At 60.3% G+C, this 56386-nt stretch carries 55 protein-coding genes (2 of these 55 running past the window's edge); 17 read left to right on the top strand and 38 right to left on the bottom strand.

Features of this window, described 5'->3' with window-relative positions; all coding sequences use genetic code 11:
- The 3 genes from ACN0X0_RS13715 to sfsA all read right to left on the bottom strand — a co-directional run.
- Positions 1-569: the 5' portion of a TRAP transporter substrate-binding protein gene (locus ACN0X0_RS13715; protein WP_417279610.1), read on the bottom strand. It extends 517 nt beyond the left edge of the window; the window shows 569 of its 1086 coding nt (coding positions 1-569); the start codon lies at positions 567-569; its stop codon lies beyond the left edge, outside the window.
- A gap of 185 nt (positions 570-754) precedes the next feature.
- A complete protein-coding gene (gene map, locus ACN0X0_RS13710) occupies positions 755-1597 on the bottom strand; it encodes a type I methionyl aminopeptidase (protein ID WP_417279609.1) in 843 nt (280 codons plus the stop codon).
- A gap of 66 nt (positions 1598-1663) precedes the next feature.
- Positions 1664-2356: a DNA/RNA nuclease SfsA gene (sfsA, locus tag ACN0X0_RS13705; RefSeq protein WP_417279608.1), complete on the bottom strand. Its 693-nt coding sequence runs from the start codon at positions 2354-2356 to the stop codon at positions 1664-1666.
- A gap of 48 nt (positions 2357-2404) precedes the next feature.
- Between sfsA and ACN0X0_RS13700 the strand changes: the two genes are divergently transcribed.
- The 3 genes from ACN0X0_RS13700 to ACN0X0_RS13690 are packed head-to-tail and all read left to right on the top strand — an operon-like array spanning position 2405 to position 4792.
- Positions 2405-3145: a competence/damage-inducible protein A gene (locus tag ACN0X0_RS13700; RefSeq protein WP_417279607.1), complete on the top strand. Its 741-nt coding sequence runs from the start codon at positions 2405-2407 to the stop codon at positions 3143-3145.
- Positions 3132-3854: a GNAT family N-acetyltransferase gene (locus ACN0X0_RS13695; protein ID WP_417279606.1), complete on the top strand. Its 723-nt coding sequence runs from the start codon at positions 3132-3134 to the stop codon at positions 3852-3854. The genes ACN0X0_RS13700 and ACN0X0_RS13695 overlap by 14 nt, the downstream gene beginning before the upstream one ends.
- The gene (locus tag ACN0X0_RS13690; RefSeq protein ID WP_417279605.1) at positions 3851-4792 is read left to right on the top strand and encodes an OmpA family protein; all 942 of its coding nucleotides are present in this window, start codon (positions 3851-3853) and stop codon (positions 4790-4792) included. The genes ACN0X0_RS13695 and ACN0X0_RS13690 overlap by 4 nt, the downstream gene beginning before the upstream one ends.
- Positions 4793-4820: 28 nt before the next feature.
- On the opposite strand, the gene ACN0X0_RS13685 is transcribed toward ACN0X0_RS13690, so the two are convergent.
- From ACN0X0_RS13685 to ACN0X0_RS13665, 5 genes are all read right to left on the bottom strand, one after another.
- Complete coding sequence (locus tag ACN0X0_RS13685) at positions 4821-5726, bottom strand: LysR family transcriptional regulator (RefSeq protein WP_417279604.1); 906 nt, start codon at positions 5724-5726, stop codon at positions 4821-4823.
- A gap of 201 nt (positions 5727-5927) precedes the next feature.
- Positions 5928-7946, bottom strand: coding sequence for an FAD-dependent oxidoreductase (locus tag ACN0X0_RS13680; protein WP_417279603.1), 2019 nt, complete (start codon positions 7944-7946; stop codon positions 5928-5930).
- A 112-nt stretch (positions 7947-8058) separates the two neighbouring features.
- Entirely contained in the window at positions 8059-8445 is a 387-nt protein-coding gene (locus tag ACN0X0_RS13675; protein ID WP_417263434.1) for a hypothetical protein, read from the bottom strand.
- Between the two features lie 12 nt (positions 8446-8457).
- On the bottom strand, positions 8458-9231 hold the full coding sequence (locus ACN0X0_RS13670) for a DUF6478 family protein (protein WP_417279602.1): 774 nt from the start codon (positions 9229-9231) through the stop codon (positions 8458-8460).
- 137 nt (positions 9232-9368) lie between these two features.
- Complete coding sequence (locus ACN0X0_RS13665; protein WP_417279601.1) at positions 9369-9998, bottom strand: hypothetical protein; 630 nt, start codon at positions 9996-9998, stop codon at positions 9369-9371.
- Between the two features lie 197 nt (positions 9999-10195).
- Between ACN0X0_RS13665 and ACN0X0_RS13660 the strand changes: the two genes are divergently transcribed.
- The 4 genes from ACN0X0_RS13660 to ACN0X0_RS13645 all read left to right on the top strand — a co-directional run bounded on the left by ACN0X0_RS13660 (position 10196) and on the right by ACN0X0_RS13645 (position 14560).
- On the top strand, positions 10196-11113 hold the full coding sequence (locus ACN0X0_RS13660; RefSeq protein ID WP_417279600.1) for a CPBP family intramembrane glutamic endopeptidase: 918 nt from the start codon (positions 10196-10198) through the stop codon (positions 11111-11113).
- An 85-nt stretch (positions 11114-11198) separates the two neighbouring features.
- The gene (gene accD, locus ACN0X0_RS13655; RefSeq protein WP_417263430.1) at positions 11199-12155 is read left to right on the top strand and encodes an acetyl-CoA carboxylase, carboxyltransferase subunit beta; all 957 of its coding nucleotides are present in this window, start codon (positions 11199-11201) and stop codon (positions 12153-12155) included.
- Entirely contained in the window at positions 12152-13426 is a 1275-nt protein-coding gene (locus tag ACN0X0_RS13650) for a bifunctional folylpolyglutamate synthase/dihydrofolate synthase (RefSeq protein ID WP_417279599.1), read from the top strand. Before accD ends, ACN0X0_RS13650 begins: the two co-directional genes overlap by 4 nt.
- Positions 13427-13531: 105 nt before the next feature.
- Positions 13532-14560 (top strand): LLM class flavin-dependent oxidoreductase, encoded by a 1029-nt coding sequence (locus tag ACN0X0_RS13645; protein ID WP_417279598.1) that lies wholly within the window; start codon positions 13532-13534, stop codon positions 14558-14560.
- Positions 14561-14563: 3 nt separating this feature from the next.
- Here the strand turns inward: ACN0X0_RS13645 and zapE are convergent, their stop codons facing one another.
- Positions 14564-15649, bottom strand: a complete 1086-nt coding sequence (gene zapE, locus ACN0X0_RS13640) for a cell division protein ZapE (RefSeq protein ID WP_417279597.1) — start codon at positions 15647-15649, stop codon at positions 14564-14566.
- 111 nt (positions 15650-15760) lie between these two features.
- Here zapE and ACN0X0_RS13635 point away from each other — a divergent pair, with 111 nt between their 5' ends.
- Complete coding sequence (locus ACN0X0_RS13635; protein ID WP_417279596.1) at positions 15761-17014, top strand: MFS transporter; 1254 nt, start codon at positions 15761-15763, stop codon at positions 17012-17014.
- On the opposite strand, the gene ACN0X0_RS13630 is transcribed toward ACN0X0_RS13635, so the two are convergent.
- The 3 genes from ACN0X0_RS13630 to mbfA are packed head-to-tail and all read right to left on the bottom strand — an operon-like array spanning position 17006 to position 19092.
- Positions 17006-17626: an HAD family hydrolase gene (locus ACN0X0_RS13630; protein WP_417279595.1), complete on the bottom strand. Its 621-nt coding sequence runs from the start codon at positions 17624-17626 to the stop codon at positions 17006-17008. The two genes, ACN0X0_RS13635 and ACN0X0_RS13630, sit on opposite strands and share 9 nt — an antisense overlap.
- Complete coding sequence (locus ACN0X0_RS13625) at positions 17623-18081, bottom strand: YaiI/YqxD family protein (protein WP_417279594.1); 459 nt, start codon at positions 18079-18081, stop codon at positions 17623-17625. The genes ACN0X0_RS13630 and ACN0X0_RS13625 overlap by 4 nt, the downstream gene beginning before the upstream one ends.
- 33 nt (positions 18082-18114) lie before the next feature.
- Positions 18115-19092: an iron exporter MbfA gene (mbfA, locus tag ACN0X0_RS13620; protein WP_417279593.1), complete on the bottom strand. Its 978-nt coding sequence runs from the start codon at positions 19090-19092 to the stop codon at positions 18115-18117.
- Positions 19093-19356: 264 nt separating this feature from the next.
- Here mbfA and ACN0X0_RS13615 point away from each other — a divergent pair, with 264 nt between their 5' ends.
- The 3 genes from ACN0X0_RS13615 to ACN0X0_RS13605 all read left to right on the top strand — a co-directional run bounded on the left by ACN0X0_RS13615 (position 19357) and on the right by ACN0X0_RS13605 (position 20927).
- Positions 19357-19980, top strand: a complete 624-nt coding sequence (locus ACN0X0_RS13615; protein WP_417263422.1) for a TetR/AcrR family transcriptional regulator — start codon at positions 19357-19359, stop codon at positions 19978-19980.
- A complete protein-coding gene (locus ACN0X0_RS13610) occupies positions 19977-20279 on the top strand; it encodes an I78 family peptidase inhibitor (protein ID WP_417263421.1) in 303 nt (100 codons plus the stop codon). Before ACN0X0_RS13615 ends, ACN0X0_RS13610 begins: the two co-directional genes overlap by 4 nt.
- A 291-nt stretch (positions 20280-20570) precedes the next feature.
- Positions 20571-20927, top strand: coding sequence for a DUF2794 domain-containing protein (locus tag ACN0X0_RS13605; RefSeq protein ID WP_417279592.1), 357 nt, complete (start codon positions 20571-20573; stop codon positions 20925-20927).
- Positions 20928-20935: 8 nt separating this feature from the next.
- Here ACN0X0_RS13605 and ACN0X0_RS13600 read toward each other — a convergent pair whose 3' ends face one another.
- The 3 genes from ACN0X0_RS13600 to ACN0X0_RS13590 form a co-directional block, all read right to left on the bottom strand.
- The gene (locus ACN0X0_RS13600) at positions 20936-21763 is read right to left on the bottom strand and encodes an NlpC/P60 family protein (RefSeq protein WP_417279591.1); all 828 of its coding nucleotides are present in this window, start codon (positions 21761-21763) and stop codon (positions 20936-20938) included.
- Positions 21760-23142, bottom strand: coding sequence for a leucyl aminopeptidase family protein (locus ACN0X0_RS13595; protein ID WP_417279590.1), 1383 nt, complete (start codon positions 23140-23142; stop codon positions 21760-21762). The genes ACN0X0_RS13600 and ACN0X0_RS13595 overlap by 4 nt, the downstream gene beginning before the upstream one ends.
- A gap of 111 nt (positions 23143-23253) precedes the next feature.
- On the bottom strand, positions 23254-23577 hold the full coding sequence (locus tag ACN0X0_RS13590; RefSeq protein WP_417279589.1) for a hypothetical protein: 324 nt from the start codon (positions 23575-23577) through the stop codon (positions 23254-23256).
- 220 nt (positions 23578-23797) lie between these two features.
- Here ACN0X0_RS13590 and ACN0X0_RS13585 point away from each other — a divergent pair, with 220 nt between their 5' ends.
- Positions 23798-24445, top strand: coding sequence for a carbonic anhydrase (locus ACN0X0_RS13585; RefSeq protein WP_417263416.1), 648 nt, complete (start codon positions 23798-23800; stop codon positions 24443-24445).
- A 14-nt stretch (positions 24446-24459) separates the two neighbouring features.
- On the opposite strand, the gene ACN0X0_RS13580 is transcribed toward ACN0X0_RS13585, so the two are convergent.
- From ACN0X0_RS13580 to ACN0X0_RS13555, 6 genes are all read right to left on the bottom strand, one after another.
- Positions 24460-24765 carry a hypothetical protein gene (locus ACN0X0_RS13580; RefSeq protein ID WP_417279588.1) on the bottom strand — a complete coding sequence of 102 codons (306 nt, stop codon included), beginning with the start codon at positions 24763-24765 and terminating at the stop codon, positions 24460-24462.
- Positions 24766-24799: 34 nt separating this feature from the next.
- Complete coding sequence (locus ACN0X0_RS13575) at positions 24800-25024, bottom strand: hypothetical protein (protein ID WP_167600964.1); 225 nt, start codon at positions 25022-25024, stop codon at positions 24800-24802.
- Positions 25025-25399: 375 nt separating this feature from the next.
- Positions 25400-27052 (bottom strand): mucoidy inhibitor MuiA family protein, encoded by a 1653-nt coding sequence (locus ACN0X0_RS13570; RefSeq protein WP_417279587.1) that lies wholly within the window; start codon positions 27050-27052, stop codon positions 25400-25402.
- Between the two features lie 123 nt (positions 27053-27175).
- Complete coding sequence (locus tag ACN0X0_RS13565; protein WP_417263413.1) at positions 27176-27388, bottom strand: hypothetical protein; 213 nt, start codon at positions 27386-27388, stop codon at positions 27176-27178.
- A 333-nt stretch (positions 27389-27721) separates the two neighbouring features.
- Positions 27722-28744, bottom strand: a complete 1023-nt coding sequence (locus ACN0X0_RS13560) for an aspartate-semialdehyde dehydrogenase (RefSeq protein ID WP_417279586.1) — start codon at positions 28742-28744, stop codon at positions 27722-27724.
- A gap of 71 nt (positions 28745-28815) precedes the next feature.
- On the bottom strand, positions 28816-29955 hold the full coding sequence (locus ACN0X0_RS13555; RefSeq protein WP_417279585.1) for a capsular biosynthesis protein: 1140 nt from the start codon (positions 29953-29955) through the stop codon (positions 28816-28818).
- A gap of 443 nt (positions 29956-30398) precedes the next feature.
- Between ACN0X0_RS13555 and ACN0X0_RS13550 the strand changes: the two genes are divergently transcribed.
- A complete protein-coding gene (locus tag ACN0X0_RS13550; protein ID WP_417279584.1) occupies positions 30399-30659 on the top strand; it encodes a hypothetical protein in 261 nt (86 codons plus the stop codon).
- 69 nt (positions 30660-30728) lie between these two features.
- On the opposite strand, the gene ACN0X0_RS13545 is transcribed toward ACN0X0_RS13550, so the two are convergent.
- The 13 genes from ACN0X0_RS13545 to ACN0X0_RS13485 all read right to left on the bottom strand — a co-directional run bounded on the left by ACN0X0_RS13545 (position 30729) and on the right by ACN0X0_RS13485 (position 45915).
- A complete protein-coding gene (locus ACN0X0_RS13545) occupies positions 30729-31433 on the bottom strand; it encodes a YjbF family lipoprotein (RefSeq protein WP_417279583.1) in 705 nt (234 codons plus the stop codon).
- A gap of 5 nt (positions 31434-31438) precedes the next feature.
- A complete protein-coding gene (locus ACN0X0_RS13540; RefSeq protein ID WP_417279582.1) occupies positions 31439-33580 on the bottom strand; it encodes a YjbH domain-containing protein in 2142 nt (713 codons plus the stop codon).
- 105 nt (positions 33581-33685) lie between these two features.
- Positions 33686-35569 carry a polysaccharide biosynthesis protein gene (locus ACN0X0_RS13535; RefSeq protein WP_417279581.1) on the bottom strand — a complete coding sequence of 628 codons (1884 nt, stop codon included), beginning with the start codon at positions 35567-35569 and terminating at the stop codon, positions 33686-33688.
- A gap of 126 nt (positions 35570-35695) precedes the next feature.
- The gene (locus tag ACN0X0_RS13530; protein WP_417279580.1) at positions 35696-36313 is read right to left on the bottom strand and encodes a sugar transferase; all 618 of its coding nucleotides are present in this window, start codon (positions 36311-36313) and stop codon (positions 35696-35698) included.
- Positions 36310-37197 (bottom strand): NAD-dependent epimerase/dehydratase family protein, encoded by an 888-nt coding sequence (locus ACN0X0_RS13525; RefSeq protein WP_417279579.1) that lies wholly within the window; start codon positions 37195-37197, stop codon positions 36310-36312. The genes ACN0X0_RS13530 and ACN0X0_RS13525 overlap by 4 nt, the downstream gene beginning before the upstream one ends.
- A gap of 93 nt (positions 37198-37290) precedes the next feature.
- A complete protein-coding gene (locus ACN0X0_RS13520) occupies positions 37291-38130 on the bottom strand; it encodes a TonB family protein (RefSeq protein WP_417279578.1) in 840 nt (279 codons plus the stop codon).
- On the bottom strand, positions 38127-38555 hold the full coding sequence (locus ACN0X0_RS13515; protein WP_417279577.1) for an ExbD/TolR family protein: 429 nt from the start codon (positions 38553-38555) through the stop codon (positions 38127-38129). Before ACN0X0_RS13515 ends, ACN0X0_RS13520 begins: the two co-directional genes overlap by 4 nt.
- 5 nt (positions 38556-38560) lie before the next feature.
- Entirely contained in the window at positions 38561-38938 is a 378-nt protein-coding gene (locus tag ACN0X0_RS13510) for an ExbD/TolR family protein (RefSeq protein WP_417263403.1), read from the bottom strand.
- Between the two features lie 3 nt (positions 38939-38941).
- Positions 38942-39622, bottom strand: coding sequence for a MotA/TolQ/ExbB proton channel family protein (locus tag ACN0X0_RS13505; protein ID WP_417263402.1), 681 nt, complete (start codon positions 39620-39622; stop codon positions 38942-38944).
- A gap of 95 nt (positions 39623-39717) precedes the next feature.
- A complete protein-coding gene (locus ACN0X0_RS13500) occupies positions 39718-41664 on the bottom strand; it encodes a MacB family efflux pump subunit (RefSeq protein ID WP_417279576.1) in 1947 nt (648 codons plus the stop codon).
- Position 41665: 1 nt separating this feature from the next.
- Positions 41666-42832 carry an efflux RND transporter periplasmic adaptor subunit gene (locus tag ACN0X0_RS13495; RefSeq protein WP_417279575.1) on the bottom strand — a complete coding sequence of 389 codons (1167 nt, stop codon included), beginning with the start codon at positions 42830-42832 and terminating at the stop codon, positions 41666-41668.
- A 154-nt stretch (positions 42833-42986) separates the two neighbouring features.
- Entirely contained in the window at positions 42987-44903 is a 1917-nt protein-coding gene (locus tag ACN0X0_RS13490) for an elongation factor G (RefSeq protein ID WP_417279574.1), read from the bottom strand.
- A 115-nt stretch (positions 44904-45018) separates the two neighbouring features.
- On the bottom strand, positions 45019-45915 hold the full coding sequence (locus tag ACN0X0_RS13485; protein WP_417279573.1) for a LysR family transcriptional regulator: 897 nt from the start codon (positions 45913-45915) through the stop codon (positions 45019-45021).
- 192 nt (positions 45916-46107) lie between these two features.
- Here ACN0X0_RS13485 and ACN0X0_RS13480 point away from each other — a divergent pair, with 192 nt between their 5' ends.
- From ACN0X0_RS13480 to ACN0X0_RS13470, 3 genes are all read left to right on the top strand, one after another.
- Positions 46108-46512, top strand: a complete 405-nt coding sequence (locus ACN0X0_RS13480; RefSeq protein ID WP_417279572.1) for a DoxX family protein — start codon at positions 46108-46110, stop codon at positions 46510-46512.
- A gap of 85 nt (positions 46513-46597) precedes the next feature.
- Positions 46598-47416 (top strand): 4,5-DOPA dioxygenase extradiol, encoded by an 819-nt coding sequence (gene ygiD / locus ACN0X0_RS13475; RefSeq protein ID WP_417263396.1) that lies wholly within the window; start codon positions 46598-46600, stop codon positions 47414-47416.
- 10 nt (positions 47417-47426) lie between these two features.
- Positions 47427-48389, top strand: coding sequence for a glutathione S-transferase family protein (locus tag ACN0X0_RS13470; protein WP_417279571.1), 963 nt, complete (start codon positions 47427-47429; stop codon positions 48387-48389).
- Between the two features lie 8 nt (positions 48390-48397).
- On the opposite strand, the gene ACN0X0_RS13465 is transcribed toward ACN0X0_RS13470, so the two are convergent.
- The 4 genes from ACN0X0_RS13465 to ACN0X0_RS13450 all read right to left on the bottom strand — a co-directional run bounded on the left by ACN0X0_RS13465 (position 48398) and on the right by ACN0X0_RS13450 (position 55890).
- Positions 48398-49297, bottom strand: coding sequence for a transglutaminase family protein (locus ACN0X0_RS13465; RefSeq protein ID WP_417279570.1), 900 nt, complete (start codon positions 49295-49297; stop codon positions 48398-48400).
- A 3-nt stretch (positions 49298-49300) separates the two neighbouring features.
- Positions 49301-51721: a circularly permuted type 2 ATP-grasp protein gene (locus tag ACN0X0_RS13460; RefSeq protein WP_417279569.1), complete on the bottom strand. Its 2421-nt coding sequence runs from the start codon at positions 51719-51721 to the stop codon at positions 49301-49303.
- Between the two features lie 26 nt (positions 51722-51747).
- Positions 51748-55191, bottom strand: a complete 3444-nt coding sequence (locus ACN0X0_RS13455) for a DUF2126 domain-containing protein (protein ID WP_417279568.1) — start codon at positions 55189-55191, stop codon at positions 51748-51750.
- Positions 55192-55365: 174 nt separating this feature from the next.
- Positions 55366-55890: a hypothetical protein gene (locus ACN0X0_RS13450; protein WP_417279567.1), complete on the bottom strand. Its 525-nt coding sequence runs from the start codon at positions 55888-55890 to the stop codon at positions 55366-55368.
- A gap of 198 nt (positions 55891-56088) precedes the next feature.
- Here ACN0X0_RS13450 and pncA point away from each other — a divergent pair, with 198 nt between their 5' ends.
- On the top strand, positions 56089-56386 hold the 5' end (the start) of the coding sequence (pncA, locus tag ACN0X0_RS13445; protein WP_417279566.1) for a bifunctional nicotinamidase/pyrazinamidase. It continues 302 nt past the right edge of the window; 298 of the gene's 600 nt are visible here — the first part of the coding sequence; its start codon is at positions 56089-56091; the stop codon falls past the right edge of the window.

Below are 56386 nucleotides of genomic sequence, written 5' to 3'. Positions count from 1 at the left end.
CCAACGGGCGTCGCGCCCATTTTTTCGAGCAAAAGCGTCGAGGTGCGGGTCGGCGCGCGCAGTTTCAGACCTTCGAAATCCTCGACCTTGCGGATCGGCGCGCCTTTCTTGTGGACGAGACCTTCACCATGAGTGTGTGCGGCCAGAATGTGGATGTCGGCGAAATCGTCCAGAAGGTGTTCTTGGGTGAATTCCCACGCCGCCATCGACGACAGTTCCGCCGATTTCAGCGAGACAAACGGCAGCTCGATGGCTTCGGTTTCCGGGAAACGCCCCGGTTGATAGCCCGGAATAATCCAGCCGCCGTCGATGGCGCCGTCACGGATCAGGTCGTATTGATCCGGGGCTTTGCCGCCGAGTTGCATCAGCGGATAGATCTCGACCTTGATGCGACCACCGCTGTCTTTCTCGACCTTGCGGGCCCACGGCTCCATGAAATAGGTGGCGGAGCCAGCTTTCGGAGAGACGAAATGCTGGAACCGGAGGGTGACCTCCTGCGCGGCTGCGGACAGGGGGCCGGTTGCGGAGATCAACGCGGCGCACGCCACGGATTTCAACAGTTGGTTCATCGACGAGCCTCCTTCAGACTGTGAGTGCGCGCCGGTCGGGCCGCAGGGACGATGTGAAGACTTGCTATTTTAGCGCGTCATCATAGGCAACAGGACGCCACCATCTTTTCTCTGACCATTCAGTCAGGCCTTTGTTCCCAAAAGAAAAAGCGGAGAACTTTTCAGTCTCCGCTTTGGCATTTTTCTCAATATGTCGGGAAATAGATGTTCCCCGGAGAGAGGGTAAATATCTCGCATCCGGTCGCCGTCACCCCGATCGAATGTTCGAATTGGGCGGAGAGTTTCTTGTCCTTGGTGATCGCGGTCCAGTCGTCGCCCAGCACTTTCGTCTCGGGACGGCCAAGGTTGATCATCGGCTCGATGGTGAAAAACATGCCCTCTTCGAGCACAGGCGCGGCGTCGCCCGGACGGCGATGCGGCACGTAGTGCAGCACATTGGGCGGCGCATGGAACACCCGGCCCAGACCATGCCCACAGAAATCGCGCACAACGGACATACGGTTCTTATGCGCGTGTTCCTGAATGACGCGGGCAATGTCGTCGAAAGTGTTGCCGGGCTTCACCTGTTCGATGCCATACATCAGGCAATCATGGGTCACTTGCACGAGACGTTCGGCGAATTTCTTCGGCTGACCGACGAAATACATCCGGCTGGTGTCGCCGAACCAACCGTCCTTGATCACCGTCACGTCGATGTTGATGATGTCGCCATCCAAAAGCGTGTCATCCTTATGCCCCGGAATTTTCGCGCCGGGGATGCCGTGACAGACCACATGGTTGGTCGAAATGCAGGACGCGTGTTTGTAGCCTTTGTAACCAATGGTCGCAGAGGTGGTGCCCAGTTCGGTCACACGGCGTTCGATGAAAGCATCGATCTCTTCCGTGGTCGCCCCCGGCACAACGAGAGGCCCGACCTCATCGAGGATCTGCGCCGCGATCTGACCGGCGGCATGCATGCCGGCAAAATCGGCGTCCTCGTAAATCCGAATTCCGTCTTTGGTGATGCGGCCGCGATGCGTCTCGTCCAAGGGTCCACTCCGTTGTCTTTCGACCCGATATAAGGGCTTTGCGCAGAAAGGACCAGTGCCGGAGGATTACATCTGATGCAAAGCCCGGGGCACAAAAACGACCTGCTGCGGGGTGATCTCGACCGGGAAGACCATGATCTCGACACCCGCCGCCCGCGCTGCCGCCTCGGCTGCCGCATAGGTCGGGTCGATGTCGGCGGCGGGGTGAAAGCGGTCGCAATCATCGCGGGAGACGAGATAGAGCATCACGGCGCGGTCGCCTTTCGCCACTTGATCGGCCAGAACGGCGAGGTGTTTGGCGCCGCGCGCGGTTTTGGCGTCCGGGAATTCGGCCAGTCCGGTTTCGCGCGAAAGCGTCACGGATTTGACCTCGACCCAGATGTTCCTGTCATTCTCAGTGATCAGAAAATCCGCCCGCGAATTTTCCCCATATTTCACTTCGGCCCGCACCTCGCCCGAAAGACCCGGCACCTGACCCGCCTCAAGCGCTTCTTTCACCACACGGTTCGCAACGCCGGTGTCCACCACCACTCGCACGCCCTCCAGCTCGACAATCCGCAGGCCAAATTTGAGCTTTTTCTTCGGATCGTCATTGGGTTCGACCCAGACGCGCGTACCCGGATCGGACAGCCCCATCATGGAACCGGGGTTCGGACAATGCGCCGTCACCTCGCGCCCGTCGCTCAGACGAATGTCCGCAAGAAAGCGTTTATAGCGGCGCAAAAGCGTGGCGGGGATCAGATCAGTTTGAAAGCGCATGGTGAGAGGCCTATACCCTAGAGGACAGCCGCTCAAGGAGGGCGAGACATGACCGATCACAATCCCACCGCCGCCATTCTCATCATCGGGGACGAGATTCTCTCGGGCCGCACCCGCGATGCGAATATGTATCACCTCGCCGGTGAATTGACCCGTGTGGGCATTGATCTCAAAGAGGCGCGCGTGGTCTCCGACGACCGCGACGCCATTGTCGAGGCGGTTCAGACCCTGTCTTCGAAATACACCCATGTTTTCACCTCCGGCGGCATCGGGCCGACCCATGACGACATCACCGCCGATTGCATCGCCGCCGCTTTTGGCCGCACCATTGATGTGCGCGACGATGCCCGCGCGCTTTTAAATGCGCATTACGAAGCCCGAGGCGTTGAGTTCAACGAGGCTCGGATGCGCATGGCCCGCATTCCTGAGGGCGCCACATTGATCGAAAATCCGGTCTCCATTGCGCCGGGGTTCTCGGTTGAGAACGTCCATGTCATGGCCGGTGTGCCCAGCGTGTTCGTCGCCATGGTCGCCGGGCTTTTGCCAACGCTCACCGGCGGCAAGCCTTTGTTGTCACAGACCTATCGCATTGATCGCCCCGAAAGTGCGGTGGCCGAGCCGCTGGGCATGCTGGCCGCGAAATACCCGGCGCTTTCGATGGGCTCCTACCCTTTCAACCGCGATGGGGCCTTTGGCACCAATATCGTGATCCGCGGGCAGGACGGCGCGATGGTTGATGCCGCGATTCTGGAGCTGGCCACGATTTTTCCCGCCAATGAACAGGCCTGAGCTGTTTCAGGCCTTTGAGGCGACTTGGCCACCTTTGGCGCGCGAAAGCCTCGGCCCCTTCACCTATCGCGATGGGGCGGGCGGAGGCAGCCGTGTGTCGGCGGCGACGCTCGATGGCGCGCTGACCGACCCCGCTCTGGACGAGATCGAAGCCCGTTTTGCCAAGGACGGACGCGACGCCCTGTTCCAAATTCGCGGCGACGAAGAGGATTTCGATGCAGTGCTCGCTGCGCGTGGCTACCAAATGTTCGATCCGGTAGCCTGCCTCATGGCCCCCTTGGACCGGTTCACCCCGGCGCAAGCGAAAGACGGCTATGTATCTTGGCCGCCCACCGCGATTCAGCGGGAAATTTGGACCGAAGGCGGCATTGGCCCCGCACGGATCGCGGTCATGCTGCGCACGCCTGAGCCGAAATGCACACTGCTCGGGCGTCTGGGCGACACGCCTGCGGGCACCGGATTTGTTGCCATTCACGACCGTATCGCCGTGATCCACGCGCTGGAGATTGCCCTGCCCGCGCGACGCAAAGGCCTTGCGCGAAGGGTGATGTCCATCGCCGCCGATTGGGCGCGGGCGAATGGGGCCGACAGCCTTGCGCTTCAGGTCACGCGGGCGAACACGGCGGCTCTTGCGCTCTATTCTGCACTTGGAATGGAGGAGGTGGGCCAGTACCACTACAGAACAAAAATTTTGACCGGACACCCATGAAACTGACCCCACGCCTCGCTTTTTTCCTGACTTCTGCCTGTCTTGGGATGTCGTCTGGCGCCTCTGCGCTTGACCTGCCGGGGGCGGCCTCCGAGACCGCGCGGCAAAGCGAGCTGGCCTCCGCCGAGCCCTTTCCGACCGGCGCCTATCAGGGTGAGGACACGCCCCGGATCATGGCCGAGGGCGATGTCGAACGGGTCGCTTATCGTGTCACGGGGACCTCGCTCACCAGCCACCAACTGATCGCACCGCTACGCAGCCAGTTGGAGGCCGAAGAGTTTCAAATCCTTTTCGCCTGTGCCGATACGGTCTGTGGCGGCTTTGATTTTCGCTATCAACTCGACGTCCTGCCAGAACCAGCGATGCATGTGGACCTGAGCGATTATCAATATCTGGTCGCCGAACATGCCGACGGTCGAGTCGTGGCGCTTTTGACCAGCCATGCGCCGGGTGCGGGGTTTGTTCAGATCAGCACGGTGACGCCTTCCGACGCCCCGCCCGTTGAGTTGACGACGCCCAGCCAGACGGATTTGACCCAATCGCTTCGCCCCTCTGCCACAGGCGATCTGGTGACCCGACTTGAGGCGCGCGGGCGCGTCGTGTTGGACGATCTGACCTTTGACACCGGTTCCGCGACCCTTGGCGAGGGGCCGTTCACTTCGCTGCAGACTCTCGCCGGGTATCTGACCTCCCATCCCGAGGTTCGCATCATTTTGGTCGGTCACACGGACAACACGGGCTCGCTGGAAAGCAACACCGGCCTGTCACGCCAACGCGCACAGGCGGTGCGGCAACGGCTGATCACCACCTACGGTGTGCCCTCCGGCCAGATCAGCGCCGATGGCATCGGTTATCTCGCCCCGCGCGTCTCGAACGCTACGCCCGAGGGGCGCGAGCAAAATAGAAGGGTCGAAGCGGTGATCGCCTCGACCCAGTAAGTCTCTTCCACGAGAATTCGTTAGTGCTTTACCACTTGTCTGGTCCTTTTTCCGCAAAGGAATGGACCAGGAAGTCAATGAAGGCGCGTACTTTTGGCTGGGTAAAGCGCCCCGGCGGGTAGACGGCGTAGATACCTTGGGTCTCAGTCGGAAGTTCAGGGATTGCCTCCTCAATGAGGCCCTGATCCATCGCGTCGGCGTATAAAAACGACGGCAGGTAAGCGATGCCGAGGCCGGAAATACAGGCGTTCAGCAAGGATTGCCCGTCATTGACCGTGAGCCAACCGGCTGTGCGCACCTGACGTTTTTCACCCGACGGCGCGGTGAGTTTCCAGACGGCGCCATTCGATTGGTTCGAATAGTGCAAAAGCTTGTGCTCGTTCAGATCGTCGATCTTCTGCGGACGGCCGTATTTTTGGAAATACGACGGCGCACCGACCATACGTTTGGTGGTTTCCGTCAGCTTGCGGGCGCGCAGGGTGCTGTCTTCCAACTCACCGATGCGCACGGCCATATCGAAGCCTTCGGAAATCAACTCTACATAGCGGTTGTTCAAAACCATGTTCACCGTGATGTCCGGGAATTCCGACAGGAATTCGCCCAGCACCGGCGACAGGTGGTTCACTCCAAAATCGGTCGCGACAGAGATGCGCAACAGGCCCGAGGGCGCGGATTGCATCGAGGTGACGAGGGCATCCGCCTCGCCTGCGTCATTCAAAACACGGCGAGCGCGGTCGTAATAGGCCAGACCGATCTCGGTCGGGGACACGCGGCGGGTGGTCCGATTGAGAAGACGGGCGCCTAACCGGGCCTCAAGCGCAGAAACATGCTTGGAAACGGCGGATTTGGAAATCCCCATCTTCTTGGCTGCATCCGTGAAACCGCCCTGATCCACGACCGTGGCAAAGGCTTCCATTTCAGTCAGTCGGTCCATTTCATCTTACCTACGTTCTTGGCCCCTCATGGGAGAGTTATCCCGCTCAAATCGGGCAAGAATGGGGAAGGCGGGGGACAATAGCGTGGTCTTTCCGGGATCGTCTTGCCTAAGGAAACGCGGAAACAATCGGGAAAGATACAACGTGCCCCGCCGGGCTTTGCCTCCGGCGGGAGTATTTTATGCAACAAAGGAAACGGGTTAGAGGCTTGCGGCGAGACGCGCGCCTTGGTCGATGGCGCGTTTGGCATCCAGCTCCGCCGCCACATCGGCGCCACCGATCACGTGACAGGATTTGCCCGCTGTTTCCAAAGCGTCCGCGAGGCTGCGCTCGGACAATTGCCCGGTGCAGAGCACGATGGTGTCCGCCTCGATCAATTGCAACTCATTGTCCTTGGTGATCCAGAGGCCCTCGGGCGTGATCCGGTCATAGCTGACGCCACCCATCATCTTGACCGCTTTCATCTGAAGCGTGGCGCGGTGAATCCAGCCGGTGGTTTTGCCGAGGCGTTTGCCCGGTTTTTCAGATTTACGTTGCAGGAGCGTCACCTGACGCGCGGGCGGTTCCGGTTGCGGACCTTTTGGCGACAGGCCACCGCGATCCTGCACCGGATCGGTGATGCCCCACTCCTCTTTCCATTCGGTCAGATTGAGCGTCGGGCTGATCGCCGTGGTCAGATACTCCGCCACATCGAACCCGATGCCGCCGGCGCCGATGACCACGGCACGTGGCCCAGCCGTGCGCATGCCGCGCAGCACGTCGATGTAGGTGACGACATTGCCGTGATCCTCTTGCCCGGGGATTTCCGGGTCGCGCGGGGTGACACCGGTGGCGAGAATGACCTCATCGAAGCCATCCAGCATGTCCGGCGTGACCTCGGTGTCGAGACGCACGGTGATGTCGGAACTGGCGATGCTGGTTTTGAACCAATCGACGAGGCCGAAGAATTCCTCTTTGCCCGGCACTTGTTTCGCCATGTTGAGCTGTCCGCCAAGCTCCTCGCTTTTGTCGAAGAGCGTCACCTTGTGCCCTCGCTGATCGGCGACGAGCGCGGCCATGAGACCGGCGGGACCGGCGCCGACAACGGCGATGGATTTCGGCGTCTCGGTCGGCGTGTAATTGAGTTCCGTCTCATGACAGGCGCGCGGGTTCACCAGGCAAGAGGTGAGCTTGCCGGAAAACGTGTGATCGAGACAGGCTTGGTTACAGGCGATACAGGGTGCGATCTCTTGCGGCTTTCCGGCGCTGGCCTTGGCCACAAAGTCAGGATCAGCAAGGAAGGGCCGCGCCATGGAGACCATATCGGCGCAGCCTTCAGAGAGCACCTCCTCGGCGACCTGCGGATGGTTGATGCGGTTCGAGGTGATGACGGGAATCGACACCTCCCCCATCATGCGTTTGGTCACGTCGGTGAAGGCCGCGCGCGGCACGGAGGTCGCAATCGTCGGCACGCGCGCCTCATGCCAGCCGATGCCAGTGTTGAGGATCGTGGCCCCAGCCTTTTCGACCTCTTTCGCCAGTTGAACGACCTCGTCCCAGGTCGAGCCATTGGGGATCAGGTCGATCATCGAAATGCGGTAGATGAGGATGAAGTCCGACCCGACAGCCGAACGGCAACGTTTCACCACCTCAATGGCAAAGCGCATGCGGTTTTCATAGGAGCCGCCCCAGCTATCATCGCGCCGGTTGGTGTGAGTAACGAGGAACTGGTTGATCAGATAGCCTTCGGAGCCCATGATCTCGACCCCGTCATACCCCGCCTCTTTGGCGCGGGCGGCGGCGGTGGCGTAATCGGCGATTTGTTTTTCGATGCCCGCCGCGTCCAACTCGGTCGGTTTGAAGGGCGAGATCGGCGATTTGATCGCGGAGGGGGCGATGCAGTTGGGGCCATAGGCATAGCGGCCCGCATTGAGAATTTGCATCGCGATCTTGCCACCCTCGGCATGGACGCGGTCGGTGACTTTGCGATGGTTCGCGATGTCCTGATCGGTGAACAGACCTGCAGCGCCGGGATAGACCCCGCCCTCGACATTGGGCGCCATGCCGCCTGTGACGATAAGGCCTGCGCCGCCCTTGGCCCGTGCGGCGTAAAAGGCCGCGACGGCGTCCCAATCCCCGCGCTCTTCGAGCCCTGTGTGCATCGAGCCCATCAAGGTTCGGTTGCGCAAAGTGGTAAAGCCCAGATCGAGCGGGGCCATAAGATGCGGATAGTGGGTCATGTCGCGTGCCTCCCTGAGCGTCATATTTGGACGCCAACCTTGGTCCCCAAAATGCGCAGGCGCAGGCAGGATGTCATCCGAAACGCGACGTCAGATCAACGCTGCGGCTTTCTTAATTCGTGCCGGTCTCAAGGCAATGCCGACGGAATGCCCGTTTCAACAGGTCCAATTCCTGCCGCAACAGGTCCATTTCCGCGCGAATGTCCTCGGAAAGCCCCTCCCCCGCGATCATCGACAGCGCATTGAGCACCCGGCCCGTCTCGCGATCCGTCATCACAAAGGTCTGCACCCCGTCGTTGATCAGCTCAGAAGGCACAGCAAAGCGAAAGAACCAGACGCCGTCGCGCTCAGGGTCTTCGGCCAGCGTATGTCCCGGCACCGGCTGATCGAGATAGGTCACTTCGATTTCCGGTAGGGTGGTCACAGCGTCGGGCACATGCAATTCGCCCTCCCAAATCCCCGCCTGAAGCCGCGTTTTGACCAGTGTCACCTCATCCATCGCTCAGTTCCCTCACAGTTCAGCGCGCGGACGGCGCGACAGGGTCAAATCCCGGATGAACACCTGATTCATCTCCGGGCCTTCGAAAATCAGATCGATCCAAAGCTTTTCCACCCGCTTCTCGTTGAGCTTGGTGTAGGCGAGATCGAAATCCACATGGCCTTCTTCGGTGTGAAGCGGCAATTCACGCACCACCTGTTCCAGATTGGGGCCGTGTTTGACATTCAGCCGGGCGAAAATCTCAAGCCCCTTCTCCATATCCACCGCATAGTCCAGCCGCACCAAATGGCGACGCGAGAGCCCGTCACAGACCTCATCCGGCACCTCGATGGAGAGTGACAGGAAAGAGCCGTCAAAACGGAAAACCTCAAGACGCAGACCAAAGGGGGCCAAGTCTTCCTCAGACGTATTGCGAACCTGGCGATAAGTCAGTTCGGAGATTTGACAATCGTGATAAAGCGTCGCCTCGGAGCCGATCAGCGCCTTGTTCGGCACGGCAGAGGCGCCCTGCGGCATGATCGGGCCGCGCCACAACTCGGGGCGGTACGACCAGTCGGTGTAGAGCGGCAATTGCATCGCGTTCGAACCGATCAAAGGCAAAGCGAGACTTCCGTCGGCCACAAAGAGAAACCGATCAATCTCCCACCGCAGCGACCGCGCCTGTCCACGCAGACGACGCAGCGCGGGCAGGCTGAGCTGCTCCGCCATTGTCGCCCGACGCGCCCAGCGCCGGATCGCGATGGAGTTGAACCGTTTTTCAATCAGATTTCTGAGGCGCCGCCGCATTCCAAAACCTTTGCTAAACTCTTGAGACACTTAGCCTGTCTGACTCTTACTATGTCCGACAAAGGTTTCTACTCAACAAACGCGAGAAGAATCCAGAGTTTGGTTCCATTTGAGCAACAGTATTTTAGAGCCGCCCTTCAAAGCATTCCGGGATTGCGGCGTTCGAGATCGGAGACGAAGCGTTCCAAGAGCTTGCGCAGACCCGCCTCCGACATCGGCGCCTCGTCAAAGGGCGTCGCCGTCACGGTGACCAAACGACCCTTGAGGACAAAGAGCGCCCGCCAATATTCATCGCCCTGACCGGCCAGCATATTGGGCGCGCTGTCGCGGGCATGAAGCCAAAGCCGCCCGCCTTCGACGTCGCTTTCGATCAAGGTCACCGTGCGCGCAGTTCCACTGCGCGAGAGAGCCTTGCGCCCGGTCTCAGTGGCAAAGAAGGCCTCGACACTCCGCGCATCGAAACTTTCGCCTTGCGACAAAGGCGCAGAGATCGAGAGGGTCAGAACCGCAGTTTTGCCCTTGAGACCGGGATTGTTGCCACCGCTCAGGCCGGTGCAGCTGCCCAACAGGACGAAGCCACCATTCTGGCCATCGCGCACCGATCCCGTATCGACGCAAAAACCAGAAGGCCCCGCGACAGACAGGCCGGAAACCGGCAGGGTCACCGCACTTGGAGGACGCGGGCCGGTGCCGGGCGTCTCCAAGGTACAGGCCGTCAGGACCATGGCGAAAACCGGCGCCAAGATCACCCAAACCATCTTTTTCATCGGACCTGTCCCTTTTCACGCAACACCCGCCCCCACCACGGGAGACAATTCCGGCACGGCATACAGGGGCTGTCACCGGCTTCCAAGCCACCCGACGTCACAGAGATGTGTCAATCGGCGAATTCCCGCGCTTGGCGGATCGCTTCCCCTGCCCTCATGCCCGTGGTATCGCTCAAGAAACCGTTTTCGAGAGCCGCATGTCCGACCGCACCTCCCCTCCTCTGGCCCCACATCACCCCTATGCGCCGATCATCGCCTCCGCGATGCGGCGCCCCGAGCTTTGGCGCGCGGGTGTGGCAATCCTCTGCGGTATTCTGGCGGGCGTCATTTTGATGCCTTTGGTCTTTGCTCTGATCGGCGTGCTCGCCCCCAATCTCGCGCCATTTCAGTTCGGCGACCGTGGGCTTGCGGTTGGCGCCACGCCCGGCGGGATGTTCACTGTCTTTACCGGCTTCCTGCCGCTGGCCTTTGGAACGATCCTGATCGCGAAATGGCTGCATGCCCGGAGCCTGCGCGACCTCACCGGCCCCGGCGCGCTGATGCGGGCGCAGTTCTTCACCACGCTAAAATGGATCACCGGCTTTACCGTTTTGATCTTTTTCCTGCCCTGGGATGGCGACACGGAGGTCGTTGCCAATCTTGAGCCCCGAATCTGGCTGTTTTGGCTACCTTTCGCGCTTTTGGGGCTGATGGTGCAGGTCGCCGCCGAAGAGCTTTTGTTTCGCGGCTATTTGCAAAGCCAAATCGCGGGGGCGACCGGGTCCTACCCGCTGGGCCTCGCGGCCTCCGCCGTACTGTTCGGGCTCTTGCATCTGAATGGTCAGGCCGAGGGCGTGGCAGCGCTTTTCCCGGTGATCTGGGCCATGGCATTCGGGCTTTTGGCAGGCGATCTGACGATGCGCTCAGGCACCATCGGTCCCGCCATCGCACTTCATCTGGTCAATAACGTCGGCCCGATCCTCTTGTCGGCGCAACAGGATATGATGTCGGGCTTCGCGCTCTTCGTTCAGACCGAGGACCCTTCCGTGCTTCTGGCCGATCCAAAGGTCATGGTGTTCCAGGCGCTGCTTCTCCTCACCAGCTGGCTTATCGCCCGCCTCGCGATCAGGCGTTGATTGCAATTCGTCGGCAAGAGGCTTATCTGGGGCCACAAGTAACGCCCAAGTAACGCCCCGTCACGTAAAGTCCAAAGGCCCGCGCATGAACTGGATCTCGAACTACGTCCGCCCGAAGATCAATTCGCTCTTCTCGAAACATGACACGCCGGACAATCTTTGGACGAAATGCCCTGAGTGCGGCACCATGCTGTTCCACCGCGAATTGGCGGAGAACCAGAACGTCTGCACCAACTGCGACCATCACATGCACATCACGCCGCGCGCGCGGTTCAAGGCGATGTTCGACGGCGGCATTTTCTCCGAGGTCAAGGTTCCCGAACCGATTGAAGACCCGCTGAAATTCCGCGACCAAAAGAAATACCCCGACCGCATGAAAGCGGCCCAGAAATCCACGGGCGAGAAAGAGGCCATGCTGGTCGCCGAGGGTGAGATCGGTCGCACGCCGGTCGTCGCCGCCGCTCAGGATTTCTCCTTCATGGCGGGCTCCATGGGCATGTATGTCGGCAATGCCTTCATCGCCGGTGTCGAGCGCGCGATTGAGCTGAAACGCCCCTTCATCATGTTCTCCGCCGCCGGGGGCGCGCGGATGCAAGAGGGGATTCTGTCTCTGATGCAAATGCCGCGCACCACCGTGGCGATTGAAATGCTCAAAGAGGCGGGCCTGCCCTATATCGTCGTGCTCACCCACCCGACCACGGGCGGGGTGACGGCGTCTTATGCGATGCTGGGCGATGTGCAGATTGCCGAACCCAATGCGCTGATCTGTTTCGCGGGTCCGCGCGTGATCGAACAGACGATCCGCGAGAAATTGCCCGAAGGCTTCCAGCGCGCAGAGTACCTTTTGGATCACGGCATGCTCGACCGCGTCACTCATCGCATGAAGATGAAGGACGAGCTGGTCACCATTCTGCGGATGTTGGGCAACCTGCCCCCGGCAGTCGCGGGCGAATTGCCTGCGCCGAAAGCGGAAGAGACCGCGGAACCGGCCAAACCCGAAACGCCCTCCGCCAAGAGCGGAAACAAGGACGCGCAAAAGTGACGGCCCAAAATTCCGACGTCATCCTCGACCGGCTGATGTCCCTGCATCCCAAGATCATTGATCTTGTCCTTGATCGTGTCTGGCGCCTTCTGGGCGCTCTGGATCATCCGGAACGCAAATTGCCGCCGGTGATCCATGTCGCGGGCACCAATGGCAAAGGCTCCACCCAGGCGATGATCCGCGCGGGTCTTGAGGCGGCGGGCAAGAGTGTCCATGCCTATACCTCGCCGCATCTGGCGCGATTTCATGAACGTATCCGTCTGGCGGGTGCGCTGATTTCCGAGCCCGATCTCATGGACGTGCTCGAAGAATGCGAGCGCGCCAACGGTGGCGAGCCGATCACCTACTTTGAGATCACAACCGTGGCCGGCATCCTCGCCATGTCGCGCGTGCCCGCCGATTACACCCTCTTGGAAGTGGGCCTCGGCGGACGTCTCGACGCCACCAATGTGATCGAAGCGCCTGAGCTGTCGATCATCACGCCGATTTCTATCGACCACACGCAATTCCTCGGAGAAACGCTCACCGCAATCGCGGGCGAGAAAGCCGGGATCATCAAGCGCGGCGTGCCCTGCGTCGTCGGCCCGCAACCGGACGAGGCCCTCGACGTGATCGAAGCCACCGCCGCCCGTCTCGGCGCGCCTTTGCTGCGGTATGGCCAAGAATGGCACGTTTGGGAAGAGCGCGGGCGTCTGATTTTCCAAGACGAAACCGGATTGCGCGATCTGCCCTTGCCGCGTCTTTTGGGCCATCACCAAATCCTCAACGCAGGCGCCGCCATCGCTGCGCTGCGTCACATGGGCTATGGTGACGACGCGCTTGAGGCCGCTCTCACCGACGCCTATTGGCCCGCACGGATGCAGCGGCTCAAAACCGGGCCTCTGATTGACGCGGCCCCCAAGGCCGAACTTTGGCTCGATGGTGGGCACAACCCGGCGGCTGGGATCGCCTTGGCGGAGGCGCTGGAGCGCCTGCCCAAGCGCCCGACCTATATGATCTGCGGCATGCTCAGCACGAAAGACGTCGGTGGCTATCTGCGCGCGCTCAAGGGCCACACGGAACAGCTGATCGCCGTCTCGATCCCGGATTCTCAAGCCACGCTGTCGGCGCATGAGACCGCCGAGTTCGCCCGCGCCGAAGGCTTTGACACCCTTGAGGCCGACAGTGTCTTGTCCGCGATCCAAGGCATCTCTGCGGATCACCCGGAGGCCCGCATCCTGATTTGCGGATCGCTCTACCTCGCCGGGCATGTGCTCCAAACCAACGGCTAAGAGCGGCTTTTCAAACAGACCCTCGAACAGCCACTGTGCGCCCGCGCGTGTTTGCGTTTGGGCGCGCGCACCGTATCTCTGTCTCCAACTGCAAGGAGACAGAACATGGCTTTGGAATTCGGCGTAGACACGTTTGGCGACGTCACATGGGACGAAAACGGCAATGATTTGCCGCAGGGTCAGGTCATCCGCAATGTCATCGCGGAAGGCGTGTTGACCGATCAGGTCGGCCTTGATGTGTTCGGTCTTGGCGAACATCACCGCCCGGATTTCGCCGTCTCCGCCATCGAACCGGTGCTTTCCGCCATCGCCGCGCAGACCTCTAACGTGAAACTGACCTCCGCCGTCACGGTCCTGTCCTCCGACGATCCGATCCGCGTGTTTCAGCGGTTTTCGACCCTGCAAGCGATCTCCAATGGTCGTGCGGAGGTAACCCTTGGGCGTGGATCATTTACCGAAAGCTTCCCGCTCTTCGGCTTTGATCTCTCGGATTACGAAATGCTGTTCGAAGAGAAATTCGAGCTGTTCAAACTGTTGACCACCCAAGACAACGTCAGCTGGTCCGGGCGTCATCGCACCGCGTTGAAACAGCAGACGGTCTATCCCCGCCCCGAACGCCCGATCCCCGTCTGGCTCGGCGTCGGCGGCACGCCGCAATCGGTGGTGCGTGCGGCAGCCAACGATGTCTCCATGGCGCTTGCGATCATCGGCGGAAGCCCCGCGCGGTTCAAACCCTTTTCCGATCTCTACCGCGATGTGCGCAAACAGATGGGGGCGCCGATGTTACCGCTGGGCTGTCATGCGCCGGGCCATATCGCCAAGACGGACGCAGAAGCCCGTGACCGCTATTTCGACGGCTATCGGATCATGCATCAACGCATCGGCGCGAGCCGCGGCTGGCCGCCGCTGACGCGCGAGGCCTTTGAGCACGAGGTGGACCACGGCGCGCTCTTTGTCGGTTCGCCCGAGACGGTCGCCCAAAAAATCGCCGCCACGGTGTCAGTTTTGGGTCTGGATCGGTTCGATTTGAAATATTCCGCCGGTCCCGTGAGCCATGACGCGATCATGGACACGATCCGCCTCTATGGCGAAGAGGTCGCGCCGCGCGTGCGGGAGATTTTGGCAGGGAAGTAAATCTTAGGACTTACTCACCTCACCCCAATCTTTATCCTGCATTTCCCGCAACCGCGACGCCGTGCGCTCAAACTCGAACGCCCCTGCGCCTTCGATATAAAGCCGCTCCGGCTCATCGACGGCGGTGCAGACCGTGCGCACTTTGGCCTCGTAAAGTGCGTCGATCAGCGTGACAAACCGCTTCGCCTCGTTGAAATTGCCCCGCGTCAGACGCGGGATGTCCTCAAGGATCAAAAGCTTCACCGCATCGGCGATCACCAAATAGTCCCCCGGCCCGAACATCTGGCCGCAAAGGTCCCAAAACGTCGCCCGTGCGATGCCGTTGTGAAACTTCGGCAGGACCACATCACGGCCCTTGACCTTCAGCGTCAGGCTCTCTGTCGCGCCGCCGGTCAGGTCGTTCCAGATGTCGTTGATCGTCGCGCGCACATCGCCCGTCACCGGATGGAAATACACCGGCGTCCCGGTCAGGCGCCCCTGTCGATAATCCACCGGCGAATGCAGGTGATGCACCTCGAGCTTTTGTTTCAAAATCTCGATGAAGGGCAGGAAAAGCTGTCGGTTCAGCCCGTCCTTATAGAGATCGTCCGGCACGCGGTTCGAGGTGGTCACGACGGTCACGCCCTTGGCAAACAGCCCCTCGAACAAGCGGCCCACAATCATCGCATCGGCGATGTCCGTGATCTGCATTTCATCAAAGCACAAGAGTTTGATCTCATGCGAAATCTTATCGACCACGGGTGCGATGGCATCCGAGGTTCCGGCCTTGCGCGCCGCCTCGATCCCGGCTTGCACCTCTTGCATGAAGGCATGGAAATGCACCCGGCGCGCGGGCACGGGAGAGTGTTCATAAAACAGGTCCATCAGCATGGATTTGCCACGTCCGACGCCGCCCCAAAGATAAAGCCCGCGCACGGCTTCGGGCTTTTTGCGGCCACCGATCAAGGACAAAAGCCCCTTTTTCGTCGGCAGGTTGGCAAGATCGGAGCGCACCCGCTCCAACAGCGGCAAGACCGTCTCTTGCGCCGGATCGGCGCGCAGCGTGCCTTCGGCCACACGGGCCGCGTAAATGTCCATCAGCGTTGTCATGCCCCGTTCCTACTGCGCCCCAACGCATAAGGAAAGATGATGCGCACCATCTCGATCATTCGATTGACGCCAAGCGCAATTTTGCCGAAACCTGTGGCAAAGGAGACCAAGATGTCCCAAACACGCACGCCCCTCATCACGCCCGTCCTCATCGCCGGCTGTGTCGTCATCGTCATCAGCTTTGCGATCCGCGCGTCTTTCGGCGTGTTTCAGATCCCGATTGCAACAGAGTTCAACTGGCCCCGCGCCGAGTTCTCTCTGGCGATTGCGATCCAGAACCTGTTTTGGGGCATCGGCCAGCCGATTTTCGGCGCCTTGGCAGAGCGCATCGGGGATCGCAAGGCGATCATTCTGGGCGCTGTGACCTATGCGGCGGGGCTTGTGTTGTCGTCCATGGCGGTCTCCCCGCAGGCGCATCAATTTTATGAAACCCTCGTAGGTTTTGGCATCGCGGGCACGGGCTTTGGCGTGATTTTGGCCGTTGTGGGGCGGGCGTCATCAGATGAAAACCGCTCGATGTCCTTGGCCATCGCCACAGCCGCCGGGTCCGCCGGTCAAGTCTTTGGCGCGCCTTTGGCCGAGTGGCTGTTGAGCTTCATGTCCTGGCAGAATGTGTTCCTGCTGTTCGCCGCCTCCGTTCTGGCCTCTCTCGCCGTCCTGCCGATGATGCGCAGCCCGGATGTCGCCAGCAAAGCCGAGTTGGAAGAAAGCCTTGGCGCCATTCTCGGCAAGGCCTTTCGTGACCCGACATACACGTTGATTTTCCTGGGCTTCTTCTCCTGCGGCTATCAGCTCGCTTTCATCACCGCGCATTTTCCGGCGCTTGTGACCGAGATGTGCGGCGCGATTGACCCTTCGGGCACTTTGGCCTCTCTGGGCGTGTCGACGACTTCCGCTCTCGGGGCGATCTCGATCTCTCTCATCGGTCTCGCCAACATCGGCGGCACCTTGTTGGCGGGCTTCCTCGGCAATCGGTTTTCCAAGAAATACCTGCTCGCTGGAATTTACCTCGGCCGCACTTTGGCCGCCGCAGCCTTTATCGCCTTTCCGATCACGCCCACATCGGTGCTGATTTTCTCCGTCGTCATGGGCGCCTTGTGGCTGGCCACTGTGCCACTGACCTCAGGCCTCGTCGCGCATATCTACGGGCTGCGTTACATGGGCACGCTCTATGGGATTGTCTTCTTCTCTCACCAATTGGGCGCGTTCTTGGGCGTGTGGCTCGGCGGGCGGCTTTATGATCTCTACGGCGATTACACCATGGTCTGGTGGGTCGGCGTTGGCATCGGGGCATTTTCCGCCATCGTGCATTTGCCGGTCAAGGAAATCCCCTTGGGGCAACGTGCAGAACGGGCGCTAGGCTAAGTCTTCTGCCGCCAAAAGCCCCTCAGAGATCAGCCGTGCGGCCCAGCCGTCAGGCCCCTCGAACAGATGCGTCTGCCATCCGCGCGAGGCGGCCATGTCGATGTTGTCCTGCCGGTCATCGGTGAACAACAGGCGCTCCGGCGCGATTTTACAATCGGCCTCAACCATCTCGTAGATGATCGAATGTGGTTTGACACAGCCCATCCGGCCAGAGACATAACGCCGATCGAAGTCCGTCAGAAACGGGTACTGGGTTTCGGCATATTCAAAGCTCTCGATCCCGAAATTCGTCAGCGCAAACACCAGCACACCTTTGGCGCGCAAGGCCCGCAAAATCTTGACTGAGCCGGGGATCGCGGGCGTCGCCATTTTGATCCAATCGAAATACCACATCAGGATTTCGTCTTTGAACTCAGGATATTGTGCGGCGGCAGCCTCGATCGTTTTGCGGAAGTCATGGCCCTGATCGACCAGATCGTTCATCGCATGAAGATCGACCGCCTCGAACATCGCCTTGCGCCGCGCATCACCGATCACCGCATCGTAATGCCGCTCCGGCTGCCATTCGATCAACACGTTGCCGATGTCGAAAATCACCGCCTCTATGGTCATGTTGCATCCCTTTTGGCGCCCTGCACGGCGCGTTCCAAAGCATCGAGAAATCGCGAGCGATCCGCCTTTGAAAACGGTTTGCCGCCGCCTTGGTGAAACGGGTCCGCCGCACGCAGATCATACATCAAATCCCGCGTCGCCAGAGCATTGCCGATGTTGGACGGCGTAAAAGCCTCGCCATCGTGTTTGAGCGTGCGCGCGCCCGCCTCGACCGTTTTGGCAGCCAAAGGAATATCGCCCGTCACAACAACATCACCGCGCCCCGCGCGCTCCGCGATCCACATGTCGGCAATGTCCGGCCCATCGGGTACAAAGACCATTTCGACATAGGGATTTTGCGAGGGCCGCAGCCCGCCGTTACAGACAAACAGACACTGGATTTGATGCCGCGTGGCGACTTTCTCCACCTCGGCTTTCACGGGGCAGGCATCGGCATCGACATAAATTTTGGTCACGGGTCTCGTCTTTTTCGTGAGTGAAATACTCAATCAGCCTCCGCCAATGAGCACCCCCGCAGCGAACACCAGTGCGCCGCCGAACACAACCTGAAATGCCGCGCGCATAAAGGGCGTGTTCATGTATTTCTTTTGAATCCAGGCAATCGACCAAAGCTCGATGAACACCACCGCCATGGCGATGAAGGTCGCGGTCCAGAAATGCGGGATCAGATAGGGCAGCGCGTGACCCAAGCCCCCCAGCGTCGTCATCACGCCAGAGGCAATGCCGCGCTTCATCGGCGAGCCACGGCCGGACAGTTCGCCATCGTCCGAGGCGGCCTCTGTGAAACCCATGGAAATCCCGGCGCCCACGGAGGCGGCCAAGCCCACGAGGAAGGTCGTGTGCGTGTCCTGCGTCGCAAAAGCCGTCGCAAAGATCGGCGCGAGGGTGGACACAGAGCCATCCATCAGCCCCGCGAGACCCGGTTGCACCCAGGTCAGAACGAATTGACGATGCGCAGTCTTTTCCTCTTCGCTGCGGGTCTCATCTGTGAGGTGTTCGTCCTCCAGTTCGCCTGCCCGCCGATCGTGTCCGGCCTCCGCCGCCGCCAAACGCCCCAAGAGCGCGCGCGTGTCGGCGTCCTGTGTGCGTTCGGCTGCTTTGCGGTAAAAGGCCTCGGCGCTCTGTTCCATTGCGTGGGCTTCTTCGCGGATACGCTCAAGGCCGAGGTTGCCGATCAGCCAGACAGGGTTCCGCGTGTAGTACCCCGCCACATGTTCGCGGCGGATAAGCGGGATCACGTCGCCGAACCGGCGTTTGTGCAGGGAAATCAACGCCTCGCGGTGCCCGTCCTCTTCTTCGGCCATCCCGTCGAAAATCTTGGCGCTGTCCGGGAAGTCCGCGCGCAGATGTTCGGCATATTGGCGATAGATACGTGCGTCGTCTTCTTCCGACGAAATCGCAAGCGCGATGATTTCCTGTTCGGACAGATCCGAGAAACGTTTGCGATTGGCGATGGTAGAGAACATGGACACCTCAGATTTAGAATGGTTCTAAATTAATCGCCACCTTCATAGTCTGCAACTTATATTGTGTCGAGGGAATACAAAATTCTGCACTTGCACAACTAAACCAATCTGTTTAGTTATTTTCAACAGGCCCTCGCGGTCGATATCGACATCCCTGTCGAGCACTGGGCGGGCCTATAAATGTAGGTCTGCCTTTTTTATGGCCTTTTCACTGGCTATGATCGGGACGAACGCACTAAGATTGCGCCATAGAGAGAGCAAATCATGGCACACAGCAGCCTTATACTCAAAAAAGGACGCAAATTCGATCAGGTCATTGAAGGGGCCCGCACCGTGTTTCTCCGCGATGGCTATGAGGGGGCCTCGGTCGATGACATCGCGCGCGAGGCGGGCGTGTCGAAGGCGACGCTCTATAGCTATTTCCCCGACAAACGCGTGTTGTTCCTGGAAATCGCCGCCTTGGAAACCCGCAGACAGGCCGACGCACACGAAGAGCGGCTGGACGTCACCGATCCGCCAGAAATCGTTCTGCCAGCCGCCGGGCGCAAAATACTAGATTTCGTTTTGTCGGATTTCGGCATCGCCGTGTTTCGCATCGCCGTCGCCGAAAGCGCGCGTTTTCCCGAGATCGGCCAGAAATTCTACGACAGCGGGCCGGGTCTGTTGAAAGAGAGATTGTCGCAATATCTTGCCAGTTGGTGCGCTCAAGGCGTTCTGACCATTGACGATCCCGAGCTGGCCGCCGAACAATTCGCCGAACTTTGCAAGGTGCACCTGTTTCCTGCTCACCTGTTCCAAGGTCGCATCGACGTGGACGAGGCGGAACGGGACAGGATCATCGACAGCGCTGTTACCCTATTTCTGGCCCGATATGGAACCCGATCATGATCAAGACACCTCTGCGACTTCTCGCTCTCTCCCTTTGTGCCCTGACGGCCTGCAAAGAAGAGGCACCTGTCGCCGGCGAACGTGACCCCGCCCTGCCTAAACCCAGCGACCTGAGCTGCGCCATGGATTTGGTAACGCCGCTGATCGGGGAATTGCCTGCGGCTCTCGAGACAATCGACATCCCTGACCCCGTTCGGGTGCTCCGTCCCGGCATGGCCATGACACAGGATTATCGCCCCGACAGGACCAACATTGAAATCGGCCCCGACGGTCGCATTGTCCGCGCGTGGTGCGGCTAAGATCAGGCCGACACATTTCAGATAAAGGAAAAGCCGAGACAGTGATTCTGTCTCGGCCTTACAAGTTGGTTCAGAGCGAGATCCCCGGCGCCGCGAACTGGGTGGGGGCTGTTAAACCGCGACACCGGGGCAAAGCGTTCTCGCTCTGACATCTGTTATGCCTGTCGATCCGGGCCAAATGAGGAACCAAGAAAGAAAAAACATGGGCCATTTTGTGCCCAGAATGTGGCGGCATTCACGATGTGGTGGAGTTTTCTTGATTTACCGCACGATTGGCCCCACTCTTAAGACATGACCATACAAACGCCGACGCCCTTTCCGGGCCAACCGCAGAGCCCCCAAGCCCCAGACAAGGTCGTTTTCGACCGCCACGAGCTTGGCGCGATCATGGGCATTTATGGACGCATGGTGGCCGCGGGCGAATGGCGCGATTACGGCATGTCCTTTCTCAAAGACGTCGCCGTTTTTGCCGTGTTTCGCCGCACCGCCGAACATCCTTTGTACAGCATCGAAAAGCGCCCCAAACTGCGCGGCAAACAGGGGATGTATGCGGTGATTGGCATGGACGGGCAAATCCTCAAACGGGGTGCGGATTTGCGCACCGTGTTGCGGGTCTTCGACCGGAAACTCATTCGCCCGGTCGATTAGCGCCGGTTTCAAAGCCTGCGATGAGCCGTCACCCCGCCGTCGCCCTGCGCCTCGATTCGGGCAATTGCGCGCGCGATCGGCTCGTAAGCCACAGCCATATGATGCGCGTTGGCGTGGATCAGCACCTCTTCGTCGACACAAAGCGCCACATGGCCTTTCCAGAACAAAAGATCACCACGCTGATAGCCGCCTGAGGCCTCGCCCCCGAGGCTTTGCTGCAGATCACTGTCACCCGGACAGGCAATGCCACAGGCCAAAAGCCCCGCCTGCACCAGCCCCGAACAATCAATCCCGAACGCCGAATTACCGCCCCAAAGATAGGGCGTGCCAAAGAACAGCTGCGCGATGGTCACCGGATCGGTGAAAGGCCGCTCTATGGGACGGATGTGGGGTTTGGGGACGAAAGCTGTCTCCGTACCGTCTCCATAGGCGACTTCCATGAATTTGTGCCGCTCATCAACGACCCGAATGCGGGCGCCAAACGACAGGCTGGTGCGCTCTTCGGCTTTGAACGAATCGGTCGGGTAGAGATGCGTGGCGCGCACCGAAATCAGGTGCGTTGCCGCCTGATCCGGGCCAAGCATGCTCTCATCGACATATCCGACATAGCCATCCCGCGCCGCGACACCAAAGGCCCAGCCATCGTGTCGCTCCAGCACATCGAACCCTTCCCCCCAAAGCAATTGCCGGTCGCGTTTGCCGGAGGGACTGGCGCGCAAATCCGCGAGAGGGGTGGAAATCGTCGCACGTTCGGGCATTACGATGGCCTGCCCCGCATGGGCAAATCCATCTAGGGCCACACGCGTGTTGGCGGGGGTCAGGCGACGATCACTCACAGCTTCAACAGCTCCGGAAGCGCGGCAAGAATGGCTCGCGCGCCCTGTCCCACACCGCCTTTTGATCGCGCCGGTTTGGCGGAGGGGTTCCAACCGTAGATGTCAAAATGCATATAGCGCGGGGTCTCCGTCACGAAGCGGCGCAGGAACAAAGCCGCCGTAATCGCCCCCGCCATACCGCCCGAGGGCGCATTGTCGAGATCGGCAATTCCTGGCTCGATCATCGGCTCATAGGGCTCCCAATAGGGCAGCTGCCAGACCGGATCGGCCACTGTCATCGAGGCCTGGGCCAGCACGCTGGCGTCCGTGTCGTCGGTGGCAAAAAACGGCGGAATATCTGGGCCAAGCGCCACACGCGCCGCCCCCGTCAACGTCGCCATGGAGATCACCAGGTCGCTCGGGCTTTCATCGGCCAGCGCCAGCGCATCGGCCAGCACCAGACGCCCTTCGGCATCGGTGTTGTTGATCTCGACAGTCAGACCTTTGCGCGAAGTCAGGATGTCTTGCGGGCGGAAGGCGGAGCCATCGACGGCGTTTTCCACCGCCGGGATCAACACGCGCAGTTGCAGCGGCAGTTCCAGCGCCATGATCATTTTCGCCAGCCCCAAAACCGTGGCAGCACCGCCCATATCCTTTTTCATCAGCCCCATGGACGCGCCCGGTTTAAGGTTCAGCCCACCGGTGTCAAAACACACGCCTTTGCCTACGAGCGTCAGCACCGGACCGGCTTTGCCCCAGCGCATGTCGATCAGCCGCGGCGCACGTGGAGAGGCGCGACCGACGGCGTGGATCATCGGGAAGTTCTGCGCCAAAAGATCGGCGCCGGTGATGACAGAAATTTCCGCCGCGTGATCCTTCGCCAGTGACACTGCGGCGGCTTCCAGCTCCGCAGGCCCCATATCATTCGCGGGCGTGTTGATCAGATCGCGGGTGAGGGCTTCGCCCGCCGCGATGGCCTCAAGCCGTGCGACATCGGCACCCTCGGGCGCAACGAGTTCAGCGTCGGGCGCTGATGTCTTGGCATATTTATCAAAGATATAGCCTGCAAAGAGCCAGCCCAGAAGCTGTTCATCCAGCGCCGCCCCCGTAAGGGTCGTTTCCAGATGATAGACACCTTTCGGCAGAGATTTCCGCACAGCTCCCAAAGCGAATCGCCCGCGCAAACGGTCCTGTTCAGAGCCAAGTCCTGCCACAGCGCCCGCGATGCCCGATGCGCCCGGATAGGTGCAAACGCTTCCCGAAGAGGCGGCAAACCCCTGTGCCTTGATCCAATCGGCCTGCGCGGCATTGAGACCGGCCAGCGTGTCGTCGAGCTGGTCTGGTGTGATCAGATGAAGCGGAAGGGTCGCGCTGCCGGGTGCGGCAAAGGAAAGTGGCATCGAATAGGGCCTTTCTTGAGGATTGCCCCAAGATTAGCCCATCCGATGCCACCTGCAAGCTGGTTCACAGCACCTTTTGGTGCCACATGAACCAATTCTTTTTGATCGCTCCTAAAGCGAGGCGCCCTGAAGGTCCCAAACCGCCAGAAGGGAATTCTCCCCGATCCGCATGAGACGCGCAACACAGGCCGCCAAAGCCGTGCTGTCCTCCGCCAGCGCCAGCGTTTTCACATCCTCGGCCACCTTCGCAAAAGTGACCATGCCGATCTGTTCCGAAATGGCGATCATCGAGCGTGCAGCGCGCTGCATCTCTTCGAAATCGCCTTTCTTATAGCTGCTTTCGACCTTCGACAGCCGCACCGCAAGCTCCTCCATCGCACGGGACACAACCCCGTCTGCGCCGGACGTCCCAAGCTGATTATAAAGCTGATCCAAACGGTCTCGATCAACCTGCACAGACCCATCAGGTCGCAACCTTGCCACCACCATATCAATACCCCAATTTTTCATGCGCCCCACGCGCTATGTGTCGACTTTGACCGATCAGCCTCAAGAAAAGGTTTAATCGGAATAGGTTTTTCACTCGAATTCCTCGAAAACTCTCATTACATTCGCCACGATTATCCCTGACCTCCACAAAGTGAGTTCCGCAGCGATGAAATACGCAAAACCTCTCCCGAACTATATGGTGCAACGTTATCAAGGTTGGAAAGCCACCACATTTTCGGAAAACAAGTCCTGGTATCGCCGTCTGGCAGACGAAGGACAACGTCCCCGGGCGTTCATCATTTCTTGCTGCGACTCGCGTGTTCATGTGACATCCATTTTCGGCGCGGATCAGGGCGAATTCTTCATTCACCGCAATATCGCCAACCTCGTGCCGCCCTTCACGGACGACGGCGACCACCACGGGACATCCGCGGCGGTGGAATATGCCGTCACCGCACTGAAGGTCGCTCATATCGTCGTGCTCGGGCACTCCAACTGTGGCGGTGTGCAGGGCTGTTACGACATGTGTTCAGGCAATGCGCCGGAGCTTGAGGAAAAGTCCTCCTTTGTCGGTCGCTGGATGGACATCCTCCGCCCAGGTTACGAGCGCGTCCTGCAAATTCCGGAGGATCAACGCAAACGCGCCCTCGAGAAAGAATCCATTCTCGTCTCGCTCGAAAACCTGATGACCTTCCCCTTTGTCCGCGAGGCCGTCGAGAAGGGCGATCTCACCCTCCACGGGCTCTGGACGGATATTGGCGAGGGTGATTTGCATCAGTACGATCCCGAAACGAAGTCGTTCTTGCCAGTCTAAAATCCGGTGTGAAATCAGGCAACCAGGCGCAGGACGTTTTCAACGGCGTCCTCTGCCGACACAGCGTGCTCTTCGGTCAGAATGAGCGGCGTATTGGCGACATCTTCCATGCGCGGCGCATCGATCATGGCGCCGGAGGTGACAGAGGCCGAGCGCACGAACATCGGTTTGCTCACCTGCGTGATGATGTGATGGCTGCTGGGCCGAGCCGTTGCGACGGGCTCATCCAGCTCTTCGGGAAAGAACATCACGGCCCCGCTTTGATGCAGATTCAGCGCGATGATGCGGCCTTGGCGGGCTTTTGCGAGATAGTCGGTCATGAGTTTGTCCTTTCAAATGTCGTTATGATCGCGTTCAGGCGGCCTTAGCGAGGTGCGACACGCGCGCGCCAAGGTCCGGGCGATAATCCGGTTCGGAATGGTGACCACCGAGCAAAATGACGTTCGAACGCCGTGCTTCGCGGGTCAGATTGTGGTTGGCCGGTCGGCCTGCGGCGTCGGCTGCGGGCACGTCCCAGTTGAAAAGGAGCCCACCTTTGGCCTCGACAGGCTGACCTGCGGTTCTCATCAGCTTGATCATGTTTCCGTCCTTTCGTCGCGCATCGTTCCTGACCCCCGGAACCCTTGGGATCATGGGAACACGGGTGGTCGGTTGGCGGAAATGGAGCATGGAAACAATTTGAGACATTTGCGATTTTTCCCGCAGATGCACAAACAATATGTCTTAAGAGTCAAAGAGATACCACCCCGTTAAGAGGCGGATTTCAAAAGTTAAAATTCTCTTCATCGCTTAAATTTTGGTTAACTTGTCTTGAGACCCGTGACGGTGATCTGACCCTCCTGCGGCAGCTTTGTGACAGGCTTAACATGGCCTTAAAATTTCCGAATCGCGGGGGCCCGGATGCGATCCGGACTCCCGCATAAAGTGTAGGTCACATCTGACGAATAGCCGCGCTCATTGCAGCATCTTGCCCTCCGGCCAGCGCAGATTTTCGCTCAGGCTGATCTCTTGGCTATCGCCCGCCTCAAGGTCGAAATGCCACGCGAGCACGCCACGCTGGTCATCCATGTCCTCAACATCCGGCTCGGGAGACGCCGACCAGTCCACTTTCAACGCGTCCTGCACAGACACGGAGACGCGGTCCACAACCTCGATTGGCCAGCTCCGTGCCGTCAAGTTCGCGACCTCGATCCGCCATTCCGTCTCCATTTCGTTAGATTTCGAAATTACCCCTCGGTCGCCTTCGTTCTCGGTCAGCAAAACACGTTTGACGGTCACGCCATCCATCGGTCCGAAAGACAGCTCCGCCTCGGCGCCGTCGACCAACGTATCGAAGGCCGCTTCGCCAATGCTCACCCCGTCGCGGATCAACTGCACCGGACCCGGCACCAGCATCTCACCCGTCTCATTGGTGAAACTCGTCATCAGATACCCCACCTCCTCATGCAGCGGCACGGCGCGCACGAAAATCTCCGGCGACAGATCGACGGTGGCCAGAGCGAATTCCACCGCATCCTCGCCCGAATAGAGCGTCGCAGGCGTCGGGTAGCTATAGGTCTGGCTGAGGCCGGAAAGGGTGGTGTTCATCTTCTGCACCATCGCGGGCGATTCCATCACCGGCTCGGCATAGCCCTCCACCATCGCCGTATCCGCCATATTCCGCATCAGCGGCTCGACCGGGCGCGGGTCATAGACGCGCCGGATCAGCGGATAGACCTCACTCGGGAAACTGCGGCGGGTCGGGTCATCCGTGGCAAAGGTCAGCGCGACATCGGTCCAAGGTTCGCCGGTGTCTTGCATGGCGACGACCGAACGCGTGAGCGACAGGGTGCTGTCCTCCGTGTTCAGGCGTGCAGCGTACCGCGGCTGCCAGGCGGCCTCATTGGACATGTAGGTAAAGCTGATCTCGACATCGCCGGCCTGCTCCATGGTCACCGGCAGGGTGATGGAGATGCGGTTCTCATCGGAAGGCACCAAAAGCTCGAGCGCCTTCGTGGCCTCCGCCAGCTCTGCCTCAAGGTCTTCCATGGCCTCTTCTGCGGCCTTGGTGCGACGCTCCGCGTCCTGCTGCGCAAGGCGGGCGGCAAGGGATTCTTCGCGGATCATCCGCGCAGTGGCCGCGCTTTGCTCCGCATCGCTTCCGTCAGACAGCCGCGCGAGATAGGCAAGCGTGTCTTTGGCGGCCTCGGCCTCGAACCCGATTTGCGCAATCTGTGCGCGCCGGTCGTCGATCTCACCCTCCAGCGTCTCGACACGCGCCAAGGCGGCTTTCTCCGCCTCTGAACGAATGAGCAGCGCCTTGGAGATGTCTTCGATGCCGTAAGCCACTGGGCCAAGCTCGCCTCCCTCGACACGGATCTGCATGTTCCGCGCAATCTCCTCGTAGGAATGACGGGTCGGAATGTCGGCAAAGACGATCTCATGCTGACCTTCCGGCAGAGAGACAGTCGCATCGCGCGTGATCATCGCACCTGCGGGATAGAGCGTCGCCTCGGTCACAAGGCTGCGCGCCTCAAAGCGTTCCGCATAGGCGGGCAGCGCGATCAAGGCGCTCCCTGCGAGACAGGTGAGGGTCAGAATGGAGCGCGTGGTAAAATTCGGGAACATGATTTCCTCCTTAAAGGTCGGAGGAAAGGTCCAATGCGGGGCCGACCTGCGCAAGGGGAATTCGGGACCCGGCTGCCCCTGATTTCCCCTGCGGCGAAACCTCGCCGATCCCCCGGCCTCTGATCAGGCCACGGTCTTGGTTTCGCGGCGGTAGCCGTCCTGAAACTTCTCATGGAAGGTCTTGCACAGATCCTCACGGGTGAGCTGTGGCGCGGGCTTGGCCAATTCCTCTGCCCAATCGCCCAGACGGTCGACTGAACGCTCGGATGCACCCACGTCCGTTGTTTTGATGTCGTGATGACGCATCGCGCCGAGATCGATTTTCACTCGAAACATCACCCTACCCCTTCGTTGCATGGCTCTGCTGTCAGGCCGAGAGTAAACATAGCAGCACCACAGTTGCGCCGCGCGGATGAATAAAGTTTAAAGTTAACGCCGTCTCGCGCCCTGAGGAGCCGCGGAATTTCCCTAAATTTCAGAGTATTGCTCGTTTAAAAATCAATGTTTTTCGCGTGATTTCGATGCGGTTGCGACCTGCCCTCTTCGGCAATTGCGACAGGAAAGCGGCCAGTTCGCCGCGAAATGGCCCGATAAAGGCGAATCGTCCAACGAAAAAGGGCGCTCGCAAGCGCCCTTTCGTTAAGAGTTTAGTAAGCCTGTTTGAGCGTCTCAGCCCTTTTTGAGCACCCGACGGCCCAGCAATTCCGCGATCTGCACCGCGTTCAGTGCCGCGCCTTTGCGCAGGTTGTCGGAGACACACCAAAGGTTCAGGCCGTTCTCGACGGTCACGTCCTGACGGATGCGGGAAATGAAGGTCGCAAAATCGCCAACGCATTCGACCGGGGTCACGTAGCCACCAGCTTCGCGCTTGTCGACCACGAGGATACCCGGCGCGGTGCGCAGGATTTCGCGGGCTTCGTCTTCGTCGAGGAAGTCCTCGAACTCGATATTGATGCTCTCGGAGTGACCGACAAAGACCGGCACACGCACGCAGGTCGCGGTGACCTTGATCGAGGAGTCGACGATTTTCTTCGTCTCAGCAATCATCTTCCACTCTTCTTTCGTGTCGCCCGAGTCCATGAAGACGTCGATATGCGGGATCACGTTGAAGGCGATTTGTTTCGGATAGACCGACGGCGCAACTTCCTGACCCGGGACATACATGCCCTTGGTCTGGTTCCACAGCTCGTCAATCGCGTCTTTGCCAGACCCGGACACAGACTGGTAGGTAGAGACCACGACCCGTTTGATCTTGGCACGGTCATGCAGCGGTTTCAGAGCCACGACCATCTGCGCGGTGGAACAGTTCGGGTTCGCAATGATGTTCTTGTTGGAATACATCTCGATCGCGTCCGGGTTCACTTCCGGCACGATCAGCGGAATTTCCGGATCGTAGCGATACAAAGACGAGTTGTCGATCACGACACAGCCCGCAGCCGCCGCTTTCGGGGCGTAGACTTTGGTGGCGTCGGAGCCGACCGCAAAGAGAGCCATGTCCCAACCTGCGAAATCGAAGGTGTCGAGATCCTTGGTGGTCAGGGTCTTGTCGCCAAAGCTCACTTCGGTGCCGAGAGATTTGCGCGACGCGAGTGCGGCGATCTCATCAACAGGAAACTCGCGTTCAGCGAGGATGTTCAGCATTTCGCGGCCCACATTGCCCGTGGCGCCCACGACGACGACTTTATAGCCCATTTGGGTCTCCTCATCAGTCCTAGGGTGACTGGCGCGGAGCCTTACAAGAAAGGGGCTTTGGAGAAAAGCGTTTAATGTGAGATCGCCTGACGCGCGGCCTGAATGCACGCCTTTGCGGCAGTTTCATCGACCGCGACGCTGCCATCCTCCCGGATCGACACTTTTGGGAAATGCACCGTATCAAGATAATTCATGAAAGCCGCGCGCGGGGCCGGGTCAAAGCTTAGCGATTCTGCCTCTGACAGGGTGTCTTGCAGCGCTTCGATGCTCCCCGCCACATGCACGAGCCCCGGCTGGGCAAAGAAGGCCTCGCCGAGGGTGATCACAGGTTTGTCGTAAAAAAACGCCTGGAGCCCGACCGAGGAATTGATGGTCAAAACGGCACGGCTGGCGCGGACCTGATCGAAGGTGTCGGTGTCATTGTCGATGCGGATACGATGGCCGGAAATCTCAACTGCGCGGGTAAGCGCATCGGCCAGAGAAATCTTGGCGGAGGGGTGTTCCTTGATCCGAATGTGCCAGCCCGCGGGCAGAGAGGACGCCGCCAAAGCCAGCATGTCGATCATGTTTTCGACCGACCGCACCCAGCCGGAAAACAGGGTGATCTGGCTGTCATTGGGCACTTGCAGCGGCACAAAGATGAAATTCTCCTGCGCCAAATCGGCACCGGATTTCTGACCCACGTCAGATCGCCTTGAGGCCCGCGCCGTCAGCGTGTCGCCCAACGCCCGCCAGCCCTCGCCCTGCCGATCCGCGCGCCCGGCGGCCCAGGCAGTGTAAAACCGTGGATCGCGCGGCAGAGAACCAAGCGCGTTGACGCCCGTGTGGTCCAGCTGCATCCGGCCCGGAAAAGGGGCAAGCTCGGCGTAAAGCGTCGGCACGCCCGCATCGCGCGCGCCCTCCATGAACAGCCGTCGAGACCCGGTGACACCGTTCCAGCATAGGGCAATCGTGTCGGGGTGACGCAGGAAATAGCGACGCGATCCGTTGTATTGCAGCCTTAAAAGCAATCGCTTGAGACCGCGTCCCATGGCGCCTTTGGGCTGTCTTTTGGCCACGGTCAGCGCGCGTTCGACACGCTCCAATGTCTCCGGAAAATCACGCAAAGACCAAGGGATCGTCCAAAGCACACGGGCGCCGCCGTCGAGCTGCGCCACGGAGGACATGAAGCTGTCTTTTTTCTTCGAAAACCCCTTGAGATAGGTTATCACCACAGCTCGCCCTTATCGTTTTCTTTGTCGCTTTTACATATTGCGGCCCACAGTTTCGTGATCCGCGCCACCTCTATCGATCTAAGCCTGCGGCACGATTTCGACAAGCGATGACAGAAATCTAAAAGCTCAGGTCGGACGAAGATACGAATCGCGATGGGTCCTTTCATCTGATTTGGGGGGAGAATCTTCATCACATGTGCTGCGCGCGCCCAGCCTTCGATGAAAAAACTCCTTATCTTTCCATGCATTATAAGCAAAAAAATGCCGAAACCGACTGCACACTTCAGTATGTGACGCCAAATAGCCACGTTTCATCGAAAACCCCGGCGCCATTACCCCCATACAACTTAAAAGGTTTTCAGCCCGAAACACATATGCGAGATTGGCCGTGAACTTGGCCGGAAAGGTTGAGTGCATCGTCGTAATGGAGATACTTAAAGATGAAAAAAGTTGTCCTCGCTTCTGCGCTCGCCCTTGCGACCGCTTCCGCTTCCTTCGCTGGCGGCTATGAAGAGCCGATGATCGACGCTCCCGTCGTCGTTCAAGAAGGTTCCAGCTCCTCTGCCGGTTCCATGGGCGGCAACGCGCTCCTGCTTCTGCTCGGCGCTGCTGCGATCGCTCTGGCGCTCGACTCCGGTTCCTCTGATGGCACCAGTTCCTCTGGTGGCAACGGCGGCGGCAACAACCAGCCGCCAGACTAAGCCTTGGCTGACATACTGATGTTTTGAAACGGCGGCTCATCAGCCGCCGTTTTCATTTTGAAGTCCCGTTCACCATCTCACCCGGCGCAACACAAGCTGGCCATTCTCGGCCCCGACCCATTGCACGGATTGCACCATGCGACCCTGCGCGTCGATCCAGTAGGTGTTTGTGAATTTGAACGCATCCTTGCGACATGTTTCCCGCATGACACGGGTCGAGGTCGAAATCACCCCGCTCTCCACCGTCTGCGTTTCGCCCGGAACGATGGAACAGCTCAGGATCAAGCGGCTGGTACGATCCTGCCCGTCGAGAAAGCGGTAGGTCTTCTGAACAGTCCCCGCCTGACGCGCGGCGATCAACCCGGCGGCGCCGCCATCTTCGACAGACATCAGATCGTTGCCAAAGCCCCGCGTCGCGGTCAGCATCGGACGATCCAAACTCATACTCACGACATCGCGCGTAACCCAGGTCGTCACACGGCCATTCTGCCCGTAGATAGAGGCCATACCATAGGCGCCGGTCTTTTCGCGCAGCACGAACATCAAGGGCGCGCCCTCGAACTCTCTGAGCGCATTGGCGATCATGACATTCGGATCACCCGGGCCGGTGGCGGAGGCGTTCCGACCAAAGGCGGCTTTGATCATCGCGCCCACCTCATCCAAGGTTGCCTTTGTGCGATCGGTGGCGACATCGTTGCCACAGGCCGACAGCGCCAGCCCCGACACCAGCAGAAGACCCAAAACAGCTTTGTGCAGACGCGCAGCAGTCAACATCTCTCTCATCTCCAGAACCGGCCCCACCGATCCTCGACCTCGGCCTGCCCCGCATCGCGCACGCGGTCATAGAGGCGACCGGAAAGATCGAGCCGCGCGCCACCATCGCGTGACAGCGAATTGAGATTGAGGTCACGGGTCTCTGCGGTCGGGGTGCCGATGAACCAATCCACCGGCATGGAAATCCGAATGCCCTTGTCAAAAGAGCCCTCGCCGAAATCCTCAAAGGGCACATCGGTCAGCGTCGCATAGGCACCAACACGCCAGCCGTTATTGAATTCGCGGTCAAGCGTCAGCGTCGCGCCCCAGTCCTCGGCCAGATAGCGACCGACATCAAGCTGGCCGTGGAAACCGTTGCCGAAATCCATGTAACCGGAGACATGGCCCGTCACCACGTCATAGTCCTGAAAGCCGAACGGGTCGTCGTAATCGCGTTGCTGGACATAGGCCACCTCGGCCCCGATGGCATAGGCATTTTCCGGCTTTTTCCAAAGCACTTCACCAGCGACACCACCGAACATCCGCTCAAGGTAGCCCACGGAGACACGCGTAAACACGTTCTCTGCCGGATGCGCATACCAGTTGGCGGCCAGAGAATTCAGCTGAAACTGATTGGAATATTGCGCTGCATTCGAACGTACCGGCGGCAGGGCATCGTCGTCGCTGTGGGGCTCCAAGTCATCAACGTTGCCCGTCAGCTTCAGCGACGCGGTGCTGGTCAGCGACAGCCCCGGCGCGACTTCATAGGACAGATTGCCCCGCAGGCCCAAATCGGCGCGGATCGGGCTATCCGGATCGAACAGCGTGGCGCTCAGATAGGGGCTCACACTCCAGTTGAAATCCGGATAGGCGCCCTCGGCGCGCACCATCGGATCAGAGGGCAATGCGCGCGGGTCGACAAACTGCGTGACAGCGAGCATTTCGCCGGCGGGCTCGAATTCGAGCTGTTCGATGGCGCGGCGCGGGATCACGGTGGATTGCACCGGCATGCCCTGGACCACTTCGGTGAACACAAAGGTCTCGACCGAGGGCGGGAAGGCGCGGGAGGCAATCCGTGACAGACGCCCAAGCGCCTGAGCATGCGCCGGATAGCGGGTGTTGCGGAATTCGATCTCAGCCCGGGTGGCGGTCAAAGACATCGCCTCAAGCGTCAGCCCCTCTTTGGCCATCGCCCCGGCAAGCGCCTTGCGAATACCCGGCGCATCGCGCCCGTCCTCGATCCAGGCCCCGGACCAACCCAAGGCATCGGCGGACCGGCTCGGGCGTTGTTTCACCGGCAAAGGCGCGGTTTCGATCCCGCCTGCATAGGCCGGGTTGTTTGGATTGAGATGGCCGCTGATGCCGAACCCGAAGGTGTCGCCATACATATACGCCATGGTCATCGAGATATTCGGATGGATCGCGTAGGACAGCCCGACGTTGTAGGGCGAGGCGTGGTCGAGAATGCCGCGCTCGGTCTCTGCGACATAGGCGTCCGACGAATATTCGGCCAGAAGCGTCAGCTTGTCGGTGAGCGCATAGTTCAAGCCGCCAAAGGTGCCCACGGGGCCACGGAACCATTGCCCGGAATTCAACGTGCCGCCGGTTTCGACCACCGTTTCGTCGCGCTCGCCAAAGGACAGGCCAAGGGAATTCTCAGAGGCCAGTCGGCCCCAGCCCAAGCCGCCCGTGACTTTCAGCCGCGCGCCGATGGATTTCGTCGCAACGATATATTCGCTGCTCAAAAGACCCGTTCCGATGAAGTCGCGCAGACCCACGGCGATGGCGGGGCGAAGCGCGCCCTCATCGACAATCTGATAAGACAAATCAAAGGTCCGGTCCCAATAGATGTCAAACTCATCGGTCAGATCATCCGTGCCGGTATAGCTAAAGCTCCCGCTCAGTTTCGGCGTGATCTGGAAGGTCAACGTCGAGCGCCGCATCGGGCCGAAACGGTTGTGCGACAGGCTCAACTGACCATCCGGCGCCACCTCGGCCGTGGGCATATCGAGCAGGCCCGGGTTGCCATAAAAGCCGTAATGCGTGCCTGAGGCATTCTGGGCCATGGCAGCCTGACCATGGAGCACAGCCAGAGACCCGGCCACGACAACACTCAGGCCAAACCATTGCGCCGCGTCCCGATGTGCCGCTCGTGTCCTCTTTACCATTGCTCGGTTCCCCACCGCTTTCTTGTTTTAGGCAGACTAAAGCGTTTCACATTAAAACTGAACACAGATTTCCAGAAATCGCGGACCGCGTGGCTGTTGTGGGCTTTATGCCTCGCGCTGCACTTGTGGCGCCGGGTATCCGTCCAGTCGATCGGTCACAACCTTGCGCAGCATCTCCGCGTTGCCACCCTCAATCGCGCTTTGGATTTCACGCAGCATTCCCGCAACTTCGATCTGGCTCAGCATGGCTTCTTCAGCGCGGAGAATTTTGGCATGCGGCGTTTTGCGGAGATTGTCGAGCGTGACAAACAGTTCTTCGCACAGCTTCTCGCCAGGACGCAGGCCGGTGATCTGGATCTCGATATCGCCTTCGCCGGTCGCGGGGTTGAACACCCTGCGCCCGGAGAGTTGGATCAGCCTCCGCGCCAGATTCATGATTTTCTGCGGCTCGCCCATGTCGAGCACAAAAACATCGCCGCCCTCGGCATAGGCCCCGGCCAAAAGCACCAGACGAGAGGCCTCGGACACGGTCATGAAATAGCGGCGCACATCGGGATGCGTCACGGTGACCGGACCGCCCGCTTCGATCTGGGACTGGAAAAGCGGCAAGACCGACCCCGAAGAGCCCAACACATTGCCGAAACGGACCATGGCGAATTTGGTGTTCGGCGCGCGGGTCTGGATGTCCTGGATCACCAGCTCCGCGATCCGCTTCGTGGCCCCCATCACGCTGCTCGGCCGCACGGCCTTGTCGGTGGAAACAAGGATAAAGCGCTCGACCTTTTCCTCGACCGCCACATCCGCGAGCGTTTTGGTGCCGATGATATTGTTTCGCGCGCCCTCGATCTCATTGTCCTCGACGAGAGGCACATGTTTGTAGGCCGCGGCATGGATGACGATCTCCACCCCCTCTTTGCGCATCACATTGCGCAGGCGGCTGGCATTGGTGATCGAGCCGAGACAGGCCTTGATCGGGATATTGTGCTTGTCCGCCCGATCTCGCAAATCGCGATCCACGGAGTAGAGATTGAATTCGCTGCGTTCGAAGAGAATGATTTTCGCAGGGCGGCAATTCAATAGCTGTCGGCAAAGTTCCGATCCGATCGAGCCACCGGCCCCCGTGACCATCACGACGCGCCCGGCATAGCTCTTGGCAACCTCGGGCGTTTCCAGATCGACTTTACCGCGCCCCAGAACCTCATGCGGCTCCACAGTACGCAGCCTGGCGTTGCCGCGGTCGGCCAGAAGGTCGATGAAAGACGGCAGGATTTGCACCTCGATCTCAGCACGCTCGCACATGGCGACGATGGCGTTGCGGCGTTGACGGGCGGTGTCAGGCAGGGCGATCATCAGCTTGGCTATGGAATTCCGGAACACTTCGCCGACAAAATCCGCAGGCGACAGAACCGGAATGCCGCCGATTTCCATGCCATGCATTGTCGGATTGTCATCAAAAAATGCCACGACCCGCATGTCCACGGACTGGCTGAGCGCGGAGGCCAGTTGCACCCCTGCGGCACCGGCTCCGAAAATGGCGACCGTTTTGCGTTTACGCATATGTTCGCGCAGATGCCCGAGAACGGCCACAGCAATGGCGCGCGCGCTGACCATGCCGGAAAAGGCAAAGGTGCCGAAGGTCAAAACTGTCTCAAAGACCTGCTCACCTTGAAGCACCAGAAGGGTCACAAAAAGGGTCACAGCCAAGGCAAAACTGGCCCGCGCGATATTCAGAACGTCGGTCGAATTGAGCATCACCAGTTTGATGCGATGCAAGCGCAGCCCAAACACCAGAGCCGTCCCCGTCAGCAAGACGACCGGATAGGCCCAAAGCGTTGCAGCCGGCCATTGCACAAGTTTCGTGCCTTGCAGGAAAAGATTGGTGATGGAAAGGGCCAAGGCGATGATCGCGACGTCCGCAACCAAAAGCGTTGCCCGCACAAGCTTATAGGGCAAGGAGGTCAGCCCAACGATCAGCATTTTTTTGTACAAAGCCAACTCGCTCTAAAAGTGTAATCCCGCCCCTTGTATCTTTAACCCTAAAATATGCATAAATGGTAAGTCCAGCCAAAGAATTCGCTTTCTGCGAAAGTTTGGCGAGGGTCGGCAAAACCACGCTCAGATTTTCAGTTTGCGCAGGGCTCCCATCACGGTTTTCATTATAATTTCCATATCAAAACAAAGAGTTGAATTTTTTTGATAGATCAAATCCAGACGTGCTTTTCGGGGCACGCATTGAACACTATAGACATGATCCGTCTCTTCCGCACTCCGACACGGCGCCAAAAGCCGCGTCTCATGTTCGTGAAAAACCAGTGAGGCAAGCCCGGTCACCCCCGGTCGACTGCGCAAAGCCGGCACATAAATCTCCGGGAACTTTTCAACGTAAAGGCGAAGTGGCGGGCGTGGTCCGACAAAGGACATATCGCCTTTGAGGATGTTCCAAAGCTGCGGCAGTTCATCCAGACGGGTGCGCCGTAGCATGGCGCCGGTGCGGGTAATCCGGTGATCTTTATTGCCGCCGGACACGCCATGATCGGCGGCATTCACCGTCATGGTGCGGAATTTGATCAACTGAAAGGCCCGCTCCGGGGTCTGCATCCGTTCGGATCGAAACAGGATCGGGCGCCCATCACGCAACAACACAAGCGCGGCAATGGCGATCATCACCGGCAAAAGCAACGCCCCGAGCAGCAGCGCAAAGAAGATGTCAAAGAGGCGCTTCCCGAGTGTCATTTCCGTTCCAGACATCTTTGCCAGTCGGCTATGATGTCCTCCGCCGAGGCGTCGAGGTCAACCCCCGGACACAACTTTGCCAAAGCGGCACAATCGAGCGTGATGTTCTGATGGCCGGGATCGGTCTGTGGTCTCGCCTGCCACGGAACCTGCGCCGCCTCGAGCAGGGCGTTCATCTCGACAGGACGTGTTCCCGCCAGATTGAGGCAGGTAGGCAAAAGCCCCTCATAATCTGACAATGCTTTGAGAACATGAAACAATTTGTGAGGCCCGATATAGGACCGTCGCGGTCCGACGCCATCCGGAAAGACATCCAAGATCAGAGGCCCATCCGCATCCGCACGCGCCACGGCATTGCCAATCAACATATCCGCCCCCGCGACATTGCCAATCCGAAGCGCACAAATGTCGAGCCCTTCTTCCGCCGCACGTCGCAGAGCAAGCGCCTCCATCGCGGCTTTCGCAGCACCATAGGCATTGAGCGGGTCAAGCGGGTCGGTTTCATGAAAGGCACGCCCCTTTCCCGCGCCATAGACGGCAGAGGAAGAGGCCACAAGGACACGTGGGATACCCGCCTTTGCGGCTGCCGTGATGGCCTGATCGACAAGGGTCACATTGGCCTGCATCGCCTCAGGGTCGCGCTTATCCCCCGCCTGCGCCGCGCCGCTAAAGACCAAGACCGCGCGAAAGGGCGCCTTTCGATGCGCGGCGATGAGGGGCGCGGGATTGGAAAAATCGGACCAGATAAACCCATGCGCCGCCGCAGGGACTTCATCGCGGAACTGCCAGACCATCCGGGGATTTTGCGACACAGGTTCAGCGCCACGCAACAACCGACCGATACGACCGGAGGCTCCAAGGAACGCGATGCGGGTCTCAAGCATGAAAGGCACTCCCAATTCAGCATGCCCCCTCATGCTAACCCGTTTAGAACCAACCTGAAATCAGAGATTTCAACGCCACGTTCACCTGACGGCTCACCCGTCAAACCGCATCGGCAACATGAGATTGAAGACCGAGTCCGTCAATTCGGCAGGGGCCGCCGGAAGTCTGGCGCTGCGCACTGCTGCGATGGCCGCATTGTCCAACGCCGCACTGCCCGAACTTTTCGAGACGCTGACGCTTTGCAAAGCACCGCTATGCGCAACTTTGATCAGCAAGGTCACGGTGCCGGAGCCGCCTCCGCGCGGCGCGCGTTTGCGGCGTTCAATCCGTGAGCGAACGACGGACTGCCACTTGCTCAGCGCCGATTGCCGCGCGGCTTTCGACAGACCTGCCGCCTGTGCGCTCTGCGCCTGCCCGGCCTGCGCACCGCCACCGCTGCCAGCGGCACGGGTCGCGTTACTCGTGCGCTCGCTGCCTGCGCGCGCTTGCTGGGTTGTCTCTGCGGGCTGGGCCTTGGGCGGCTCTGCTGGTTTCGGAGGTTCTGGCGGTTTCGGCGGCGGTGGCGTGGTCGGCACCTCAGGCTCGGCAAAGCTTTCTGCCGTCTGCTGCGGCTGCATCGGCAGCGGCAGTGCCTTTTGCGACGGGGCCAGATCGATCTCCGGCAGGTCCAATTGGGGTTGCTCCGGCATCACCGGCGCCTCGGGACGCGGCATGTCGAGCTGTTCGACGGGCTGCTCGATAGGTTGTTCCCACCGCTCCACCATCGCCGCCAAAGCCACATCAGAGGCCTGAAGCGTCAGATGCGCCTCGCCGCCAGCACCAGCCGCTTCGGTCCCCGTGGAATTGTCCGCAAGGCTGACGGCCGCCACGGCCAAATGCGCACCGACGGCCAGCCCCACAAACACGGTTCCTGTGAGAAGTCGTTTCATCATGCGCCTCCCCCTTGGTTGGTGACCAGCTCCACCTGCGAAAAGCCGAGCGCCGAGAGTTTCGGCAAAAGCGCCGCAACATCTTTGGCGGGCACTTCGCGGTCTGCGTGAAGGGCAATGCTTGGTCCCGCGCTGCCCTCACAGCCGCCATCGGCACAAAGTCTCAATCGCTCGATTTCCAAGGCATGGAGCGCCTCTTCCGTGCCCTGAGCCTCTTGAAACGCCAAAAGACCATCGCGCCCGAAGAACAGCGGCAAAACGGCCTCAACCTCGGCCTCGACACCCGCGTCGGGCAGGTCGACCTCGATGGGCGCAGGTGGCGCGATCTGGGCGGTCATCAGGAAAAAGATCAGCAAGAGAAAAACCACGTTGATCATCGGAACAACGCTCTCGGCAGGCGCTTGGCGGGGCTTGTTGGAAAAATCCATGTTGCTCACTCCACCAGCACGAGGTTGCTATAGCCTTCGGTGCCGAGCCATTCCATCACCTCGATCACCCGTTGAAGCGGCACCTCTTCGTCGGCGCGCAGGATGATCATGTCTTCGGGGCCATCCATCAATCCTGGCAAAGCGGCGAGGATGTCTTCTTCGCTGCGCGCCGTGCCGTTGAGGTGCAGGGCCTCATCGTCCACGCGGATCAAACGCGCGGGGCCAGTGTAACCGCTCGAAGCGCCGCCGCCCAAACTCAATGAGAGCTGCGCGGGCGTACCGAATTGCGAGGCCAGCATGAAAAAGACCAAAAGCAGGAACACGACGTCGATCATCGGCGTGAGCGACATCCGGTGTTTGCGCCGGGGTGCGCCGAAATCCATGGTTCACTCCGCCGCTTGAGCGACGCTCAGGCGGGTGTCCTTCGGCGCACGGGAGCGCAGGAACACGCGGGTCGCCATGTCTTCTAATTCGTGACGCAGGCGGTCGGCCACGGCCTCGAAACCGGTGAAGGCGATGGAGGCGGGGATGGCGACGGCCATACCGGCGGCGGTGGTCAGAAGGGCTTCCCAAATGCCGCCCGCAAGCATCGCAGGATCGGCTTTGGCACCGGCTTCTTGCAGGGTTTGGAAGGCGGAAATCATGCCCAAAACGGTGCCCAGCAGACCCAAAAGCGGGGCGATCGTGGCAATCAACTCCAACGGGCGCAGGGCGGCACGCGTACGCTCCAAGTCTTTCTTGGCGAGACGCGTGGTCTCAGCCTCTGCTGCAGCATCGTCAAAGGCGGCGTTTTCATGCGCCTCGAAGGCCTCGCGCAGGAACCGCGAGCGCAGGCCCTTGCGTCCAGCCAGCACGTCGCGCGCGGAAGCGCTCTCGCCGTCCGCCCAAAGCGTCAAGGCGCGTTCGCTGACCGCCCGGCTGCGCCATGCGCCCAGATAGGCCAAATCCCAAACCTTCCAGAGGATCAACGCAAGGGTGATTACCGACAGCGCCGCAATGGCCCAGATCGACGGGCCACCTTGGGCGAGAAAATCGAACAGAGTTGAGAAGAGAGCCGAATCATCCATGTCAGTCACCATACAATGCGTGTAGCTGGCTGATCCATTCAGCTGGCGTTTGGCCCCGGATAAATTATCCTAGTCTTTTAGTCAAGTTACCTCCCTCATTCCCGACTGAGCGCCACCACCGGGTCGAGCCGTGCCGCATTGCGCGCCGGAAGGAACCCGAAGGTGATGCCAATGAGGGTCGAGGACAGGAAGGCTACGACAATTGCTGTGGTCGAAAAACTGAGCCGGATGCTTGAGGCGAATTCCTCGATCAGATAGCCGCCTGTCAGCGCACCGAGGATGCCCAAAATGCCGCCCACGAAACAGACCATCACTGCCTCGATCAGGAACTGGCTCACGATGTCGGATCGCCGCGCCCCGATGGCGATCCGCACGCCGATTTCCTTGGTCCGCTCGGTGACGGAGACCAGCATGATGTTCATCACGCCAATGCCGCCCACGACCAGCGAAATCACCGCGATCATCGCCACCAGATAGGTCAGCGTCTCCGTGGTCGAGGTGATGGTTTCGCGGATCGTGTCGGTGTTCGACAGAAAGAAATCCTTGGTCCCGTGGCGCGAGGTCAAGAGCGCAGAAATCTCCGCCTCGGCCAGCGTCATGTCGTAATCATCGGCCACACGCACGCCGATGCTGTCGAGATTGTCCTGACCGGAGACCCGCGCCATCGACGTGGTGTAGGGCACCCAGACGTTGAGCGACGAAGGCCCGAAGGTGGCGCCCGTGGATTGCACGATGCCGATGATCCGCACCGGGACATGGCCCAGAAGGATCACCTCGCCCAGAGGATCGGAATTCGCGCCAAAGAAAGTCTCCTGCGTGTCGGCGTCGATGACGGCGACTTGGGCGTAGCTGTCGACATCATCTTTGGTGAAGACGGAGCCAGAGACGGTTTCATAGGAATGCACTTGGAAATAATCGCCCGACACGCCGTTGATCGCGGCGGAGGCTTCGGTGTTGCGATAGCGCACGGTGGCCGAGGAGGACACGGCAGGCGACACGCTGTCGGCCAGATCCAAAAGTGCCAAAGCCGCCGCATCCGACGGCACAAGGGTTTCGATCCGCCCTTGGTCACGGGCGCCAAACCCCGACCCCGCCCGCACGGTGATCGTGTTGGTGCCCAAGGACGAGATGTTCTCCAGCACTTTTTCCTGAGAACCATTACCCAAAGCCACGACCAGCACCACGGAAGCAATGCCGATGATGATGCCCAGCATGGTCAAAAAAGACCGCGTGCGATGGGCCAACATGGCCTTGAGCGAAATGTTGAACGCTTCGACCAACCGCCGCAGACCGGCGCCGAAACCGCCGCGATCCGCGCTCTGGCGTGACCATTGGGCGGTTGGAACAGAGGTGTCCTCTTTGCGCGTGTCGGAAATGATCCGCCCGTCGCTGATCTCGACGATCCGATGCGCGTGCGCCGCGACATTCGGATCATGCGTGACCATGACGATGGTGTGACCTTTGGCGTTCAATTCCAAAAGCAGATTGATCAGGTCCTCGCCGCTTTTGGTATCGAGCGCGCCGGTGGGCTCATCGGCGAGGATCACTTCGCCACCGTTCATCAAGGCGCGGGCGACGGAGACCCGCTGTTGCTGCCCCCCCGACAATTCGGACGGCCGGTGATCGAGGCGGGTGTCGAGGCCCAACTGTTCCAAGAGTTCTTTGGCGTGATCACGTCGGGCCGCGCGGCTGGCACCGGCGTAGATCGCGGGCACTTCGACATTGCCGACCGCATCGAGATCAGAAAGCAATTGATAGCGCTGAAAGATGAACCCGAAATGCTCGCGCCGGAGCTGTGCCAACTCATCGGGGCTCAGATCGCTCACATCCTTGCCGTTGAATGCATACTGCCCGGCGCTGGCGCGATCGAGGCAGCCGAGGATGTTCATCAGCGTCGATTTGCCGGAGCCGGAGGTGCCTATGATGGCAACCATTTCGCCGGGATAAATGTCGATGTCGACGTCACGCAGCACGGTGATGGTTTCATCCCCCGCCTGAAAGGATCGGCTGATGCCACGGGCGGAAATAAGCGGCTCTGTCATCTTAGAACATCCTTCCCGGACCCATGCGGGTGTTGCCGGAGGTGTTCACGGAGACGGCCCCGCCGGTGACCACCAGATCGCCTTCGTTGAGACCAGAGACGATCTCTGCCGTGACCTTATTGTTCAGACCGACCTCGACCTGACGGGCTTCGCGCGTGTTGTCGCCCTCGTCGTAAATCTCGACCATATAATAGCCCTCCGGCGTGCTGCTGAGCGCCGACGACGGAACGGTCAACACATCGACCGCCTCGTCCAACACGATGGACACCTCGGTCGTCATGCCGATGCGCAACAGATGGTCGGGGTTATCCACTTCCAACCGTCCGTTGTAGTAAATCGCCTCATCCGTGCTGATCGTGTCGCTGTCTTCGATCTCGGAGGGCGCTGGCTCAACGTCACGCACGGTGGCCTCAAACGCCTTGTTCGGCTCGCCCAGAATGGAAAACCGCACATTTTGCCCCGGCGCGACATGCACCACGTCGGCCTCGGAAATCTCCGCCTTGACGATCATGTTGTCGAGATTGGCGAGTTTCACGATGGTCGGCGCATCGGTACTGGCGTTCACCGTCTGACCCGCATCGACCACCACGGCCACCACCGTCCCGGCAATGGGCGCGGTGACTTTCGTGCGATCGAGCGCGATCTGGGCGGTGGAGACCTTGACCTCGGCACTGGATTTCTGCGCGTTCAGGGCGTCGAGTTCGGCGGTGTAGACCTCAAGCGTCGCCTCGGCCGCCTCGACATCCTCCTGCGAGGCATAGTTTTGCGCATGCAGGCTGGTGACCCGTGTCAGGCTCAGTTCCGCCTGTTTGATATTGGCGCGTTTCGCGGCAATCTGCGCCTCGATATTGGCAAGGTCCGCCTGCGCCTGCAAAAGGTCGTTTTGCTGATCTTCGCTGTCGATCTGCGCGATCAAATCGCCCGCATCCACCGCGTCCCCCAAGCTCACGGCCAGTTCCTCGATCTGGCCAGAGGTGCGCGCGCCGACGCTCACCAACTGGCTCGCCTCGATCACGCCGGAGGCCAGCACGGTTTCCTGCACCGTCCCGCGTGTCGCGCGTGCGGTTTGCGGGATGACCGCATCATCTTCACCGGACAATTGCGTCCAGCCGACAAATCCGACCACAACAACGAGGGCCAAACCTAAGAGACGAAACGGCGTTTTCATGAAAGTCCTTTCACGGCCCGAATGGCCCGACAACATCAGCGATCAGAGTAATGATACGGATGTAAGTCGGCTTTCCGTCGCGACCAGACGACAAAATGCCGCCGAGCACATGACCCGACGGCATCTAGCAAAGTCTTCCTATGTCAGTCTGTGATCACTCCACGGCGCGCAATTGTGCCACGGGTTCAAAGGTTTCCTCATAGTGATCCAGCTCCGCCTCATACCAAGCCGTGCCTCGCGTGGCCCCGCCCAAAGCGCGGAACAACTCGGCCTCGGCGGTCGCGGGCAAAAGCGCGTTGAAGACGTCCCAACCGGAGGCCTCGGGGTGCGCATCAAAGCCAAGCACCTGCCCCTTGAGCCCGGTGATCAGCGGCATCAGCCCGCCAGAGTAGACGCTCGGCACATGGATTGCGATCTTGTCGATGGGTTGAAGCACCACAGGTTTGCAGCCCGCCAGCGCCTCGCGCACCGCCGATTTCGCCGCCGTGCGGAAGGCATAATCGGAGCTGTCCACAGCATGGTGTTTGCCATCTGTGAGCGTCACTTTGACATCCACGACCGGCAGGCCATTCGGCCCCTCGGCCAGCGCGTCGCGCACCCCCGCCTCGACCGCCGACATGTAATTGCGCGGCACGGCGCCGCCTTTGACGATCTCCTCAAAAACAAACCCTGCGCCACGGGCCAGAGGTGCCACCTCGATCACCACATCGGCGAATTGCCCGGCACCACCGGATTGTTTGCGGTGACGATAATGGGTGCCGCCTACGGTTTGAATGGTTTCGCGCAGGGCGGGCGGGATCGGTTGCATGACCACCGCGACGCCGAAAACTTCGCTGAGTTTTTCAACCACGCGGCGTTCGTGAAGCTGGCCTTGGGTGGCGAGGATGGTTTTGCCGGAATGCGGGTCCTGTTCCACCGCCAGCCCCGGATCAATCTCCGCCAGTTTGCCCAGCGCCGTCGACAAGCGCGCTTCGTCGCGTTCGTTTTCCGGGCTCAGAAGTACGCGATTTTTCGGTTTGTGTGGCACGGCCCAATCGGGCGTATCAATCGCACCATCCGCGCCATAGATCGGCGCACGCAGCGCGAGGTGATCGGTTTTGACCGTCAGAGCAACTTCGCCGGGCGCGAGATCCGCGACGGGTGTTTTCGTGTCGATGTCGACAAGCGACCCAATCGCCGCGCCCATCAAATCAGAACCGGGTTTGAGCGTCTCACCGACAGCCCGGATCAACACCGTCTTGCCAAGGTGTTTGACCTGATCGGCAAAAATGCCCACGGCCACAGGCGTCTCGCCAAAGCGATCTGTGAGCGCCTCGACCCCCGGCACCTCGTGGCGCAGGCTTTTCATCAGACGCGTCAGCCCGTTCGCCTTCGCCGCAGACCCTAGGAAAGCCGGGATGAGGTCGTGATGTTGCAGCACCTTGGTGGCGACATCGTAAAGCTCATCGGACATCGGTTTTCGGTCTTCGATCAATTCTTCCAACAGATGATCGTCGAAATCGGAGAGATGTTCCAAAAGCTCGGCGCGGGCTTCCTCTTCGCGGGCGCGGGCGCTGTCGGGCATTTCCACCAGAGCGGAGCGTTCGCCCTCTTTAAAGGCCCAGGCGCGTTCGGAAATCAGATCGACCATGCCGGTGATCTCGCCGCCTTCGCGGATCGGCACTTCGCGCAGCACGATCCCGTGCGCGGAATAGGTTTGCAGAGCGGCGGCGATCTCGGCGGTGCGGTCGGTGGCGGCGTCGATCTTGTTGATGAAAATCATCGTCGGCAGGCCGGAGGCCTCCAAGAGGCGCAGGTAGGGCGCGGCCAGAACGGCGGCCTCGGCTTCGGCGGGCACACAGAGCACGGCGGCGTCACTGACGGCCAGAGCGGAACCTGCCTGCGCCAACCCTTCGGCGCCGCCGGGGCAATCGAGCATCGCCCAGTCTTGATCGAGGTAATGGAACCGGGTCACTGCGGTCTCGCCGAACAGGCGCAGGCTTTGGGACGTGCCTGCATCCAGCCCGGCGAGCGCCGCAGCGAGGGAGGATTTGCCGGATTGTGACGGCCCGAGAATGGTGACGGTTTTCATGACATCTGTCTCCCGATCTGTTGCAAGCGCCCGAGTTTGCGGGCGCTGTCCGGGAGTCACTATAGGACCCGCGCGCTTCTCGACCTTGGCTCAGGTCAAGTTGCACCGGGTTTTGTCACGATTTCGCCCTCTCCCGGTAGTCTTGCACGGCGAAATCGATCAAAGCGCGGACTTTACGAGGCAAGGTGCGGCCTTCGAGATAGACGATGCTGATCGGATGGGTGGCGCCTTTGAAGTCTGGCAAAAGCTGCACCAGCCGCCCCGCGTCCAGATCGTCGCCCAAGATGAACGGCGGGCAAAAGGCGATGCCTTCGCCCCGCCGCGCCAGATCGCGGGTCACACGGGCGCTGTTGACGGTAAAGCGCGAGGGCACCTGCACGGTCAGATCGCGGCCCTCATGGACAAAGCCCCAGCGCGACGGATTGCGTCGGTTGCTGTCGATGATGCAGGTGTGGTTTTGCAGATCATCGGGATGCGTCGGCGCCTCATGTTTCGCGAGATATTCGGGCGAGGCGACCACGACGGATTGCAGCTCGCCGATCTTGCGGGATTTGAGCGCGGAGACGTCCGGCATGCCAATGCGAAAGGCCAGATCAATGCCGTCGGAGGCGAGATCGACAAAGGCGTCGCTCAGCCGCAAATCCAGCACCAGATCAGGATGCGGCGCGGCGAAACGGCTGAGCAGGTCCTTCACATAGACCTCGCCGAAGGTCACAGGCGCGGAGATGCGCAGCGTGCCGGAGAAGCCCCGCGTGTCTTCGGTGACAGCACTCAGCATGTCGTCCATCTCATCAAGCAAAGCGGGGGCGCGGGCCAAAAGGTCCTCGCCCGAGGCGGTCAGCCCGACCCTGCGTGTGGTGCGCTGCAACAAGCGGACGCCAAGGCGCTCTTCGAGCTCCGCGACATATTTCGAAGTCAGGCGGTTGGACATACCAAGCCGTTCGGCCGCCCCCGTGAAGGACCCGGTTTCCGCCGTCGCCACAAAGGCCCGCAAGCCGTCGATCAAATCCATATCTGCCGCCCTACTTTCATTAGGAACAAAATGGGTAAAGTCATTCTACATCTTCGCCATTTTATTCCTGAGCCGCAAGGGGCATCTTTGGATCAACGCAAAACACAGCGCGTCAGCAAAAGCGGCACAGGCCGGGACGCCACAATCGGACCTGCCCTCGGACCAGGGGCAGGCCACACAAAGGAAGAACTGATGATCGACCAGAAAACCGCTCCCTACGCCGCCCTGCTTCTGCGCCTGACCACGGGCGCGCTGTTTTTGTCCCACGGGCTGACGAAGTTCTTCGTCTTCACCCCCGCAGGCACCGCCGGCTTTTTCGAAAGCCTCGGCCTGCCCGGGTGGCTCGGCATCCTGACCATGATCGCAGAGATCGCGGGCGGTCTTGCCCTGATCCTCGGCATCGCGACGCGGCTTGTGTCCGCGGCCCTCATCTTTCCGCTTCTCGGCGCCGTGATCTTTGCCCATTGGGGCAACGGCTTTGGCTTTGCCAACACAGGCGGCGGCTGGGAATACCCGGCGATGTGGGCACTGGTGCAGGCCGCTTTGGCTCTGTTGGGGGACGGTGCATATGCGCTTTACCCGCTGAAACGCGAATAAACACAAAGACTGTGGGGGCGCCGTGTCTTTCCCGGCGCGGCCTCGCACCCTAATCTAAGACATCAGCCTCTGAAAGGAGACGGCCATGAGCATTGCACAGCAACTTCAACGGCTCAAAGACAGCCTCAAATCTTCCGACCGGATGCCGGTGGTCTTTCTGGGCCACGGCAGCCCGATGAACGCCATCGAGGACAACGACTATTCCCGCAGCTGGAAGAAACTGGGCGAGACCCTGCCCCAGCCGCAGGCCATTCTCGTGGTTTCCGCACATTGGATGACCCGTGGCTCGACCTTGGTGAACGTTTCGAAAATGCCGAAGACGATCCACGATTTTTACGGCTTCCCGGACGAGTTGTTCGCCCAGCAATACCCCGCCCCCGGCGCGCCTGAGGTGGCCCAAGAGGTGATCAGCCTTTTGGCCAGCCACCACGCCGAAGGCGATGACACCTGGGGCTTGGATCACGGCGCCTGGTCGGTGCTGAAATTCCTCTACCCGGATGCGGATGTGCCGGTGTTCCAGCTGTCGATCGACATGACCAAGGATCTCGAACATCACCTCGAAATCGGGCAGGCACTGGCCGATCTGCGCAACCGGGGCGTCTTGATCCTTGGCTCCGGCAACATCGTGCACAACCTGCGCGCCATGCGCTATGGCTCGACGCCCTACGATTGGGCGCTGGATTTCGATGGGCTGTTCACCGACCGCCTTCAGGCGCGTGACCATAAAACCATCACGGATCGCGCCGGTCTCGGCAACCTGTTGAAAATGGCGCACCCTTCGGTGGATCACTACCTTCCGGCGCTGACCATCGCGGGCGCGTCTGATGCGAAAGACGAATTGTTGTTCATGAACGACTCGATCGACATCGGCTCGGTCTCCATGCGCAGCTTTATCTACTACTAAGGAGTTTGACATGCTTGTTGACGGAACATGGTCCAAAAGCTGGGACCCGGTACAAAAATCCGACGCCAAAGGCCGTTTCGTTCGGCAAGTGTCGAGCTTTCGCAACTGGATCACCCCGGACGGCTCTGCGGGGCCGACCGGGGAAGGCGGATACAAGGCGGAAGCCGGGCGCTATCGGCTTTACGTCGCTTTCATCTGCCCCTGGGCCTCGCGCACGCTGATCGCGCGCAAATTGAAAGGTCTCGAAGACTACATCTCCGTGACCGTGGTGAACCCGGTGATGACCGATCAGGGCTGGCAATTCGGTGGCTATGACGGGGCCGACGAGGACCCTTTGTTCGGCGCCACCTATATCCACGAATTGTACACCCGCGCCGATCCGCATGTGTCGGGCCGCGCCACAGTGCCGGTTTTGTGGGACACCAAGACGAACACCATCGTCAATAACGAGAGCGCCGACATCGTGCGGATGTTCGACACGGCGTTCGAGCACCTCGTGCCCTCCGATCTGCGGCTTTATCCCGACGATCTGGCGGCAGACATAGATGCGCTCAATCCGGTGATCTACGACACCCTGAACAACGGCGTCTACAAGGCCGGCTTTGCGACCTCGCAGGAGGCCTATGACGAAGCCGTCGCGGGCGTGTTTGACATGCTGGAGAATCTGGAAGGCCGTCTGACCGGGGATTACCTCTTTGGCGACCGGATCACGGAAACCGACATTCGCACCTTCGTGACGCTGATCCGGTTCGATGCCGCCTATCACGGCGTGTTCAAATGTAACCTGAAACAGATCAAGGATTACCCGCGCCTGACGGCCTATATGGAGCGCATCTATCGCCTGTCGGGTGTGGCCGAAACGGTGAATATGGACCACATCACGCGGGGTTATTACTCGATCAAGGCGCTCAATCCGAACCGCATCCGCCCGACGGGTCCGGCGCATATCGAAGCGCTGATCGCATCCGTTTAAAGCGTGATTTAAGCGGGCGCGTCTTCGAGCGGGATGACGTCCACGGCCTGTTGGGTCCTGTGCCCACCGGCCGAGCGCACGGCACCTTTGACGGGTGCCACGTCGCCGTAATCCCGGCCATGACCGATGGTGATATAATCCGTCCCGGCGAACTGATCGTTCGTCGGGTCGAATTCAATCCAGCCCACCTGTTTGCCGACCCAAGCCCGCACCCAGGCATGCATGGCATCGGCCCCTTCGAGCCGCGGTTGCCCGGGCGGCGGGAAGGTGCGCAGAAAACCCGAGACATAGCCCGCCGGAATGCCGATCCCCCTAAGGGCGGCGATCATAATATGGGCGAAGTCCTGACAGACCCCATGCCGGTTCTCAAACGCCACCTCGGGCGGCGTGTCGACATCCGTGGCCTTCGGGTCGAAGCGCATGTCGCGATTGAGCGCGCGACCGATCGCCTCGACGGCTTTGAGCGCCGTCACCCCCTCGCCCGCATCCCTGAGACAGTCCCAGCCATAGTCCGTGATCTTCGGCGACAGGGCGACGCGCGGCGAGGCGGCAAGGAAATGATGCGGCGCGTCCGGCGCCAATGATTTCAATGCGAGAATTTCGGCCCGCAACTCTTCCAGAGGCGGAGAGAGATCGAACAGCGAGGCGGGTTCAAAGCGCTCGATCTGGGCGGTGAGCTGCATCGAGATGGCATCAATCGGATGATGCCAGGCGACCATGCTCATCTCATTGCCGAAAAAATCCCAGCCATCACGGCGTTCGTCGGGGCGCGGCAGAATGGTCAGCAACCTTTGACGCACCTGCTGCACGCCATCGACATTCGAGGGCAACAGCCGCAGGATATTGCGCGTCCGATCCGAAGCCGCATCATAGCTATAGTCAATGGTCAGGCTGAGATCATATAGCATCGCTCACCTCAGATAGATCGTCGAGACCAGATCCGACACTTTCGCCAGATCGGCCCGCACGCCCATGAGATACGCCGTCGTCACCTCTTCGGGACGGGCACAGGTCAGCCGCGCCTCCAAAGGCAGGATCGCGCGCAGCAATTCAGACGGGCGACCATGCAGTTCCGCCTGCGGCAAGGCCTCGGCATGTTTGCGCATCTGGCGGATCAGAAACAGGATCGCGCGCGGGTTATCGGCATCCAATGCCAAAAGATCGACCACGGTATTGCGGCTGGTCTCCACGCGGTAGCGGCGCTGATGGGTGATGATGGAGTCGCCCACTTCGACCGCCAAATCGAGCGAACCTTCGGGCGCCGCACTGTCGGCAAATTCCGCCAGCAAAGCCGCCATCGCATCGGCACGCTCCAACTCCCGCCCAAGGCTCAGGAACCGCCACCCCGCAGAGCGATACATGTTCTCATGCACAAGCCCCGTGATGCCCGCGATCTTGCGGATCAAGACAGAGGTCGCCCGCGCGCAATCGTCACCGGGCTGCGCGGTCGCCGTCATCCGCATCGCGGTTTGCAACAGATCGTTGAGCGCCGACAGGCCGTCAGCAGAAAACCGGTCTCGCACCTTGGTGGCACAGCCCCGCGCCGCGATGATCCGCTCGATGAGCGCCTCGGGCAGGGTCTGTTTCAGGTCGATGCCAAAGCCCAAAAGGTAATCTCGCAGCGCCTTCAGGCGCGGATCGTTGCGGTTGTCCGTCGCCGCCAGCCGCAGGTGATAGGCCCGCACCAGACGCGCCGCGTCTTCGAACCGCTCCACATAGCGGCCCAGCCAATAGAGATTGTCCGCCGCACGCGACGGCAAAAGGCCGGGGCTTGTCCGCAGGTAAGAAACGCTCTCCTCTTGTCGCGGTCCGGTTTTCGGCAAAGGCCGGTCGGACACGACCCAAACGTCCGCCACAGACCCGCCACGCTGCATCGCAAGCGCCGTCGCATCTCCAGAACGGCCAATCCGAGCATAGCCGCCCTTCATGAATTGCCAGCCGGAGGGCGTGCGCGCAGCAAAGACCCGCACGGTCATCGGGCGGGGCACCAAGGAGCCGCCCTCTTCGCCGTCTTCCCAAGTCGGCGTTGTCGAGAGCGTTACCGCCTCCTGGCCGACCAGCTTGTCGCCCTCGCGGTCCAACCAATCCGCAATCGAACTCATGGCCGTGCCACGGAACTCGCCGCCCAGCGCCGTGGTGGCCCCGAGATCGAAAGGCAGGTCCACCGCATGCGCCGGACTGATCAGCATGTTCTGAGCATTGTCGCGCACATAAGCGCGCTCCGTCGCGCCGCCACACCACCATGTCGCGATGTTCGGCAGCTTGAGCCGCTCGCCCAACAGCACCTCGCTGATCCGCGGCAGAAAGGCCATCATCGCGCGCATTTCCAACACGCCGGACCCCAAAGCATTGGCCATCGCCAGATGCCCGGTCCGCACGGCTTCCATCAGGCCGGGTGTGCCGATCTGGGAGCGCGCATTGAATTCCAGCGGATCGGCAAAGCTCGCATCGATCCGGCGCCACAGCATCCCCAGAGGCCTCAGCCCCTCGATGGTGCGCACCATGGCCTCGCCATTTTCGACCACGATGTCCTCGCCTTCGAGCAGCATCATCCCGAGGTAGCGCGCGATATAGGTGTGTTCGTAGTACGTGTCGTTCGACGGCCCCGGCGTCATGATCCCGGCGACATGCGGATGCTTGAACGATGCACTCGCCAGCTCTTCCATCGAATCCCGAAACGCGCTGAAGAAGCCCGCGAGTTTGTGGATATGTGCGCGCGGGAAACGTTCCGGGAAAATCCGCCCCGTCGCCATCCGGTTCTCAAGCGCAAAGCCCGCCCCCGAGGGCGCCTGCGTCCGGTCGCCCAAAACGAACCATGAGCCATCGGGAGAGCGCCCGATCTCGAAAGCCAGAAAATGCAGGTAGTGCCCGCCCTTCGGCTGAACCCCCACCATCGGGCGCAGCCATTGCGGCGAGCGGGCGATCAGGTCTGCGGGCAAATGTCCGTCGCTGACCAATTGCGCAGGGCCGTAGAGATCGGCCATGACGCGCTCCAACAAGTCCGCGCGTTGGGACAGACCCGCACAAATATGCTCCCACTCCAGCTCATGCAGGATCACCGGGATATGGCTCAGCGGCCAGGCGCGTTCGGTCAGCGGATCGTTGGAATATTGTCGGTAAAACACGCCCGCATCGCGCAAATACTGATCGCCGCGCTCGAACCGCGCACGAATTTCCTCGGGCGAGAGCCGCGAGAACCGATCGACAAAGCGCCGCCAGACGGGCCGCATCTGGCCCGTGGCGTCAAAAAGCTCGTCGGCCACATCCGGGCTTTGCGGGTAGTCTGCAAAGAGATCCGAATGAGCGGAGCCTGAGATCAGGCGCTGCGACATGGTGTGTCCGTGGTCCTTGGTGATGTTCAGACAAGCCCAATGGGCCGTCTGAGGTCAAGCGTCAAGGGAAACTCCGGGTGCGGCACTTCGGTTCCGGGCGTATAGCTTCCGGGGGTGTGACCATAGGGTTCGAACCGCGCCAGACGTCGGGCTTCGGCCTCGTTGCCATTCACCGGGAAGGTGTCATAGCTCCGCCCGCCGGGGTGCGCGACATGGTAGGTACAGCCCGCAATGGGCCGCCCCGTCCAGTCGTCATAGATGTCGAAATGCAAGGGCGCATTGACCGGCAAAACCGGGTGCAGCGCCTCTGGCGGTTGCCAGGCCTTGAACCGGACACCGGCGACCGACACGCCGGAGGTCTGGGTTTTGGCCAGGGGCACGGGTCTTTGGTTACACATGATGCGATAGCGGTCCTGATGCAGCGTCGTCATCTTGACCTGAAGCCGCTCGACCGAGCTGTCCGTGTAGCGCACCGTGCCGCCGATGGCGCCGGTTTCGCCCAGCACATGCCAAGGTTCAAGCGCTTGGCGCACTTCAAGATGCACGCCTTCCGCCTCGATCTGACCGCAGAAGGGAAAACGGAATTCGGCCTGCGCCTTGAACCACTCGGGGTCCATCTCGAAGCCATGATGTTTGAGGTCCGAGAGAAGCGACAAGAGGTCTTCCCACAGGTAATGCGGCAACATGAAACGGTCGTGCAACACCGTGCCCCAGCGCACCGGCTTGCCCTCCACCGGCGCATTCCAACAGCGCGCGATGATGGCGCGCAGGAGGAGTTGTTGAGCCAAAGACATGCGCGGGTCCGGCGGCATCTCAAAGCCGCGGAATTCGACCAAACCCAGACGCCCGGTCGGCCCGTCGGGAGAGAACAGCTTGTCGATGCAAATCTCGGCTCGGTGGGTGTTACCCGTGACATCCGTGAGCATGTTTCTAAGCAGACGGTCCACGAGCCACGCGGGCGGCATGGCGGCCTCGGACGGAGACTTGATCTGCGACAGGGCAATTTCCAGCTCGTAGAGCGTGTCATGCCGCGCCTCGTCGATGCGCGGGGCTTGAGATGTCGGACCGATAAAGAGGCCAGAGAACAGGTAGGACAAGGACGGGTGACGTTGCCAGATCAGGATCAGCGACTTGAGCAAATCAGGGCGACGCAGGAACGGCGAGTCCGAGGGCGTCGCGCCGCCGACCACAACGTGGTTGCCGCCACCCGTGCCGGTGTGACGCCCGTCGATCATGAATTTGTCGGCCCCGAGACGTGACTGGCGCGCCTCTTCATAGATCGCCTCGGTCGTCGCCACACAGTCGTCCCAGCTATGCGCCGGATGGATGTTCACCTCGATCACGCCCGGATCGGGGGCCACGCGGATCACATTCAAGCGCGGATCTTCGGGGGGAGAATAGCCCTCCACGTGGATCGGCAAGCCAAGCTCCGCGGCGGTTTCTTCGGCAGTCGTCAAAAGTTCGAGGTAATCTTCGAGCGTCTCACAGGGCGGCATGAACAGACATAGGCGTCCATCGCGCGGCTCAACCGCAATGGCGGTGCGCACCTCGCTTTTGGAGGGATCAATGCCCTGCCCGATCAGCGCCTGTCTCTCCGTCTCGTCGCGTTGCGCCTCAGACACCGGCTGAGTGTGCTCTTTTGATGTTTCTGGCAGAATATCTGCCTTTTCCTTCGCCTCCTTTGCTTCCGCCGCGACTTCTTCAGCCGCAAGTCTCGCGATTTCCTCTTCGATCTTTTTGCGGCGTTCCGTCACTTCGGCATGAAAGTCCGGCAAGGGCGCATGGTCGATCATCGGATCGGCCGGATAGGAATAGGGAAAGGACGCCGGCGGGATATGCGGCAAAGCACCGAGCGGCAGGCGAAAGCCCACAGGGCTATCGCCGGGCACGAGGAACAGATGCCCGCGCCGGGTTTTCCAGACTTCGGACAGCCAACGCGACCGGGCTTTCGATTGCCACCGCTGAATCGGCAGCACATAGCCAGAGGCTTCCGTCAGGCCGCGTTCAAACACGCGGGCATAGCGTGCGCGATCCTCGGGGTTCTTGAGCTTGGAATTCTCTGGCGTCACGTTGTCCGGCAGAAGGGATTCTTTCAAAATCCACTCTCCAGGATCCTCATAGGCGGGCTGGGCACAGACCGGATCAACGCCGAGGTTCTGGGCGAAACGGGTCATAAAATCGCCCGCCTCTTTGGCGCCCGCACGGGTCGGGACCTTTTCCTTGGCGATCAAATCGGGGTTCTTCCACACGGGTTTGCCATCGCGACGCCAGTACAAAGAAAAAGTCCAACGCGGCAGGCTTTCGCCCGGATACCATTTGCCCTGCCCATAATGCAGGAACCCGCCGGGGGCGAAACGATTGCGCAAGCGTCGGATCATCTCATCGGCCAGCGCACGTTTTTGCGGGCCGACGGCGGCGGTGTTCCATTCGTCGCTCTCAAAGTCGTCGATGGAAACAAAGGTCGGCTCGCCGCCCATGGTCAGGCGCACGTCACCTTCTTTCAGGGACTCGTCCACCTTGTGACCCAGCGCGTTGAGTCGGTCCCAGCTTTCCTCGGAAAAAGGTTTTGTGATCCGGGGATGTTCAGCGACACGCTTGATCTGCATGTCGAAATCGAAGGACACCTCGGGCGTGCCGACCGAAGAGAACCCGCCCGCAATGGGAGCGGCGTTTTGATAATGCGGCGTGGCGGCCAGCGGAATGTGGCTTTCTCCGGTCAAAAGCCCGGAGGTCGGATCAAGCCCGATCCAGCCCGCACCGGGCAGGAAGACCTCGCACCAGGCGTGCAGATCGGTGAAATCATGATCCGTGCCAGACGGCCCATCGAGGGCCTCGAGATCGGGTTTAAGCTGAATGAGATAGCCGGAGACAAAGCGCGCGGCAAAGCCCAGGTGACGCAGCACCTGAACGAGCAACCACGAGCTGTCTCGGCAAGACCCCGATTTCTTCTCAAGGGTTTCATCCGGCGTCTGCACCCCCGGCTCCATGCGGATCGTGTAATCGACATAATCGGAAATCCGGGCGTTAAGGCCGACAAGGAAATCGACCGTGCGGGTTTCCCTGAAATCAATCGAGCCTACAAATTGCGCCAAAAGCGGGCCTTCGGGTTCGGGGGTGCGATAAATCACCAGATCGTTTTTCAACTCGTCGGGATATTCAAACGGCCAGTGCTCGGCGCTTTCCTCGACAAAGAAATCAAACGGGTTGTAGACGGTCATATCCGCGACCAGATCGACCTCGATCTTGAACTCGCGCACCGGCTCCGGAAAGACGAACCGGGACTGCCAGTTGCCATAGGGGTCTTGCTGGTGGTTCACGAAATGAGTGGCTGGGGTCACTTTAAGCGAATGCGAGATCACCCGCGTGCGCGAATGCGGCGCCGGGCGCAGGCGGATGATTTGCGGCCCAAGCTCGACATTGCGGTCGTATTTGTAATGCGTGACGTGGTGGATCGATGCGTAAATCGCCATGTGTCTGACTGCGCCCTTTTCCCTGATCTTCAGATGCAGGCTACAGGGGCTGTTTCAGAGCTTCACGGGCAAAACGGTCGCACCCTCACAAATGCGGCCTCTCTTCGAGCAGTTCGCCCGTTTTTTCATCATCCACCTTGGACAAGCCCTGTCCCGCACCGCGCCTGTACCGCGTTAGCGGCACTCGGCGACCCCGTGACGGATCAGCTCACTGCCTTTGACACGGGCCGGGTTGCTGCCGCGATAGCGCCCGGTTTGCATGTACCAACTGCGCAGGAAGGACGGGTAATGGTTCGCGATCACGCGCGACCATTGGTCGAATTCCAGAGACGTGAGTTTCGAGAAAAACCGATACGGCCCATGAAAGGCAAAGGACGTCTCCGGCATCACGCAAACGGATTTGGCCCCGAGAAACATCGTGCAACTGGACATACAGACGCTGCCCCGGATTTCCACGCTCTGGCCCAGGCGATTGATTTGCTGAACTTCTGCCGTGCGTTTGCGCACGCTACCGCCATAGTCGTTGGAAATGACGATTGTCGCACCGGGTTGCTGCGATCCCGGCTGAGCCGCCTGAGCGACAGAGACACCGCCGATCGCAAGCCCTGTTGCCAAGCATATCGAAAGAACCGGACGACGCAGATCGCACGTCTCCGGAGCACACGCCGAAAGCGTGCGCAGGAATTTTAAGACTGTCATGATATCACCCCACGTGATGAGGCTTTCTAGCCTCAAACCACCGACCCCAATCGGCTCACATCAGTAGAGCAGGCAAAGCCTAAGAAAGCGTTGAACACTCGCGTCCTTTTGCGAGAAATGCTGAATTGCCCTCTCATATCCCCGCCACCTTGCCCGAAATGCCGCGCCGCGCTACGTCTGGGGCAAAGGAGACCTCCCATGCGCGCAGCCAACGAAGCCCTCATCGTCATCGACATCCAGAATGATTTCTGCCCCGGCGGTGCGCTGGCCGTAGCCGGGGGCGACGAGATTGTGCCCGGCGTCAATGCGCTTATGGACGACTTCGCCTCCGTGATCCTGACGCAGGACTGGCACCCTTCGGGCCACAGCTCCTTCGCAAGCACCCACGGTGCCGCACCCTATTCCACCACCGAAATGCCCTATGGCACACAGGTGCTTTGGCCGGATCATTGCATTCAGGGCACTGACGGGGCAGCGTTCCACAAGGACCTCGTGA

The organism is Celeribacter sp., assembly GCF_048270365.1.
Taxonomy (GTDB): domain Bacteria; phylum Pseudomonadota; class Alphaproteobacteria; order Rhodobacterales; family Rhodobacteraceae; genus Celeribacter.
The sequence above is the reverse complement of the archived record's forward strand: the minus strand, read 5'-3'. Positions and strand labels throughout refer to the sequence as shown.

Coding starts and splice junctions, on each gene's coding strand:
- ACN0X0_RS13465 (WP_417279570.1), bottom strand. CDS start 49,297: ATGCTATATGATCTCAGCCTGACCATTGACTATAGCTATGATGCGGCT.
- ACN0X0_RS13510 (WP_417263403.1), bottom strand. CDS start 38,938: ATGGATTTCGGCGCACCCCGGCGCAAACACCGGATGTCGCTCACGCCG.
- ACN0X0_RS13680 (WP_417279603.1), bottom strand. CDS start 7,946: ATGACCCACTATCCGCATCTTATGGCCCCGCTCGATCTGGGCTTTACC.
- ACN0X0_RS13455 (WP_417279568.1), bottom strand. CDS start 55,191: ATGGCGATTTACGCATCGATCCACCACGTCACGCATTACAAATACGAC.
- sfsA (WP_417279608.1), bottom strand. CDS start 2,356: ATGCGCTTTCAAACTGATCTGATCCCCGCCACGCTTTTGCGCCGCTAT.
- ACN0X0_RS13500 (WP_417279576.1), bottom strand. CDS start 41,664: ATGACAGAGCCGCTTATTTCCGCCCGTGGCATCAGCCGATCCTTTCAG.
- ACN0X0_RS13630 (WP_417279595.1), bottom strand. CDS start 17,626: ATGACCATAGAGGCGGTGATTTTCGACATCGGCAACGTGTTGATCGAA.
- ACN0X0_RS13635 (WP_417279596.1), top strand. CDS start 15,761: ATGTCCCAAACACGCACGCCCCTCATCACGCCCGTCCTCATCGCCGGC.
- ACN0X0_RS13485 (WP_417279573.1), bottom strand. CDS start 45,915: ATGGATTTGATCGACGGCTTGCGGGCCTTTGTGGCGACGGCGGAAACC.
- ACN0X0_RS13565 (WP_417263413.1), bottom strand. CDS start 27,388: ATGTTTCGAGTGAAAATCGATCTCGGCGCGATGCGTCATCACGACATC.
- ACN0X0_RS13550 (WP_417279584.1), top strand. CDS start 30,399: ATGAAAAAAGTTGTCCTCGCTTCTGCGCTCGCCCTTGCGACCGCTTCC.
- ACN0X0_RS13685 (WP_417279604.1), bottom strand. CDS start 5,726: ATGGACCGACTGACTGAAATGGAAGCCTTTGCCACGGTCGTGGATCAG.
- ACN0X0_RS13495 (WP_417279575.1), bottom strand. CDS start 42,832: ATGAAAACGCCGTTTCGTCTCTTAGGTTTGGCCCTCGTTGTTGTGGTC.
- ACN0X0_RS13695 (WP_417279606.1), top strand. CDS start 3,132: ATGAACAGGCCTGAGCTGTTTCAGGCCTTTGAGGCGACTTGGCCACCT.
- ACN0X0_RS13450 (WP_417279567.1), bottom strand. CDS start 55,890: ATGACAGTCTTAAAATTCCTGCGCACGCTTTCGGCGTGTGCTCCGGAG.
- ACN0X0_RS13505 (WP_417263402.1), bottom strand. CDS start 39,622: ATGGATGATTCGGCTCTCTTCTCAACTCTGTTCGATTTTCTCGCCCAA.
- ACN0X0_RS13605 (WP_417279592.1), top strand. CDS start 20,571: ATGACCATACAAACGCCGACGCCCTTTCCGGGCCAACCGCAGAGCCCC.
- ACN0X0_RS13560 (WP_417279586.1), bottom strand. CDS start 28,744: ATGGGCTATAAAGTCGTCGTCGTGGGCGCCACGGGCAATGTGGGCCGC.
- ACN0X0_RS13570 (WP_417279587.1), bottom strand. CDS start 27,052: ATGTTCCCGAATTTTACCACGCGCTCCATTCTGACCCTCACCTGTCTC.
- ACN0X0_RS13665 (WP_417279601.1), bottom strand. CDS start 9,998: ATGAAAAAGATGGTTTGGGTGATCTTGGCGCCGGTTTTCGCCATGGTC.
- ACN0X0_RS13615 (WP_417263422.1), top strand. CDS start 19,357: ATGGCACACAGCAGCCTTATACTCAAAAAAGGACGCAAATTCGATCAG.
- ACN0X0_RS13670 (WP_417279602.1), bottom strand. CDS start 9,231: ATGCGGCGGCGCCTCAGAAATCTGATTGAAAAACGGTTCAACTCCATC.
- zapE (WP_417279597.1), bottom strand. CDS start 15,649: ATGACAACGCTGATGGACATTTACGCGGCCCGTGTGGCCGAAGGCACG.
- ACN0X0_RS13585 (WP_417263416.1), top strand. CDS start 23,798: ATGAAATACGCAAAACCTCTCCCGAACTATATGGTGCAACGTTATCAA.
- ACN0X0_RS13545 (WP_417279583.1), bottom strand. CDS start 31,433: ATGTTGACTGCTGCGCGTCTGCACAAAGCTGTTTTGGGTCTTCTGCTG.
- ACN0X0_RS13520 (WP_417279578.1), bottom strand. CDS start 38,130: ATGATGAAACGACTTCTCACAGGAACCGTGTTTGTGGGGCTGGCCGTC.
- ACN0X0_RS13515 (WP_417279577.1), bottom strand. CDS start 38,555: ATGGATTTTTCCAACAAGCCCCGCCAAGCGCCTGCCGAGAGCGTTGTT.
- ACN0X0_RS13595 (WP_417279590.1), bottom strand. CDS start 23,142: ATGCCACTTTCCTTTGCCGCACCCGGCAGCGCGACCCTTCCGCTTCAT.
- ACN0X0_RS13690 (WP_417279605.1), top strand. CDS start 3,851: ATGAAACTGACCCCACGCCTCGCTTTTTTCCTGACTTCTGCCTGTCTT.
- ACN0X0_RS13490 (WP_417279574.1), bottom strand. CDS start 44,903: ATGAAAACCGTCACCATTCTCGGGCCGTCACAATCCGGCAAATCCTCC.
- ACN0X0_RS13700 (WP_417279607.1), top strand. CDS start 2,405: ATGACCGATCACAATCCCACCGCCGCCATTCTCATCATCGGGGACGAG.
- ACN0X0_RS13675 (WP_417263434.1), bottom strand. CDS start 8,445: ATGGATGAGGTGACACTGGTCAAAACGCGGCTTCAGGCGGGGATTTGG.
- ACN0X0_RS13645 (WP_417279598.1), top strand. CDS start 13,532: ATGGCTTTGGAATTCGGCGTAGACACGTTTGGCGACGTCACATGGGAC.
- ACN0X0_RS13480 (WP_417279572.1), top strand. CDS start 46,108: ATGATCGACCAGAAAACCGCTCCCTACGCCGCCCTGCTTCTGCGCCTG.
- ACN0X0_RS13660 (WP_417279600.1), top strand. CDS start 10,196: ATGTCCGACCGCACCTCCCCTCCTCTGGCCCCACATCACCCCTATGCG.
- ACN0X0_RS13460 (WP_417279569.1), bottom strand. CDS start 51,721: ATGTCGCAGCGCCTGATCTCAGGCTCCGCTCATTCGGATCTCTTTGCA.
- mbfA (WP_417279593.1), bottom strand. CDS start 19,092: ATGTTCTCTACCATCGCCAATCGCAAACGTTTCTCGGATCTGTCCGAA.
- ACN0X0_RS13610 (WP_417263421.1), top strand. CDS start 19,977: ATGATCAAGACACCTCTGCGACTTCTCGCTCTCTCCCTTTGTGCCCTG.
- ACN0X0_RS13470 (WP_417279571.1), top strand. CDS start 47,427: ATGCTTGTTGACGGAACATGGTCCAAAAGCTGGGACCCGGTACAAAAA.
- ACN0X0_RS13580 (WP_417279588.1), bottom strand. CDS start 24,765: ATGACCGACTATCTCGCAAAAGCCCGCCAAGGCCGCATCATCGCGCTG.
- ACN0X0_RS13540 (WP_417279582.1), bottom strand. CDS start 33,580: ATGGTAAAGAGGACACGAGCGGCACATCGGGACGCGGCGCAATGGTTT.
- ACN0X0_RS13575 (WP_167600964.1), bottom strand. CDS start 25,024: ATGATCAAGCTGATGAGAACCGCAGGTCAGCCTGTCGAGGCCAAAGGT.
- ACN0X0_RS13525 (WP_417279579.1), bottom strand. CDS start 37,197: ATGCTTGAGACCCGCATCGCGTTCCTTGGAGCCTCCGGTCGTATCGGT.
- ACN0X0_RS13530 (WP_417279580.1), bottom strand. CDS start 36,313: ATGACACTCGGGAAGCGCCTCTTTGACATCTTCTTTGCGCTGCTGCTC.
- ygiD (WP_417263396.1), top strand. CDS start 46,598: ATGAGCATTGCACAGCAACTTCAACGGCTCAAAGACAGCCTCAAATCT.
- accD (WP_417263430.1), top strand. CDS start 11,199: ATGAACTGGATCTCGAACTACGTCCGCCCGAAGATCAATTCGCTCTTC.